We start from the raw sequence: 56,102 nt of genomic DNA on the forward strand, positions 1-56,102 counted from the left end.
CCTGGTCGAGCGGCAGGGGCTCGTCGAGGGCGGCACGCAGCTCGGCCCGGGTGGTGGGGACGGAGGGGACGGTGGGGCTGGTCATGATCGTGGGTCTCCTGGCGGGGGCGACGAGGGCTCGGGCGGCTTCCGGCGGGGCTACAGGTGGTGGGCGTACTCGGTGAACTCCCAGTCGGTGACGTGCCGGCCGAAGCGTTCGACCTCGTCCCGCTTGTAGGTGAGGAAGGATGTGGTGAAGTCCTTGCCGAGGACGTCGGTGAGGGCGGTGTCCGCCTCCAGCGCGTCGAGGGCGGCCGACAGGCTCGTGGGCAGCACGACGGACCGGGCCGTGTCATAGCCGTAGCCCTCCAGCGGGGCCGGGGGCTCCTCGCCGGCCCGGACGCCGAGCAGGGCGGCGGCGATCGTGCCGGCGATCAGCAGGTACGGGTTGGCGCTGGCGTCGCCGAGCCGCAGTTCCAGGCGGGCGCCCGAGCCGCGCTCCGGCGGGATGCGGACCATGGCGCTGCGGTTGTCCAGCCCCCAGTCGATCAGCCACGGCGCGAGGGTGTCCGGGCCGAAGCGCTTGTACGAGTTCACGGTCGGGTTGGCGAGGGCGGCGAGGGCCGGCGCGTGGGCGAGGAGGCCCGCGATCGCGTGGCGGGCGGTGGCCGAGAGGCCGTGGGCGCCCGCCGGGTCGTCGAAGGCGTTGCGGCCGTCCGCGTCGTCGCACGACAGGTGGAGGTGGAAGCCGGAGCCGCCCGCGTCGCCGAAGGGCTTGGCCATGAAGGTGGCGAGCTTGCCCTCCTTCCGGGCCAGTTCCTTCACGGCGGCCTTGAAGCGGAAGGCGCGGTCGGCGGCGTCCAGGGCGTCGGAGTGGGTCAGGTTGATCTCGTACTGGCCACCGTCGAACTCGTGGTTGCCGTTGGTGACGCCGATGCGCAGGTCGCGCAGCAGGCGCAGGGTGCGCAGCAGATGGTTGCCGGGGTCGGCGCGCAGGCCGGCGGTGTAGACGGCGCCCGCGGTCTCCGGTGAGCGTCGCCAGCCGGTGGGCGTGCCGGGGGCGGGCTCCAGGAGGAAGTACTCCATTTCGGGGCCGACGACGGGTCGCAGGCCCTGCTCGGCGCACCGGGTGAGGACGGTGCGCAGCAGGTCGCGCGGCGATTCGGCGGCCGGAGCCCCGGTCACCGGGTCGCTGACCTCGCCGAGGCAGGTGGCGACCCCGGGTTCCCAGGGCAACGGGGTCGCCGTGGACAGGTCGGGCCGTACGCACACGTCCGGCAGTCCGGCGTCCAGACCGCCCGCGACCGGGACCACGTCGCCCTGCGGGGTGGTGTGGTAGACGGCGCGGCAGAAGGCCAGGCCGTGCTCGGCGGCCGACGGCAGGTGGTCCAGCAGGACGTCCCGGGCGCGGTCGGTGCCGATCAGGTCGGGGTAGGTCACCCGGACCACGTCGACGCCCTCGGCGGCGAGCCGCTCCATGTGCCGGCGGATGTCAGGGGTGTCGGATGCGCTCACCGATGTCTCCTCGAGCGAGGGGTGGGACTCCCTGTCCACCCATTTATTTGATGCCAAACGATATGAACGGCCACAGCGGACCGCAAGAGGGTGGCGAAAGAAAATTATCCAGCTGGACAGGTATTGACCAGGGGTGGACGGCTTCCTATGTTGTTTGGAGCCAAATGAGCTCCACCTCCTCCGCCCCGCTGCCCTCACCCTCAGGAGAACCGGCCATGAAGGTCGTCGTCGACATGAACAAGTGCCAGGACCACGGCCAGTGCGTCTTCGCGGCCCCCGATGTCTTCCACCTCGACGAGAGCGGCCGGCTGGCCTACCTCAGCGACCCCGACGACGCACTGCGCGACGAGGTCGAGGAAGCCGCAGACGTGTGTCCGCTGCAGGCCATCCGGATCGAGGCCTGAGCCCCGTGACCGGACGCATCCTCGTGGCCGGCGCCTCCATGGCCGGCCTGCGCGCCGCCGAGCAGCTGCGCTCGGCGGGCTGGACCGGCGCGATCACACTCGTCGGCGACGAGCCCCACATGCCCTACAACCGGCCCCCTCTCTCCAAGGAGGTGCTGGCCGGCAAGGCGCCCTTCGAGTCGCTGGCCTTCCGCCCCCGCGCGAGCGTGGCCGACGTGGAATGGCGCCTCGGCACGAAGGTCGTCGCAGCCCGTCTGTCCGAACGGACCGTCGTGCTCGAGGACGGGTCGCGGATCTCCTACGACGGTCTCGTCGTCGCCACCGGGACGCGCCCCCGGCGCCTGCGCTGCCCCGGCCCGTCGACCGGCCGCCACACGGTCCGCACCCTCGCCGACGCGCAGGGCCTGCGGGACGAACTGACCCGGCCCGGTGTGCGGGTGGTCGTGGTGGGCGCCGGGTTCATCGGCTGCGAGGTCGCCGCCACCGCCGTAGGACTCGGTGTGCGTGACGTGACCGTCGTCGATCCGCTGCCGTTGCCCATGGTCGGCCCGCTCGGCGAACTGCTCGGCCGCGCGCTGCTGAAGCGGCACGAGGAGCGCGGCGTGCGCTTCGCGCTCGGCACCGGGGTCGCCGGGTTCGAGGGCGACGACCGCGTCACCGGTGTGGTGCTGGGCGACGGAACCGTCCTGCCCGCCGACGTCGTGGTGGAATCGGTCGGCTCCCTCGCGAACACCGAATGGCTGGACGGCAACGGCCTCGACCTGACCGACGGGGTGCTCACCGACGAGCACCTGCGGGTCGGCGGACGGCCGGACGTGGTCGCGGTGGGCGACGTGGCCCGCTTCCCCAACGCCCGCTACGACGGCGTGCCCCGCCGCGTGGAGCACTGGTGCATCCCCACCGACACCGCCAAGCACGCCGCGAAGGTGCTGGCCGCCCCTCTCGTCGGCAGCCGGGACGAATGGGCGCCCTTCTCGCCCCTGCCCACCTTCTGGAGCGACCAGCACGACTTCCGGCTCCAGTCCTTCGGCGCACCCTCGCTCGGCAAGGACGACATCCGGGTCCTGGACGGCGACCCCGCCGCTGACGTCCTGGTCGGCTACCACCACGACGACCGACTGGTCGGTGTGGTGGCACTGGGCGGCCCCACCGCCGTGTCCGCCGCCGCCCGTTACCGCGCCGAACTGCTCCGGCAGCCCGCCCGCACCGCGTAAGGAACCTCCGCCATGCCTTCTGTCCGTGGTTACTTCTCTCCCAAGACGGCGACGGGTGCCTCGTCGCTGATCCCCTCCCCGCCGTGGCGCTACTCGGGCGACCTGCTCACCGTCGAGTACCGCACGGACCCCGCGCGGGTGCGTGAACTGCTTCCCGAGCCGCTGGAGCTGGCGGACGAGGATCCGGGCGCGGTCGCGCTGATCTGGGCCGACTGGCAGTCCTGCTCCACCTCCGGTGACGAGCTGCTGGACCCGGTGCTCTCCCAGTACAAAGAGGCCTTCGCGGTCGTCCGCTGCAGGTACCGGGGGCAGACCTACACCCGCTGCGTCTACATCTGGGTCGACAAGGACTTCGCGATCGCGCGCGGCCTGCACCAGGGATATCCGAAGAAGCTCGGCTCGATCCACCAGACCCGCCCGCACCCCTACGGGCCCGCACCGCGCATCGAGGCCGGCGCCCGCTTCGGCGCCACCCTCGCCGCCGCCGACCGACGTCTGGCCCAGGCCGTCGTCACCTTGCGCGAGCCGTCGGAGACGAACGGCTTCGTCAACGGGCATCCGATGGCGCACCACCGCTGGCTGCCGTCCATCGAGAAGGGCAAGGGGCTGGCGCTGGACGAGCTGATCGAGACGGGCGCCGCCTCCGCCGAGGGCGGTCGACCGTGGGTCGGCGACGCGGAGTTGGAACTGTTCGAGGCACCCACGGAGGAGCTGGCCCGGCTGGAGATCCGTGAACCGATCGCCGCCTACTACCGCCAGGTCGGCGTCGTCTGGGACGGCGGCCGGCTGCTGGAGTCCGGCACGTCCGGTGCCGAGTGACCCCCGTACACCTCACAGGACTTGGAGACCGGACATGACCGAGCACACCCTCACGGTGGCCGGGGTCACCGTCGACACCCGGCACTGGATCGGCGGCGAACGCGTCGCCTCCGCCGACACCTTCACCGACCACTCGCCCATCGACGGCGGCGCCCTCGGTGAGATCGCCCGGGGTACGCCGAAGGAGGCCGCCGCCGCCGTCGCCGCGGCGACGGCCGCCTTCCCCGCCTGGGCCGCGACCTCCCGCGCGGAACGCGCCCGCGTCCTGCACGCCATCGCCGACGGTGTCGAAAAGCGGCTCGAAGACCTCGCGATCGTCGAGACCACCGACAACGGCGCGCTGCTGCGCTCGCACCGCCGTGGCGTGATGCCCCGCGTGGCGCACAACTTCCGCTTCTTCGCCGACTGGTTGCTGAAGCTGGACCACGAGGACTTCGACACGCGCGGACACACCAACCACGTCTCGTGGGACCCGGCGGGCCCCTGTGTCCTCATCACACCGTGGAACGCCCCGCTGATGCTGGCCACGTGGAAGGTCGCCCCCGCCCTCGCCGCCGGGAACACCGTCGTTCTCAAGCCCGCCGAGTGGTCCCCGCTGACCGCGTCCCTCCTCGCCGACATCGCCGCCGAGGCCGGGCTGCCGGCCGGTGTCCTCAACGTCGTCCAGGGGTACGGCTCGGAGATCGGTGACGCCCTGACCTCGCACCCGCAGGTGCGCCGGATCAGCTTCACCGGTTCGGTGCCGACCGCCCGGCGGATCGCGGCGTCGGCAGCCGCGAACCTGACTCCCCTCAGCCTCGAACTCGGCGGCAAGTCGCCGCTGTTGGTGTTCGCCGACGCCGACCTGGACCTGGCGGTCGACCTGGCGGTGGAGCAGTACGACAACGCCGGGCAGGTGTGTCTCGCGGCGACCCGGTTCCTGGTGGAGGAACCGGTCGCGGAGGAGTTCACCCGTCGGTTCGTCGAGAAGGCCGGGGGGCTCACACAGGGCGACCCTCGGGACGAGGCCACCGACATCGGGCCCACCATCCACCCCCGCCAGCTGGAGAAGATCGACGGCTTCGTACGGCGGGCGACCGCGGCCGGCGCCCGCGCGGTCGTCGGCGGCCACCGCAAGGACGGTCAGTACTACGCGCCGACCCTGCTCACCGATGTCGCCCAGGACTCGGAAATCGTGCAGGAGGAGGTCTTCGGCCCGGTCCTGACCCTCCAGACCTTCACCACCGAAGAGGAAGCCGTCCGCCTCGCCAACGACACCCGCTTCGGCCTCGCCGCCACCCTCGCCACCGGCGATCCCGAGCGCGCCGCCCGCGTCACCGCGCGCCTGGTGGCCGGCACGGTGTGGGTCAACTGCTTCTTCGTACGGGACCTGCAGGCACCCTTCGGCGGCTCCCGCCACTCCGGTGTCGGCCGCGAGGGCGGCACCTGGAGCTTCGACTTCTACTGCGACGTGAAGAACACCGTCACCGCACCGAACGGCTGGAGGAACCATGGGTGAGATCGTCGGCGCGGGCCTGCTCGCCCACGTCCCCACCATCGTGCTGCCGGAGGCCGACCGGCTCGAACTCAACGAGGGCAAGGAGATCACCCTCGTCACCGGCCTCCACCAACTCCGCGAGGACGTCTTCGCACGCGACGACTACGACACCGTCGTCGTCCTGGACTCCCACTGGGCCACGACCGTCGAGTTCGTCGTCACCGCCCAGCAGCGCCGCGCCGGCCTGTTCACCTCCGAGGAACTGCCGCGCGGCATGTGCCGGATGCCGTACGACTTCCCCGGCGATCCCGAACTCGCCCGCAACGTCGAGAAGTTCGCCGACAGGCACGGGACCTGGATCACCGCGATCGAGGACGACTACCTGCCGATCTACTACGCCACCATCAACCTCTGGAAGTTCCTCGGCGAAGGCCTGCCCGACAAACGGTGGGTGACCATCGGCGTCTGCCAGACCGGCGACATGGAGGACCACCTGCGCCTCGGCCGCGCCCTCGCCGACGGCATCGCCGCCACCCCGGGGCGGCGGGTCCTGCTCATCGCGTCCGGCGCCCTCTCGCACACGTTCTGGCCCCTGCGCGAACTGCGCGACCACGAAGCCAGCGACCCCGCCCACATCTTCACCCCGCAGGCCCGGGAGGCCGACCACGAGCGCATCGCCTGGTTCAAGGAGGGCCGTCACGACAAGGTCCTCGACACCATGGACGAGTTCTGGACGTACAAGCCCGAGGCGAAGTTCTTCCACTACCTGATGATGGCCGGCGCCCTGGGCGAGCAGGCCTGCGTCGCCACGGCCCGCCAGTACGGCGAGTACGAGAACTCCATCGGCACGGGCCAGGTGCATCTGTGGTTCGACCGTCCGGCCGACGGCTGGACCGGCACCGGCCTGCCTGCCTCAGGCACTCCCCACAGCCGTACCTAGTGCCCGGCCGAATCCGCTCGTATCCGCTCGTATCCAGTCGTATCCAGGAGCCCTCATGCCCGAGTACCGCCGCATCCTCCTCGACGGCGCCGCCGTCCAGGTCACCGTCGACGGGGACGAACTCGTCGCCGGCGACGGCCGCCGGGTGAAGACCGAGGAGGCACAGCACCTGCCCCCGGTCGTCCCGTCCAAGGTGATCGCCGTCCACCTCAACCACCGCAGCCGTGTCGACGAGTTCCGGATCGACCTCCCCGACACCCCGACCTACTTCCACAAGCCGACCTCCTCCCTCAACTCCCACAAGGGCGCGATCGTCCGCCCCGAGGGCTGCAAGTGGCTCAACTACGAGGGCGAGGTCGCCATCGTCATCGGGAGGACCGCCCGCAACATCTCCCCGGCCGAGGCGGGCGGGTACATCGCCGGCTACACCGTCGCCAACGACTACGGCCTGCACGACTTCCGCGACACCGACGCCGGCTCCATGCTCCGCGTCAAGGGCTCCGACACCCTCTGCCCCCTCGGCCCGGGCCTGGTCACCGACTGGGACTTCCACGGCAAGACCCTGCGGACCTACGTCAACGGCGAGGTCGTGCAGGACGGTTCGACCGACGAGATGAAGTGGGACATGCACTACCTCGTCGCCGACATCGCCCGCACCATCACCCTCCACCCCGGCGACGTCCTGCTCTCCGGCACCCCCGCCAACTCCCGCCCCGTCCAGCCCGGAGACGTCGTCGAGGTCGAGGTCGAAGGCCTCGGCAAGCTCACCAACCACATCGTCACCGGCCCCGCCCCCATCCGCGCCGACGTCGGCGCCCAGCCCACCGAATCCGAGGAGGTCCTCTCCACCGCCCTTGGCGGCGACTGGGAGTTCCGCGGCATCCGCCCGCCCCGCCGCTGACGCCGCCCACAACACCGCCCGCACCGGGCCCGACACAGGAGGTCGCCCGGTGCGGCACCGTGCGCCGCCCTCCGGCGGTGGCCGGACCCTGTGGGGCGAGCCGGGGCAGGACGCCCCACGGCTACGACTTCTGCCCCGCGGCCCGTTCAAGTGCCCGCTGCAGGTCCGGCAGGTCCTGACCGAGGAGTGTCTTCTCGAGGCTGTGGTCGGCCTTGCGGCCGGCCCGCTCGCCCTGTGCGAAGTCGTCGGTGTCCACGGTCCGCCCGCACCACTCCCCTCGCCCGACCGTCTGCCCGTCGAACGGCACCACGGCCCCCTCGCCGAGCGAGACCCACCGCTCCTGCTCCCAGCGCAGGGCGAGGACGTAGGTGTGCCCCGGTACCACGCGCGGGGCGTCGCCCGTCAGCTGCGGGACGCGGGTGGTGCCGTCGGAGCGGAGCACCTTCCAGCCCGGGGCGATGTAGTCCAGGGCGGACCCGACGGCGGGGTGGGAGCGGGTGCGGGAGCTGAACGGCTTGGCCTGGACCTCCAGTTCGACGGTCCGCTCCAGCTTGTAGCGGAACGCCCCGGCCGACAGCTCCTCACGCCCGCTCTCCCGCTCCCGCACGGCCCGGCCCACCACCACGACATCGGCGTACCGCACCCAGTCCTTCGCCGTCTCGGACGGATAGGGATTGACCGCGAGCCCGCACCCGTTGACGGTGTCGACGCCCGGCCAGCCGATGAGCACGCCCGCGACAACGCCGGCGGCCGCCAGGACGGCGACGACCGGACGCCCCGCCACCCGGGCCGGTAACAAGTTTCTCCGCATCCGATGATCTTGATGCGCGCATGATCAGACGGCCGTGACGCGCGCCACACTTCCAGTCACAGCCCTGTCACAGGCCCGTGCCGATCCCACCACCGGATTCGGCCTGCCCCCCCGGCGCAGCGACCGAACTCCTGCGAACAGCGCGGGGCGCGTCCGCCCGCACGCGCCGGGTAGGAAGGGGAGATGACCTCGCATGATCTTGACCCGATGGAGCGGCTCCTCGCCGAACGCGCCTGTGAGCGCGTGATCCTGGAACTCGTCCGCCGTCTCGACCTCGGCGAACCGAGCACGGTCTGCGACCTCTTCACCCCCGACGGCGTCTGGGAATGGCCGTACGGCCAAAGGCGCGTCGAGGGCCGGGAGGCGCTGCGCGCCTATTTCGGGTGCCGGCCCGCGGACCGTCTCTCCCGGCGTCTGTGTACCAACATCCTGGTCACCGTCGACTCGCCGGACACGGCCACGGCGACGACCTACTTCGCCACGTACCGAGTCGACGGTTACACCGGGGGGACGTTGGTGCCGCCCCGTCTGCCGGCGAACATCGGCCACTACCAGGACACCTTCCGCAGGATCGAGGGCACCTGGCTCATCGCGAACCGAACCCTCGTCCTCCCCTTCGGCGGACCCACGGAACGCCTGGGGGTCAGGTCAGCGGATTGAGGAAGGTCAGCACCGAGGCGTCCTCCTCGATCAGGGGGGTCAGCGCCGTGTTGAACGGGCCGCCGTACGGGGCCTTCAGGTGCGCCTGGAAGGCTTCCTCGTCCCGGTACACCTCGAAGATCCAGTAGGCACGCGGACTGGACGCCTTGGTGTAGACGTCGAAGGCGAGGTTGCCCTCTTCCTCGCGCACCTTCTTCGCGTACTCCAGAATCAGGCGGGCCACCTCGTCCTCCGCTCCCTCGCGGGCGGTGAACTCGGCGAGCAGGGTCTTGTTCACGGTGAGGACTCCTCCATGGCTGCGCACACGCATGTCATCGTTGACTTGTGTCATCGATGACATCGAGTGGGCCCGATCATGCGGGAAGTCGGCCGCCACGTCAACGGCCCGGGCTCCCCGTGCCGCTCGTCCGCCCCTCAGACGCCCTCGGCCTCGGCGGGCTGCTGCTCCAACTGGCTCCGCCACGGCGGGTTGGGACCGGCGACCGAGCAGGTAAGGGCCGCGACCCGGGCGGCGAACCGGCACGCTTCGGCGACGTCGTCGAGACGGACGTCCGTCAGCCGGCCGCCCAGCAGACCGCGGGCCGCGAGGTGGTGGAGCAGGCCGGCGGTGAAGGAGTCACCCGCCCCGACCGTGTCGACCACCCTCGTGGCCACCGCCGGCACCCGGACGCGGGCCCCGTCGAGCGAGGCGAGGGCGCCGTCGGCGCCGCACGTGATCACGACGAGCCGTGCCCCGGCCGCGTGCCAGATGTCGCAGGCCTGCTCGGGCGGGGTGCCCGGCAGGAGGAGTTCCAGGTCGTCCTCGCTCAGCCGGAGCACATCGGCGAGGGAGCACCAGTGCGCCAGCCGGGCGCGGTAGACCTCGGGACGCACCAGGAGCGGCCGGACGTTCGGGTCGACGCTGACGGTCGTGTGGGGGGCGGCCGCCGCCAGGAAGTCCTCCACGACCGCCGCGCCGGGTTCCCGGACGAGCGCCAGGGATCCGGTGTGCAGGCAGGCGGTCCCGGACAGGTCGACCTGGGCGAGTTCCTCCGCCGTCCACTGCCAGTCGGCCGTGTTCTGCGCGTGGAAGGAGAACGCGGCCTGCCCCTGGGCGTCCAGCTCCGCCACGGCCAGCGTGCTGGGCTCCGCGGCCGGGACGGCACTGGACAGGTCAACCCCCGACGCCTCCAGGTGGGTACGGAACAGGCGGCCGAACACATCGTCTGACAGGCGCGCGAGGAAGCGGGCCGGGGTGCCGAGACGCGCCAGGGAGACGGCCGTATTCGCAGGTCCGCCGCCGGGCAGTACGCGCAGGGCGAGTTCGTTCGACGCGCCGCCGGGTTCTACGAACGCATCCGCGACGCATTCCCCCAGGACGGTGATCTGACGCGGGCTCATGGGCAGCTCTTCTCTCGCGAACGTACGGGCGAACCGGACGCGTCGTGGCACAGCTGCCGGACAGCGAGCAGCGGGCGTTGCCGATTTGTGACGGGTACGGGGCATTGACGTTTCCGGAAGACGGAGTCCATCATCCTCGCCATGCAGTGTCAACGATGACATAAGTCAACGATGACAACTCAGGGACGGCATGCTTCGATGCCGACCGCGCCGCCGCAATCCCGCAGGAGTCGTTCATGTCTCGCACCGCTCGTCTGTCCTCCTCCCTCCTCAGAGTCGCCGCGGTCACGGGCGTCGCGGCCCTCACGCTGACGGCCTGCGGGTCGGGATCCGGATCGTCCTCCGCCGGCTCCGGATCGGGCGAGGTCAAGGTCGGTCTGATCACCAAGACCGACACCAACCCGTTCTTCGTGAAGATGAAGGAGGGCGCGGAGAAGGCCGCCAAGGAGAACGGCGCGCAGCTGGTCACGGCTGCGGGCAAGTTCGACGGCGACAACGCCGGTCAGGTCACCGCCATCGAGAACATGGTCGCCTCCGGGGTGAAGGGCATCCTGATCACCCCGAGCGACTCCAAGGCGATCGTGCCCGCGATCGCCAAGGCCAAGGCCAAGGGCGTGCTGGTCATCGCGCTGGACACCCCGACCGAGCCGGAGAGCGCGGTCGACGCCCTCTTCGCCACCGACAACCTCAAGGCCGGCCAGCTGATCGGCGAGTACGCCAAGGCCGCCATGACGGGCAAGACGGCGAAGATAGCCATGCTCGACCTGGCGCCGGGTGTCTCCGTGGGCGTCCAGCGGCACAACGGTTTCCTGAAGGGCTTCGGCGCCACCGACAAGGACGTGGCGTGCGCCCAGGACACCGGCGGCGACCAGGCCAAGGGCCAGACGGCGATGGAGAACTGCCTGCAGAAGAACCCCGGCATCAACGTCGTCTACACCATCAACGAACCGGCCGCCCTGGGCGCGTACACCGCGCTCAAGGCCAAGGGCCGGGAGAAGGACGTCCTGATCGTCTCCGTCGACGGCGGCTGCACCGGCACCCAGGCGGTCAAGGACGGCAAGATCGCCGCGACGTCGCAGCAGTACCCGCTGAAGATGGCCGCCGAGGGCGTCAAGGCCGTGGTGACGTACGCCAAGGACGGCAAGAAGGCCTCCGGTTACACCGACACCGGCGTCACGCTGATCACCGACAAGGCGCAGACCGGGGTCACCTCCAAGGACACCGCCTTCGGCCTGGAGAACTGCTGGGGCTGAGCCGCCCGCCCCAACCGTACGTCCGTCTCAGCGGGGCGGCCGGGCCCGGTTCTCCGCCCCGGGGACGGCCGCCCCCTCGTCTCCAAGGACTCCGTATGACAGCCACGACCACGCCCCCGAGCGCGTCCTCGCCCTATGCCGAGCTCAAAGCGCCGACCACGGCCCGCAGACTGCTCACGGCGCCGACCACCGGCCCGCTGGTCGCGCTCCTCCTGGCCTGCGCCTTCTTCTCCCTCTCGACCGACCAGTTCCTCACCGGCGGGAACTTCTCGCTGATCGTGCAGCAGGTCATGGTCGTCGGCACCCTCGCCATCGGACAGACCCTCATCATCCTCACCGCCGGCATCGACCTGTCGTGCGGTGCCGTGATGGCCTTCGGCAGCATCATGATCGCCAAAATGGCCGCCGAGGGCTCCCTGCCCCCGCTCCTCGCGATCGCCCTGGGCATCGCCGTCTGCGCCGGATTCGGGCTCCTCAACGGCCTGCTGGTGCAGAAGATCCCGCTGCCGCCGTTCATCGTCACCCTCGGCATGCTCAACGTGGCGTTCGCACTGACCCACATCTACTCCGAGGAACAGACGGTCACCAACCTGCCCGGCCCGCTGACCGCCCTCGGCGAGACCTTCCCGCTCGGCCACACCGACATCACCTATGGCTCCCTCGTCACCATCGCCCTGTTCCTCCTCCTCGCCTACGCGCTCAGCAGCACCGGCTGGGGCCGGCACGTCTACGCCCTGGGCAACAGCCAGGAAGCCGCGCGCCTCAACGGCATCCGCACCTCGCGGCTGACCATCGGCATCTACACCGTCGCCGGCCTGCTCTACGGCGTCGCCGCCCTGCTGCTCATCTCCCGCACCGGAGTCGGCGACCCCCAGGCCGGCCAGACCGACAACCTCGACAGCATCACCGCCGTGGTCCTCGGCGGCACCAGCCTCTTCGGCGGCCGCGGCTCGGTCCTGGGCACCTTCATCGGCGTCCTCATCGTCGGTGTCTTCCGCAACGGCCTGCAGCTGATGGGCGTCGCCTCCATCTACCAGACCCTGATCACCGGTGTCCTGGTGATCCTCGCGGTGACCGTCGACCAGATCTCCCGGAAGAAGGCCCGATGACCGCCACCACCTCCCCCACACCCGTGCTGCAGGCCCGCGGTCTGGTCAAGCGGTACGGCCATGTGACCGCCATCGACGGCGCCGACTTCGACCTGCTGCCCGGCGAGGTCCTCGCCGTCATCGGCGACAACGGCGCCGGCAAGACGAGCCTGATCAAGGCCCTCACCGGCGCGGTGGTCCCGGACGCGGGCGAGATCCGGCTCAATGGCGAGCCCATCACCTTCTCCGGCCCGCAGAGCGCCCGCGCCCACGGCATCGAGACGGTGTATCAGGACCTCGCCGTGGCCGCCTCCATGGACATCGCCTCGAACATGTTCCTCGGGCGTGAACTGCGCCGCCCCGGTGTGCTGGGCAGTGTCTTCCGGATGCTGGACAAGAAGCGCATGCGCCAGGAGGCCGCCGAGCACATGGCCGACCTGAAGATCGGACTGCGCTCGCTGACCCAGTCGGTCGAGACCCTCTCCGGCGGACAGCGGCAGGCCGTCGCGGTGGCCCGCTCCGTCGCCTGGGCCCGCTCCGTCGTCGTCATGGACGAACCCACCGCCGCCCTCGGTGTGAAGGAGTCCGGCCAGGTGCTGGACCTCATCCGCCGCGTCCGGGACAAGGGCATGCCGGTCGTCCTGATCAGCCACAACATGCCGCACGTCTTCGAGATCGCCGACCGGATCCACGTCCACCGCCTCGGCAGGCGCGCCGCCGTGATCAAGCCGTCGGACTACTCCATGGCGGAGGTCGTCGCCATCATGACCGGCGCGCTCACCGTCGACGCGGCCGGAGATACTGTCGTCGCGGACTCCGAGGCTGCGAAGGCCGCAGGCGTCCAGGCCAACTGACGTACGACTGAGCACTCACAGGTTCCGGCCGAGGCCGCGGCCGGAACCGACGAGCACAGGAGACCGTTTCCTCCATGGCAGCAAGCCGCCGCCCCACCCTGGCTGACGTCGCCCGCGAAGTGGGCGTCAGCGCCAAAACCGTCTCCCGCGTCCTCAACGAGGACGGACCCGCCTCGGCGCAGACCCGTGAACAGGTCCTCGCCGCAGTGGCCAAGCTCGGCTTCCAGCCGAACCTCATGGCCCGCAACATCCGCGTCGGCGGCCCGGACACCACGATCGGCCTGGTCATCCCCGACCTCGCCAACCCCTTCTTCGGAGCCGTGGCCCGCGCCATCGAGGACACCGTCAGCGACCGCGGACTGACCCTGCTCATGGGCTCCTCCGCCGACGCCCCCGACCGCGAACGTGCCCTCACGGACAAGTTCCTCGCCCGCCGCATCAGCATCCTGATCGTCGTGCCGTCCGTCGGCGCCGACCACTCCCACCTCAAGACCCACCGCGCCGCGGGCCTGCCCATCGTCTTCCTCGACCGGCCGGGAACGGGCCTGGCCACGGACATCGTCGTCAGCTCCAACCGCACGGGCGCGCACGACGGCGTCACCCACCTCATCGCCCAAGGACACCGGCGCATCGGCTTCATCGGCGACCTGCCCGTCAAGCTGTACACCCGCCGCGAGCGGCTGGCCGGCTACCGATCCGCGCTGCAGGAAGCCGACATCCCCCAGGACCGCTCCCTCGTCACCAACGCCCACGACCGGCGGGGGGCCGCGGGGGCGACCTCCCAGCTCCTGCGCCTGGCGGACCCGCCCACGGCCCTGTTCGCCGGCAACAACATTGTCGCGGAGGGGATCGTCTCCGAACTCGCCCGCAGCGGACGCAAGGACGTCGCCGTCGTCGCCTTCGACGACGTGGCACTCGCCGAGGCACTCGAACCGGCCCTGACCGTCGTCGCACAGGACCCGGAGGAACTCGGCAGGGCGGCGGCCACCGCCGCGCTGTCCCGCCTGGACGGCGACCGCAGCCGCGCCCGCACCATCACCGTCCCCACCCGTCTGATCGTCCGGGGCTCGGGAGAGAGGCCGGCAACGTCCTCCCGGCGTACGGCTGTCGGTTCGCAGTAGGCCGCGTCGGGTTCGCCCTGCGCGGCTGCCGGAGGAGGCCCCTGCCCCGCGGTGGCGGCTGCGGATTGCCCCAATCTCCCGGCTGCCAGGTGAGGGTGAGGAGCCGCTCGCCGCCGAGGTGGTCCTCCCGGGTGCGGCCCTCGGCCGGGGCGCTCCGGGCGGGTGCTCCGGTGGACGTGCTGCAGGCGGCCAACCCGCCGGGCAGGCCCGCCGCCGCGCAGGTGTCGCTGATCGCGACGTCAGTCCCGGCCCGAGGCTGACGCTGTCGTCCGCGATCGGCTTCTCCCGGACCTTGACGCCCTTGTCGGCCCTGTGGGTGACAGGTCCATGCTCGCATGGTGATCATTACGGCGGCGCGAGGGGCCCCGGCCCGGGTCGTGTGGGGAGGAGGCGGCCGGGTACTCGGGGTGCGCTCTGTCGTCATGGATCCGGGACCGGGCTCCACGGGTGGGAGGAGAGGCCGTCATGCCGCAGCACGCCGACGACCAGGCTCTCGATCAGCAGGCGGGCGTCGCCGAGCTGCGCCTGGCGACGGGCGATCGTGGGTCCGGGCCGCCGCACGAGGGGGTCGCGGAGGGGCTGCCCGTCGACCGCAACCAGGCGATCCTGGAGGCTGCCAAACAGGTCGGCTCGATTCTGAAGCGGGAGGGGCATGCCTTCGCCCTCGCGGGCAGTGTCGCCGTGTACGCCCACGGCGGGAGCGAGAACCTCCAGCACGACGTGGACTTCTGCTTCCGGCCCGAGGACGCCCAGGCCGTCGCCGACAGCCTGCGCGCGGCCGGGCTGTCGGTGTACACGCCGCCGGAGGACTGGCTGCTGAAGACCGACTGCTTCGGCCAGCAGGTCGACCTGATCTTCCAGCTGGCGCATCAGCCCGTCACGACGGAACTGCTGGAGCGGGCCCGGCCGCTGCCGGTCGACTCGGTCTTCATGCCCGTCCTGTCGCCGACCGATCTCGTGCACAGCCTGGTGGCCGCGTTCTCGGAGCACCACTGCGACTTCGGGGCGGTCCTGCCCATCGCCCGCACGCTGCGGGAGAAGGTCGACTGGGATGCCCTGCGCAGGGCCTGCGGGAGCGATCCGATGCCCGATGCGTTCTTCTACTTCCTGGAGAGGCTGGACGTGATTCCCCCCGGGCCGTCGCACAAGCCGGAGGAGGCGCCGTGATGAGCGAGGGCGTCGGCGCGGAGAACGCCGAGAACGCCGAATACCGGGTCGCCCGGCTGCGCGACCGGCTGGCCGCGGGGGAACTCGGCGAGCTGGGTGTACGGGCCGAGGTGCGGGCCGGGTCGGTCGTGGTGACCGGCACGGTGCCCTCGACCGGCTGCCGGGAGGTCGTGCTGCGGACCGTCCGCGAGGAGCTGGCCGGGCTGGCCGTGCACACCGATGTGGTGGTGGCGGAGACCGCCTCGCCCGATCATGCGGAGGACCTGCCGTGATCCGTGTCGCCGCAGTGGGGGACATCCACATGGGGCCCGACAGCCGGGGTCTGCTGCGGCCCGCCTTCGAGACCCTGCCCGAATGCGCCGACCTCCTGCTCCTGGCGGGCGATCTCACCCGGCACGGCACACCGGAGGAGGCCCGAGTGGTCGCCGACGAGGTGCGGGGGCTGCCGGTGCCGGTCGTGGCGGTGCTGGGCAACCACGACCACCACGACGAGCAGCCGGAGAAGGTCACGGCCATCCTCCGGGAGGCGGACGTCACCGTCCTGGAGGGCGAGGGGACCGTCGTGGAGTGCGGCGGGACGCGCGTCGGCGTCGCCGGCACCAAAGGCTTCGGCGGCGGGTTCGTCGGCCGCAGCGCCGGGGAGTTCGGCGAGCCGCTGATGAAGGAGTTCGTCCGTTACACGCGGCGCTGCGCGGACGGGCTGCGCGCCGCGCTGGAGGCGCTGGGGGGAGAGGGCTGCGACCTGCGGATCGCCCTCACCCACTTCTCCCCCGTCGCCGACACCCTCGCCGGTGAGCCCCCGGAGATCCATCCGTTCCTCGGGAGCTATCTGCTGGCCGAGGCGATCGACACCGCCGGCGCCGACCTGTCCGTGCACGGTCACGCCCACATGGGGACGGAGCACGGGATGACGGCCGGTGGCGTACGGGTGCGGAACGTGGCGCAGCCGGTGATCCGGCGGGCGTTCAGCGTGTACCGGCTGCATCCGGCCGACGAGGCACAGGCGTACAGGGGCTGACTCCCGCCTGCTTCGGTGCGGAGGGCGGGCCGAGTTCGCCGCTCGGCCCGCCCTCCGCCGTCACCTGTGTCAGAGGTACTCGGTCGCCGCGTCCAGCAGCCAGTCCGTCAGATAGCCGGCGAAGGAGGAGCGGACCAGGACCCAGAACCCGGTGTCCGGTGCGTCGCGGGCGATCAGGACGATCTGGGTGCGGCCGAGGGTGGTCTGGGCGCAGCGTCCGGGGCCGAAGGCACGCGGGTGCAGGTCCAGGGGGCAGCCGTGGGCCAGGAGGTCGCGGGCGCGCGGGCCCGCGACGAGGAGGGTGGTGCGCTGGGCCGAGACGTCGGTGACGGACAGGTGCTCGTCTCCGGCGGCCTCCCGGATGCGTCCCTCCAGGTCCCGCTGACTGCCGGGCGGCCCCACCAGCAGCCATTCGTCCGGGCCGAGCCACAGCGCGGTCAGCCCGGCGCCGCGTACGACGGTGTCCGGTTCGAGGGGCAGTTGGAGGCCCAGCGCGACCCCCACGGCGTCCGCTGCCGCTCCCTTGGCGTCGAGGCGGACGTCGATCTGGGTGAGGAAGGGCAGTTCCGCCAGCCGCACCGCGCCACCGGAGGCACGGGTGGCGGCGGCCAGACGGGCGGCGCTCTGTGACAAGGGGCTACGAAGCAGGGCGGTGTCAGCCATCGCGGCGGGCTCCCTCGGGGTCGAAGAGGACGGGGCCGGCGACGGTCACCGGGACCAGCCGGTCGCCGACCGGGGCGTACAGCCGTTCGCCGATGCGGTCCCGGCCGCCCTTGATCAGGGCGAGGGCGAAGGTCCGGCCGAGGGCGGCGCTGCGGTAGCTGGAGGTGACGTGGCCGAGCATCGGAACGGGCGGGGCGGGCAGCACGCCGTCGGCCACCAGGTGGGTCCCCTCGGGGAGGAAGGTGCCGGGGTCCTCGGGCAGCAGGCCGACCAGGTGCTTGCGGTCGGGGCGGACCGTGTCGGCGCGGGCGAAGGAGCGCTTGCCGATGAAGTCGGGCTTCTTCTTCGACACCGCCCAGCCCATACCGAGGTCCTGGGGGGTGACCGTGCCGTCGGTGTCCTGCCCGATGATCGGGTAGCCCTTCTCGGCGCGCAGGACGTGCATCGTCTCGGTGCCGTAGGGGGTGATGCCGTAGGCGGCGCCGGCTTCGTGGAGGGCCTCCCAGAGGGCGAGGGCCTCCCACGGCGACACGTTGATCTCGTAGGCCAGTTCACCGGAGAAGCTGATCCGGCAGACCCGGGCCTCGATGCCCGCGACGGTCGTCTCGCGCCAGGCCATGAACGGGAAGTCCTCGTTGGCGACGGCCAGGTGCGGGGCGAGCGCGCCCAGGACCTCGCGGGAGCGCGGGCCCACCAGGGCGACCGTGGCCCACTGCTCGGTGACGGAGGTGCAGTGCACGCGCAGGTCGGGCCATTCCGTCTGGAGCCACTCCTCCATCCAGTCCAGTACGGCGGCCGCGTTGCCGGTGGTCGTGGTGACCAGGAAGCGGTCCTGGGCGAGGCGGATGACGGTGCCGTCGTCGAAGATCATGCCGTCCGGCCGGCACATGACGCCGTAGCGGATCATGCCGACCTTCAGGGTGCTCATCATGTTGGTGTAGAGCAGGTCGAGGAAGGCGGCGGCGTCCGGGCCCTGGACGTCGATCTTGCCGAGGGTGGAGGCGTCCATGAAGGCGACGCTCTCGCGGGCGGCGGTGCACTCGCGCAGCACGGCCGCCTCCATGTCCTCGCCGTCCTGCGGGTAGTACCAGGGGCGCTTCCACTGGCCGACGTTCTCGAAGAGGGCGCCGTGCGCGACGTGCCACTCGTGCAGGGCGGTCGTGCGAATCGGGTCGTGCAGGGCGCCCCGGTCGCGGCCCGCGAGGGTGGCGAAGGAGACGGGGGTGTAGGGCGGCCGGAAGGTGGTCGTACCGAGGGCGGAGATGTCCACGCCGAGGAGCTCGGCGACCACGCCGCCGGCCAGTACTCCGGAGGTCTTGCCCTGGTCGTTGGCGGTGCCGGCCGTGGTGTAGCGCTTGGTGTGTTCCACCGAGCGCATACCGGCGCCGGTCGCGCGGGCCAGGTCGTCGACGGTGACGTCGCGCTGGAGGTCGACGAAGCGGGGGGCGCCCTCCCGGCCGGGGACCGTGAACACCTGCATGGGCGGGGTCTGCGGGAGTGGGGCCGGGTCCGGGAGGCGGGGTGTCTCGACGGTGTAGCCCTCGGCTGTGAGCGCGCGGGCGGCCGCCGCCGCGCCCTGGGCGAGGGCGGTGGACAGGTCGAACACGCCGTTCGCGGCGCCCGCGACCTCGACGGCCTGGCGGCAGGTGTCGGGGACGAAGCTGCCGAGCGTGTCGTCGTAGCGGAGCTTGCCGCCCGCCTGGCTGAAGAGGTGCGCCACCGGGTTCCAGCCGCCGGAGACCAGCAGGAGGTCGGCGGCGAACTCCCGTTGTCCGGTGCTCTCTCCGTACGGCGCCACGGTCACGGTGGTGAGACGCGGGTCGCCTTCCGTGCCGGTGACGGCGTGGCCGGTCAGCACCTCGACACCGGCGTCGCGGGCCCGCTGCGCCCACTCCCCCGCGTCGGCGCGGGTGTCGACGATCGCCGTCACCTGCGCACCGGCCGTGTGCAGGTCCAGCGCTGCCGCGTAGGCGCTGTCGTTGGTGGTGAACACGACCGCCCGACGGCCGGGCAGGACGCCGTGGCGGTTGACGTAGGCGCGGGCGGAGGTGGCCAGCATGATGCCGGGCCGGTCGTTGTCGGCGAAGGCGAGCGAGCGCTCGTGGGCGCCGGTGGCGAGGACGACGCGGCGGGCGCGGATGCGCCAGACGCGCTCGCGGGAGACGTTCTCGGGGGCCTCGGCGCCGAGGTGGTTGGTGCGGCGTTCGACGGCGAGGAGGTGGTTGTCGTCGTAGTGGCCGAAGACGGTGGTGCGGCGCAGCACGCGGACCTCGGGGGCGTTCTCGAGCTGCCGGGTGACCTCCTCCACCCAGTCGAGGTGCTCACCCGTGCCGAGCAGGCTGCCGCCGGGTTCCGGCTGGTCGTCGGCGAGGACGACACGGGCGCCGGTGCGGGCGGCCGCCGCCGCTGCCGCGAGGCCGGCCGGGCCCGCGCCGACGATCAGCAGGTCGCAGTGGGCGTGTACGGCGTCGTAGCGGGCGGGGTCCGGTTCGGTGGCGAGGCGGCCCTGGCCGGGGAGGCTGGTGGCGACCAGGCCGTCGTACAGCTCGACGGTTGTCGCGGGCAGCATCGGCTCGGGGAAGGGTTCCTCGATCTGGATGACCGCGTTGGGTTCTTCGACGCCGGCGGAGAAGATGCCGCGGGGGCGGCCCAGCTTGATGCTGGTGCCGGCCTGGATGACGCCGTTGGCCAGGAGGGCGGAGGCGAGGGTGTCACCTCGGTAGCCCTGGTATGCGGTGCCGTCGAAGGTGAAGGTGAGGGGGGTGTCGCGGTGGATTCGGCCGCGGGTGGGGTGCCGGAGCGGACTGCCCGCGGCGGAGCCGCTGACGGCTGCGGCGCCCCCGCCGCCCCTGCCCGTCCCGTCCTCCAGGGGCGCCGCCCCTTCGCCCCCGCTCCCCGGGGGCTCCGCCCCTTGGCCCCCCGTCGGCCCCGAAAGGGCCTCGTCCCCGAATGCCGGACGGGCTGCTGGGACCGGCCTCGGCTCGATGGTGGCCGGACGAGGCTCGCCCGCCCGGTACACCGTCAGAATCTCGTTGGTCGCCGTGTCCCGAACCGCGTTGAACCAGCGGCGGCAGCCCGCCGCGTGGCTCCAGCGTTCGGCGAAGGGGCCCTTGGTGTTGTCGCGGAAGAAGAGGTAGCGGGCCCACTCCTCGTCGGTGAGGGAGGCCGGGTTCTCCGGATACGGGACGTGGGCCTGGCCGCCGTAGTGGAACTCGGCCTCGTCGCGGGGCCCGCACCACGGGCAGGGGATGAGCAGCATGGTTCGGCTCCCTAGTGGGCCACCGCGGCCGCGCCGTGCTCGTCGACGAGCGCGCCGGTGGTGAAACGGTCGAGCGAGAAGGGGGCGTTGAGGGGGTGGGGGGTGTCGTGGGCGATGGTGTGGGCGTAGACCCAGCCGACGCCCGGGGTGGCCTTGAAACCGCCCGTTCCCCAGCCGCAGTTGAGGTAGAGGTTGTCCACCGGGGTGAGGCCGATGATCGGCGAGGCGTCGGGGCTGACGTCGACGATGCCGCCCCAGGTGCGCAGGACATGCGCCCGCGCGAAGACCGGGAAGAGCTCCAGGGCCGCCGACATCTGTTCCTCGATGATGTGGAAGGCGCCGCGCTGGGTGTACGAGTTGTACGCGTCGATGCCCGCGCCCATCACCAGCTCGCCCTTGTGTGCCTGGCTGACGTACACATGGACCGCGTTGGACATGACGACCGTGGGATGGACCGGCTCCAGGAGCTCCGAGACCAGGGCCTGCAACGGGTGGCTCTGGAGCGGGAGTTCGATGCCCGCCATGGCGGCGAGGACCGAGGTGTGGCCGGCCGAGCACAGCGCCACCTTGCCCGCCGCGATGGGGCCGAGCGTGGTCTGGACCCCCACGACCCGGCCGCCCACCACGTCCAGGCCCGTGACCTCGCAGTTCTGGATGATGTCGATGCCTGCCGCGTCCGCCGAGCGGGCCAGGCCCCAGGCCACGTGATCGTGCTTGGCTATGCCGGCACGGGGCTGGTAGGTGCCGCCCAGGACCGGATAGCGCACGTCCGGGGAGATGTTGACGATCGGGCAGACCTCCCGCACACCCTCCGCGTCGAGCCACTCCGCGTCCACGCCGTTCAGGCGGTTCGCCTCGACCCGGCGGACGCTGTCGCGGACGTCCTGGAGGCTGTGGGCCAGGTTCAGGACGCCGCGCTGGGAGAAGAGGATCGGGTAGTCGAGTTCCTCCGCCAGGCCCTCCCAGAGCTTGAGCGCGTGCTCGTAGATGCCGGCGCTCTCGTCCCACAGGTAGTTGGAGCGGATGATCGTGGTGTTGCGGGCCATGTTGCCGCCCGCCAGCCAGCCCTTCTCCAGCACGGCGACGTCGGTGATGCCGTGGTTCTTCGCCAGGTAGTGGGCGGTGGCCAGGCCGTGGCCGCCGCCGCCCACCACGATCACGTCGTACGAGCGCTTCGGCTCGGGGGTGCGCCACAGCCAGTCGGGGTGTTCGGGGAGCTCGGCGCCGGGGGTGCGGGGGCTCATCGGGCGTCTCCCTGATCAGAGGATTCGGACAAGTGCGGGTACAGCGGGTGCTTGGCCGCCAGCGCCTCCGTGCGGGCGCGCAGCGCGGCGATGTCCGGCTCGGGCTGGAGGGCCAGCGCGATCACGTCGGCCACCTCGGTGAAGTCCTCTTCCGCGAAGCCGCGGGTGGCCAGGGCCGGGGTGCCGATGCGCAGGCCCGAGGTGACCATGGGCGGGCGGGGGTCGAAGGGGACGGCGTTGCGGTTGACGGTGATGCCGATGGTGTGGAGCAGGTCCTCCGCCTGCCTGCCGTCCAGCTCCGAGTCACGCAGGTCGACCAGGACGAGGTGGACGTCCGTGCCGCCGGTCAGCACCTTCACCCCGGCGGCGGCCGCGTCCGGCCGCGTGAGGCGCTCGGCCAGGAGGCGGGCGCCGGCCAGCGTGCGGGCCTGCCGCTCGGCGAACTCCGGGGACGCGGCGACCTTGAAGGAGACCGCCTTCGCCGCGATGACATGCTCCAACGGCCCGCCCTGCATGCCCGGGAACACCGCCGAGTTGATCTTCTTGGCGAGGTCGGGCTCGTTGGTGAGGACGACTCCGCCGCGCGGGCCGCCGAGGGTCTTGTGGGTGGTCGTGGTGGTGACGTGGGCGTGCGGGACGGGGCTCGGGTGCAGTCCGGCGGCCACCAGGCCCGCGAAGTGCGCCATGTCGACCATCAGCAGGGCGCCCACCTCGTCGGCGATCCGGCGGAAGGCCGCGAAGTCCAGCTGCCTCGAATACGCCGACCAGCCCGCGATGATCATCTTGGGGCGGTGTTCCTTGGCGAGCCGCTCGACCTCGTCCATGTCCACGAGGTGGTCCGCCTCGCCGACGTGGTAGGGAACGACGTTGAGCATCTTGCCGCTGTAGTTGATGCGCATGCCGTGGGTGAGGTGCCCGCCGTGTGCGAGGTCGAGACCGAGGATGGTGTCGCCGGGCTGCAACAGGGCGAAGAAGACGGCCGTGTTGGCCTGGGCGCCCGAGTGCGGCTGGACGTTGGCGTAACCGGCCCCGAAGAGGGACTTGACGCGCTCGATGGCCAACCGCTCGGTGACGTCGACGTGTTCGCAGCCGCCGTAGTAGCGGCGGCCGGGGTAGCCCTCGGCGTACTTGTTGGTCGCGACCGAGCCCTGGGCCTCCATCACGGCGGTGGGCGCGAAGTTCTCGGAGGCGATCATCTCGAGGGTGGACTGCTGGCGGTGCAGCTCGGCGGCGAGGGCGGCGTGGACCTCGGGGTCCAGTTCCGCCAGGGGGGTGTTCAGCGCGTTCATACGGCGTTCGCGTTCCTCTCGGCGGCCTCGACGACGTTGGCGAGCAGCATGGCTCGGGTCATGGGGCCCACGCCCCCGGGCATCGGCGCGAGCCATCCGGCGACCGTGGCGGCCTCCGGGTGGACGTCGCCGACCAGGCCCTGCTCGGTGCGGGTGATGCCGACGTCCAGGACGGCGACGCCGGAGCGCAGCATGTCCTTGGTGATCAGTCCGGGCGAGCCGGCCGCCGCGACGACGATGTCGGCCTCGCGGACGTGCCGGGCCAGGCCCTTGGTTGCGGTGTGGCAGAGGGTGACGGTGGCGTTCTCGGAGCGGCGGGTGAGCAGCAGCCCGATGGGCCTTCCGACCGTGATGCCCCGGCCGATCACGCACACCCGCGCTCCGGCGAGCGGGACGTCGTGGCGGCGGAGGAGTTCGACGATGCCGTGCGGGGTGCACGGCAGCGGGGCGTCGATGCCCAGCACCAGTCGGCCGAGGTTGACGGGGTGCAGGCCGTCGGCGTCCTTGGCGGGGTCCATACGTTCCAGTACGGCGTTCGCGTCCAGGTGGGCCGGCAGCGGGAGCTGGACGATGTACCCGGTGCAGGCCGGGTCGGCGTTGAGCTCGTCGATGACGTCCTCGACCTGTTGCTGGGTGGCGTCGGCGGGCAGTTCGCGGCGGAGGGAGGCGATGCCGGCCTGTGCGCAGTCCCGGTGCTTGCCGGCGACGTAGGCACGGCTGCCGGGGTCGTCGCCGACCAGGACCGTGCCGAGCCCGGGCGGGTGGCCGCCGGTGGCCGTCAACTTGGCGACGCGCTCGGCGAGTTCGCGACGGATGTCGCCGGCGGTCGCCTTACCGTCAAGTATCTGTGCAGTCACCGACGGCACTCCTTCCAAGAGCCTTGCGACAACCCGAACGCTCAGCCACGAAGACGGGACATCGTCGGGTCGAACAACGGCTCCTCGGCCACCACCGCCTCGACGCGCCGGTCGAAGTAGCCGATCCGCACGGTGGTCCCGGGGACGGCGAGGTCCACCGGCAGCCACGCGTAGGCGATGCCCTTGCCGATCGTGTAGCCGTAGGCCGCGCTGGTGACGTACCCGACGGCGCGGTCACCGTCGTACACCGGCTCCTTGCCCATGACGACCGACCGGGGGTCGTCGATCGTGAGGCAGGTCAGCTTCCGCCGCACGTCGCCCTTGCGGCGCTCCAGCGCCTCCTTGCCGATGAAGTCGTCCTTGTCGAGCTTGACGGCGAAGCCGACGCCGGCCTCGTAGGGGTCGTGCTCGTAGGTCATGTCGGTGCCGAAGGAGCGGTAGCCCTTCTCCAGGCGGAGGCTGTTGAAGGCGCCCCGGCCGGCGACGATGCCGCCGAGCGGCTCGGCCGCCGCCCACAGGGTGTCCCAGAGCTTCTGTCCCAGGTCGGCCGTGGTGTACAGCTCCCAGCCGAGTTCACCGACGTACGACAGACGCATCGCCGTGACCGGGACGCTGCCGATGTGGGCGTGCTTGGCGCGGAAGTACTTCAGGCCGTCGTTCGAGAAGTCGGCGTCCGTCAGGGGCTGGAGCACCTTGCGGGCCAGTGGGCCCCACAGGCCGACGCAGCAGGTGCCGGGGGTGATGTCGCGGACCTGGACCGTGCCGTCGGCGGGAAGGTGGCGGGTGAACCAGTCGAGGTCGAGATTGCCGTTGGCGCCCACCTGGAAGAGGTCGCGGCCGAGGCGGGCGACGGTGACGTCGCTGCGGATGCCGCCGTCGTGGTCGAGGAGCAGGGTGTACGTCACCGAGCCGACGGACTTGGCGACCTTGCTGGTGGTCAGCCGCTCCAGGAAGGCGGCCGCACCGGGGCCGGTCACCTCCAGGCGCTTGAGGGCCGTCATGTCGTACATCGCGACGGTCTCGCGGGTGGCCTGGGCCTCGGCGCCGACGATCGGGGACCAGTACTGCGCGGCCCAGTCGTTGGGGGTGGGGATGGTGCGGCCCTCGACGAGCGAGGCGTTGGCCTCGTACCACTGCGGGCGCTCCCAGCCGTTCGCCTCCAGGAAGAAGGCGCCCTGCTCCTGCTGTCGGGCGTGGAAGGGGGTGGTGCGGATCGGGCGCGGCTTCCCGGAGGGCTGGAGGGGGTGGAGGATGTCGTAGACCTCGACGAAGTTCTGGCAGTCGCGGGCCAGGACGTACTCCGGGGAGAGCTGGTGCGGCTCGAAGCGGTTGACGTCGCACTCGTGCAGGTCGAAGGACGAACAGTGGCCGTCGACCAGCCATTCGGCCATCGCCCGGCCGACGCCCGCGGAGTGCGTGACCCACACCGCCTCGGCGACCCAGAAGCCCTTGACCTCCGGGGACTCGCCGAGCAGCGGGAAGTTGTCGGTGGTGAAGGAGAACAGGCCGTTGATGCCCTCCTCGACCTTGGCCTCCATCGTCGCGGGGAGGAGGGACCGGGTCTCGGTCCAGGCGTCCTCGAAGTCCTCCTCGGTGAACTTCAGGACGGAGGGCATGGCCTCGGCCTCGGTCACGGAGAGGATGTCGTCGGCGGAGATGGGCATCGGGCGGTGGCCGTAGTAGCCGATGCCGAGGCCGTCGAAGCGGTCGCGGTAGTAGAGGTCGGCGTCCTGGTGGCGCAGGATCGGGCGGACCGCCTCCTCGGTCTGGCCGGCGAGGGCCGGCACCGGGCCGGTCCAGGCGAGCTGGTGGGCCAGCGGGGTGAGCGGGAGGTTCATGCCCACCATGCGGGCGATCTTCGGCCCCCAGATGCCGGCGCAGCACACGACGATGTCGGCGGGGATCTCGCCCTGGTCGGTCAGGACGCCGCTCACCTCGCCGTCGGACTGGAGGACGTCGAGGACCTCGTGGCGGGCCAGGAAGGTCACACCGCGTTCGGTGGCCCGGCGGATCTGGGCCTCGACGGCGAGGACGGCCTTGGCGAGGCCGTCGGTGGGGACGAGGAGGCCGCCGAGGACCCGGTCGCGGTTGACGAGCGGGTGCTGTTCGACGCACTCGTCGGGGGTGAGAAGGCGGGACTCGATGCCCCAGGCGGTGATCCAGCCGTGGCGGCGGTGGAGCTCGGTCAGGCGCTCGGGGGTGGTGGCCACTTCGAGGCCGCCGACCTGGAGGAAACAGGGCTTGCCGTCGACGTCGAGGGAACAGAACTTCTCGACCGTGTAGCGGGCCAGCTCGGTCATGGTCTTGGAGGAGTTCGTCTGGAAGACCAGGCCCGGGGCGTGCGAAGTGGATCCCCCGGTGGCGGGGAGCGGGCCCTGGTCGACCACGGTCACTTCGGTCCAGCCTCGCGCGGAGATCTCGTCGGCCAGGGCCGCTCCCACGACACCCGCTCCGATGATCACCACTCGGGGTCCCGCCATCGCCGCACCTCCGAATCAAACCGGTCCAGCCGGTTGAGTTGCTGTCTGCGCAACATGGTTCAGGTTGCGCAACTCAATGTGCCTGCCCCGGGGAGGGGGTGTCAAGGGGTCCGTGACGTCGGAAAACAGGCGGAAACACGGCTCCGGCGGGGCCGGGACATGGCGATGCCCGGCGGGCGGTGCGCGTGGGTGCGCACCGCCCGCCGGGCATGTTCGACCGCCCCGGAGCAGGGGCTACTTGAGCCAGGCCTTGACCTTGTCGGGGTTGGCCTCGACCCACTTCTTCGCCGCCGCGTCGGCCGTCATCTTGTCGACCGCGATGTACTTGGCCACGGTGTTCTGGTCGTCGTTCGTCCAGGAGAAGTTCTTCACCAGGTCATAGGCGGGGCTGCCGGACTTGGCGAACTTCGCGCTGACGATCTTGTCCAGGTCGTAGACGGGGTAGTCGCAGGCGACCTTCGCCGCGTCCGCGTCACAGCCCGTCGTGTACTTGGGCAGGTCGATCTTGACCAGCGGCACCTCGGACAGGAACCACTGCGGCTCGTAGAAGTAGCCGATCACCCATTCCTTGTTCTTCTCCGCCTTGCGATAGGCCTGGATGAGCGCCGTCTCGCTGCCCGCGTACACCACCTTGAAGTCCAGCTTCAGGTTCTTGACGAGCGCCTCGTCGTTGGTGACGTACGACGGGTCGCCGTCGAGGAGCTGGCCCTTGCCGCCCGATTCGGAGGTCTTGAACTTGGACGCGTACTTGTTGAGGTTCTCCCAGTTTGTGATGTCCGGGTGCGCCTTCGCCAGCCACGGGGGCACGTACCAGCCGATGATGCCTTTGTTGCCGGTCGAGCCGGCCGCCACGGCGGTCTTCTGCTGGGTGATGTACTTCTTCTTCAGATCGTCGTGGCCCCAGTTCTCCAGGACGGCGTCGACCTCGCCGGTCCCGAAGCCCTGCCAGGCGATCTCCTCCTTGAGGTCCTTCTTGGTGACCGTGCAACCGAGGTCGTGCTGCGCGACGTACGCGACGACCGCCGCGTCCGCCTCGTAGCCCACCCACGGGTTGACCGCGAGGTTGAAGGTGCCGCACTTGCCGGAGCTGCCCGAGCTGTCGGAGCCCGAGGAGCTGTCACCGACCTTCGCCCCGCTGCAGGCGGTGAGGGTGAGACCGAGGACGGCCAGGCCGGCCGCGCCGGCTCTCCAGTGTCTTGCCATGGTGTCGTGCTCCTTTAAGCGCTCGCGCGTCGCGCCGCTGCCTGAGTGATCCGGTCGAACATGACTCCGAGCAGTACGATGGCGAGCCCCGCCGCCAGCCCCTTGCCGTACAGCTCGCCCTGCGAGAATCCGGCCACGACGTCGTAGCCGAGGGCGCCCGCCCCTACCAGGCCGCCCACTACAACCATCGACAGCACGTAGATCAGGCCCTGGTTGGTCGCGAGCGTCAGGGCACTGCGTGACATCGGCAGTTGAACCTTGGTGATGATCTGCCAGGTGTTGCACCCGGCTGATGTGGCCGCCTCGACGGTGGTCTCGGGCACGGCCCGCACTCCGTCGGAGATGATCTTGATGGCGACCGGTGCCGCGTAGACGACGGCGGCGACGATCGCGGTGAAGCGGGTCGCGCCGAACAGCGCCAGGAACGGCACGAGGTAGACGAACGGCGGCATGACCTGCGCCGCGTCGAGGGTGGGCCGCAGGAACCGGTCCACCATCATGCTGCGCCCCATCCACACCCCGACCGCGATGCCGAGCACCATCACCAGGACCGTGGCGACGAGGGTCGACGCCAGCGTCGTCATGGCGTCCGACCACATGCCCGTGCCGACCAGCAGACCCACGCAGACGACCGTGGTGACGCCGGCGCGCCAGCCGCCGAGCACCACGCCGAGCCCGACGAGGACAGCGGCCACGAGCCACCACGGGGAGTCGGTCAGCAGCGACTGGAACGGGTTGAGCAGGCCGTTGGTGAGGGCGTCGCGGAAGGCGTTGGTCAGGCCCGACAGGTTGTCCTGCGCCCAGGTCGTCGCCGAGTCGGCCGCGCTCGCGATGGAGCTTCCGGTGCTGCCCTCGCCGGGGAACTCGGCCGCCCACAGGTAGGTGTGCGACATGTAGACGAGGACCGCCGTGACCGCCGCGCCCGCGCCGAGCAGCGGCTTGCGCCACTTGAGGAAGCGGTTCTTCGAACGCCGGGCCGCCTCCTCTCGGGTGCTGGCCGCGGTCGTGACCCGGTCGAGGACGATCGCCATGACGACGATGGCGAGGCCCGCGTTGAAGGCCGTGCCGACGTCGAGCGACTGCAGGGCCTGGACGACCGTCTTGCCGAGGCCGGGCGCGTCGATCAGGGCCGCGATGGTGACCATGGCGAGGGCGGCCATGATGGACTGGTTGACGCCCATCACCACGGTCCGCTTGGACATCGGCAGCAGCACCTTCAGCAGGGACTGCCAGCGCGTGGCGCCCAGCGAGTCGCCCGCCTCGACGGTGGTCTGCGGCACGGCACGGATGGCGTGCGCGGTGATGCGGATCGCCGGCGGGGCCGCGTAGATCGCGGTCGCGATGACCGCGGAGGCGCCGCCGATGAGGAAGAACAGGGTCAGCGGGGCGAGGTAGACGAAGGTCGGCATCGTCTGCATGAAGTCCAGGAAGGGCGTGACGATCCGGTTGAACCGGTCGGACAGGCCCGCCCACACACCGAGCGGGATCGCGAACAGCAGCGCGACGAGGACCGCGGAGAGGGTGAGGGCCAGGGTGTCCATGCTCTCCTGCCACAGCCCCTGCAGCCCGAAGAAGGTGAACCCGGCGACGGCCAGCAGCGCCACCCGCCAGTTGCCCACGGCCCAGGAGACGTAGCCGGCGATGCCGACGACGCCGAGCCAGCCGATCTGCGGGACGGGCCGGGTGCCGGACGGCTGGGAGATCAGGTCCTGGATGAAGGTCACCAGGTTGTCGATGACCAGCCGGATCTCGTTGAAGAAGTAGAGGAAGAGCGGATTGGAGTTGCGGTTGGCGCCGATGGAGTCGTTGACGTCGTTGAACCAGCGGTGCAGGTCGGTGAGGTCCGCCGCGGCGAGGGACAGCGTCTGCTTTCCGCGCAGGACGGCGAAGAGCAGCAGCCAGACGACGAGGATCGCGGCGACGACCACGGACCGGCTGACCTTGCGGGCGGCCTTGACGGGTGCCGCCGGTTCGACCTTCTTCGTGGTCTGCGGTTTCTCCATGGCGACGGTCATCAGACGCCGCCTTCCTGTCCGGCGACCACCGCGAGGATCTCCTCGTCGCCGACGATGCCGAGCAGCTTGCCGCCCTCGACGACCTTGACCGGCTTCTCGGCGGCCAGGACGGCCCGGGTGGCCTCCCGTACGACGACGTCCGGGCCGAGTTCGGGGCCGTCCAGGGCGTCGCCGTCCTCCGGCGCCCGCATGATCCAGCGCAGGGTGAGGACATCGCCTCGCGGTACGTCCTTGACGAACTCGCGGACGTAGTCGTCGGCCGGGGCGCCGACGAGTTCGTCGCCGGTGCCGCACTGGACCATCTTGCCGTCCCGCATGATCAGGATGCGGTCGCCCAGCTTGAGGGCCTCGGAGAGGTCGTGGGTGATGAAGACCATGGTCTTGCCGACCTCGCGGTGCAGGCGGATGACCTCGTTCTGCATGTCGCGGCGGATCAGCGGGTCGAGCGCGGAGAACGGCTCGTCGAAGAAGAGGACGTCCGGGTCACCGGCCAGGGCCCGGGCGAGGCCGACGCGCTGCTGCATACCGCCGGAGAGCTGGTCGGGGTAGGAGTTCTCGTAGCCGGCGAGGCCGACCAGTTCGACGACCTCCATGGCCCGCTTGGTGCGCTCGGCCCTGCTCATGCCGCGGATCTCCAGCCCGAAGGACACGTTGTCCACGACCCGGCGGTGGGGCAGCAGCCCGAAGTGCTGGAAGACCATGGAGAACTTGCGGCGGCGCAGCTCGCGCAGGTGCTTGCCGTCCGCCTCGCGGATGTCCTGGCCCTCGAAGACGACCTCGCCCGAGGTGGGTTCGATCAGCCGGGTCAGACAGCGCACGAGCGTGGACTTGCCGGAGCCGGACAGTCCCATGACGACGAACACCTCGCCCTTGCGGACGTCGAAGTTCACGTCGCGTACGGCGGCCGTGCATCCGGTGCGGTCCATCAGCTCGCGGCGGGTGAGGCCGCACAGCTCCTCGGATCCCGGTACCCGCTCGGCCTTCGGCCCGAACACCTTCCACAGATTGCGCACGGAGATGACCGGAGTGCCCTCCGAGTCCTGGGGCGTGCCGCGCCGCTGCGGCACCTCGGTCTGTGTGGGGGTCACGATCGACCTCTTTTCGGCGTTCAGCCGCGGAACCAGTGCTGCGGCCGGGGTTGGATGTTCTGCCAGATGTGCTTGGGCTCTCGGTACTCGTTCAGGCCGGTCGGTCCCAGCTCCCGGCCCACGCCCGAATGCCCGAAGCCACCCCATTCCGCTTGCGGCACATAGGGGTGGTAGTCGTTGATCCACACGGTGCCGTGGCGCAGCCGCCGGGCGACCCGCTGGGCCTTGCCGGCGTCCTGCGTCCAGACGGCCCCGGCGAGTCCGTACTCGGTGTCGTTGGCGATGCGTACGGCGTCGTCCTCGTCGGTGAACCGCTCCACGGTCAGCACGGGTCCGAACGACTCCTCGTGCACCACGCGCATGTCCTGCCGGCACTCGTCGAGGACGGTCGGCGGGTAGTAGTGGCCGGTCGCGAGGGCGGGGTCGGCGGGGCGCTCGCCGCCGCAGCGCAGTACGGCGCCTTCGGCGATTCCCGCGGCGACGTACGCCTCGACCTTGGCCAGGTGCTGGGCGGAGATCAGCGCCCCGGTCTCGGCCTCGGGGTCGAAGGGGCCGCCGAGGCGGATCCGCCGGGCCCGGCGGACGACCTCGTCCACGAGGCGGTCGTGCAGGGAGTCCTCGACGATCAGGCGGGCGCCGGCCGAGCAGACCTGCCCCGAGTGCAGGAAGACGGCCGTGAGGGCGAAGTCCACGGCCGTCTCGAAGTCGGCGTCGGCGAAGATCACGTTGGGGTTCTTGCCGCCGAGTTCCAGCGCCACCTTCTTCACGGTCGCGGCGGCGGTGGCCATGATCCGCTTGCCGGTCTCCAGGCCGCCGGTGAAGGAGACCATGTCGACGGCCGGGTCCTCGGAGAGCGGGGCGCCGACCTCGGGACCGGCGCCCAGGACGAGATTGCCGGCGCCGGCCGGGAGTCCGGCCTCCTCCAGTGCCTTCAGCAGCAGGATCGAGGTGGAGGGGGTGAGCTCGCTGGGCTTGAGGACGAAGGTGTTGCCCGCGAGGAGGGCGGGGGCGACCTTCCAGGAGGCCTGGAGGAGGGGGTAGTTCCAGGGGGTGATGAGCCCGCACACGCCGACCGGCTCGTGGACGACACGGCTCACGGCGTCGTCGCGGCCGGTGTCGATCACACGGCCGGCGTCGGTTCCTCCGAGGCCCCCGTAGTATCGGAAACAGGAGACGACGTCTGCGATGTCGTACTCGCTCTCCACCAGCCGCTTGCCGGTGTCGAGGGACTCGGCGCGGGCGAACACCTTGGCGTCTCGCTCGATGAGTTCGGCAGTGCGCAGCAGCAGGGCGCCGCGCTCGCGTTCGGAGGTGTGCGGCCAGGGGCCCTCGTCGAAGGCGCGGCGGGCCGCGGCGATCGCCGCCTCGGTGTCGGGACGTGTCCCTTCCGAGACGGTCGCGCCGATCGTGCCGTCCGCGGGACATCGGATCTCGCGGCGGCCTCCGGCCACCGGCTCCCGCCATTCGCCATCCACATACAGGTCTGCCACGCGCCAAGGCCCCTCAGCTGAAATGCGTTGCGCATCGTGCATCAAATTGCTTGTGGTGGAACACCCTGGCCAATGTGCGGACATACGTCAAGGGGGTGGCGGATGACGATTTCGCAAGGGGTCACTCGACCCTTCTCTCTTGACCGAAGACCCCATCCGGGCGAAGTATGTTGCGTATCGCTCACTGAGTTGTGCAATACGCATCGACGGAGGTCGTCATGTCCCCTCGTCCGCAACCTGGCCGCGAGTACGTCCTCACCCTCTCGTGTCCCGACAGCGCGGGGCTGGTCCACGCGGTGAGCGGCTTTCTCGTCCGGAACTCCGGAAACATCCTGCAGAGCCAGCAGTTCGACGACCGCCTTCAGGGCCGTTTCTTCATGAGGGTCCACTTCGATGTGTCCGATCCAAACGCCGATCTGAAAAATCTGCGTTACCGATTCGGCCCGGTAGCCGAGGCCTATCGCATCTCCTGGACCCTGCGGGACGCCTCGACTCCGACCCGGACACTCATCATGGTGTCCAAGTTCGGGCACTGCCTGAACGATCTGCTGTTCCGCCGGCGGACCGGCGCCCTCAACATCGAGATTCCCGCGATCGTCTCCAACCACCGCGATTTCGAGGGCCTCGCGGAGACGTACGGCATTCCCTTCCACCACGTCCCCGTCACCAAGGACACCAAGGCCGAGGCCGAGGCGCGGCTCCTGGAGCTCGTGCGGGAACTGGACGTCGACCTCGTCGTCCTGGCCCGCTACATGCAGATCCTCTCCGACGACCTGTGCAAACAGCTCGAAGGTCGCGCCATCAACATCCACCACTCCTTCCTCCCCAGTTTCAAGGGCGCGAAGCCCTACGACCAGGCCTACGACCGCGGGGTGAAACTGGTCGGCGCGACGGCCCACTACGTGACGCCGGACCTGGACGAGGGGCAGATCATCGAGCAGGACGTGGTCCGGGTGGACCACTCGCTCGACCCGGGGGAGCTGGTGACGGTCGGCCGGGACGTGGAGGCGCAGGTGCTGGCACACGCGGTGAAGTGGCACAGCGAGAGCCGGGTGATGGTGGACGGCAACCGTACGGTGGTCTTCCGCTGAGCGGGACGTGAGAGCGGGGCGGGTCCGGATTCGGACCCGCCCCGCGGTCGTATACGGACGCCGGCGGCACATCCGGCCAAGGCCCGCCGGACGGACCTCAGCCTCCGAGCCGGTCCAGCAGTCCCCGGCGCCACTTCTCCGTCTCGGCGATCTGGTTGAACGTGAACAGGTGCAGGCCCGCCACGCGCGCCGAGGGTGCCGTGAGGGCCCCCTCGGTGCGGGCGAGCAGCTTCTCGGGTGAGTAGCCCCCGGGAGTGGCGAACCGCAGGAACCACGACGCGTGCCTGGTCAGGAACCGCGTCGACTCCCCCACGCCGATCTTCGTCGCCATCGCCAGCAGCTTGGCCCGCTGCACGGGCCCGGCGACGCCCACGTGCACGGGCAGGACGACGTCCCGGCGCCGGATCCGGACGATCCACTCACCCAGCACGCGCGGGTCGAAGCAGAGGTTGCTCACGATGTACGTGGCGTGCTCCCGCTTGTCCCACATCGCCTGGACGGTGAGGTCGTCGTGGATGAGGGGATGGCTCTCGGGGTATCCGGTGATGCCCACGCGGGCGAAGGGGCCGCCCAGCTCGCTCAGCCGGCGCAGGACCGGCAGGGCTCCGGCGTAGGGCCCGGCCGGCGGGTCGGCGTCGCCCGCGGGGACGAAGACGTCGTCCACCCCGGTCTCGCGGAGCCGCTCGACGACCTCCTTCAGATGGGCGTCGTCCCGCAGCAGCCGCGCGGGCACGTGCGGGACGACGCGATAACCGTGGGCCGAGAGCCGGGTGGTGAGGTCGAGGGTCGGTTCCAGGCCCTTGACGGGCGACGCCGTCACGGTGACGACGACGTCGCGCGGGACATGGGCGAGAACCTTCTCCTCGGTGGCCTTCGCGGGCAGCACCTCGTAGCGGACGCTCTCCAGCAGCGTCCGCAGACCGGTGGCGGCCAAGGTCTACCCGGCCTGCTTCTGGGCGTCGCGGTGGCGGTAGTACGCGGCCTTGGAGGGGGCCAGGGGCTCCTTGCCGAGGATCAGGTCGGCGGCCTTCTCCGCGATCATCATCACCGGGGCGTAGATGTTGCCGTTGGTGACGTAGGGCATGACGGAGGCGTCGACCACGCGGACACCCTCGAGGCCGTGCACCTTCATGCTGGCCGGGTCGACGACGGACATCTCGTCGGTGCCCATCTTGCAGGTGCAGGACGGGTGCAGGGCGGTCTCGCCGTCCTTGGCGACCCAGGCGAGGATCTCCTCGTCGGTCTCGACGGACGGTCCGGGCGAGATCTCCCCGTCGTTGTAGGGGGCGAGGGCCGGCTGGTTGAGCAGCTTGCGGGCCACGCGGATCGCCTCGACCCACTCACGGCGGTCCTGCTCGGTGGAGAGGTAGTTGAAGCGCAGGGCCGGATGCTCGCGCGGGTCCTTGCTCCTGATCTTCACGGAGCCGATGGCGTCGGAGTACATGGGGCCCACGTGGACCTGGTAGCCGTGTCCGCCCGCGGGCACGGAGCCGTCGTAGCGGACCGCGATGGGCAGGAAGTGGAACATCAGGTTGGGGTAGTCCACCTCCTCGTTGCTGCGCGCGAAACCGCCGGCCTCGAAGTGGTTGGTGGCCGCCGGGCCCTTGCGGAACAGCCACTGCAGGCCGATGAAGGGGGCGCGCCACTTCGCCAGGTACGGCTGCATGGAGACGGGCTGCTTGCAGGCGTACTGGATGTAGACCTCGAGGTGGTCCTGCATGTTCTCGCCGACGCCCGGGAGGTCGTGGACGACGTCGATGCCGAGGGCGCCCAGTTCCTCGGCGTTGCCGACGCCGGAGAGCTGGAGCAGCTGCGGGGAGTTGATCGCGCCGCCGCAGAGGATGACCTCCTTGGCGCGGACCTGGGTCGGGGCGCCCTTGCCGCGCCGGTACTCGACGCCGACGGCCCGCTTGCCCTCGAAGAGGACCCGGGTGACGAGGGCGCGGGTCCTGACCGTGAGGTTGGGGCGTTTCCTGGCGGGCTTGAGGTACGCCTTCGAGGCCGAGAGCCGGCGTCCGCGGTGGACGTTCCGGTCGAACTTGGCGAAACCTTCCTGCCGGTAGCCGTTGACGTCGTCCGTGGGCGCGTAGCCCGCCTCCTGGGTGGCCTTGAGGAAGGCGCCGAAGAGCGGGTTGGAAGCCGGACCGCGTTCGAGGACGAGGGGGCCGTCGTGGCCGCGGAACTCGTCGTCCGGGTCGGCCGCGAGACAGTTCTCCATCCGCCGGAAGTACGGCAGACAGTGCGCGTAGTCCCAGCTCTCCATGCCCGGGTCGGCCGCCCAGCGTTCGTAGTCCATGGGGTTGCCGCGCTGGAAGATCATGCCGTTGATGCTGCTGGAGCCGCCGAGGACCTTGCCGCGCGCGTGGTAGATGCGCCGGCCGCCCATGTGGGGCTCGGGCTCGGACTCGTACTTCCAGTCGTAGAACCGGCTGCCGATCGGATACGTCAGCGCGGCGGGCATGTGGATGAACACGTCCCAGGGATAGTCGGACCGGCCGGCCTCCAGCACCAGGACCCGGTTCGCGGGGTCCGCGGAGAGCCTGTTCGCCAGTGCGCTGCCGGCCGATCCGCCGCCGACGATGACGAAGTCGTATTGCAGGGGAGCCATGGTGCCTCGTCTCGCTCGCGCCATAGATACGCGAGGCATGCTAGTCGAGTAGCGCTATACGCACTAGGTTGCGAGCCACGCAACTTACGTGCTCTTCGTTTCGACCTGGTTACTTGCAAGAGCGTTGTTTACTGCGCGTATAGTTTCGCTGTGAGCAACTACAGCACAGACACCGAAACCACCAACGGGACGTCCGGCGGAGTGCAGTCGGTCGACCGCGCCATCAGCGTGCTGGAGATTCTGGCCCAGCGCGGCGAGGCGGGGGTCAGCGAAGTGGCCGCCGAGATCGATGTTCACAAGTCCACCGCGTTCCGGCTGCTCGGCGCCCTGGAGGCGCGCGGTCTGGTGGAGCAGGCGGGCGAGCGCGGCAAGTACCGGCTCGGCTTCGGCATCGTACGCCTCGCCGGGGCGGTGACGGCGCGACTCGACATCACCCAGCAGGGCCGCCCGGTCTGTGAGCGCCTCGCGGAGGAGATCGGCGAGACGGTCAACATCGCGGTCATGCAGGAGCACTACGCGATCAACCTGTACCAGGTGCGCGGCCCGGCGGCCGTCGCCGCGCACAACTGGGTCGGGGAGCTGACCCCGCTCCACGCGACGTCGAGCGGCAAGATCCTGCTCGCGCACCTGCCCACCAAGGACCGGACCACGCTGCTGGCCAAGGCCGGCCTGGAGAAGGTCACCCCGCACACGATCACCGCGAAGGCGAAGCTCGAGAAGAACCTCGCCGAGGCGCGGGAGCGGGGCTACGCCTGGACCCTGGAGGAGTTGGAGGTGGGGCTGCACGCGATGGCCGCCCCGATCCGCAACCGGGACGGCGAGGTCATCGCCGCGCTCAGTGCCTCCGGGCCCTCGTACCGGTTCACCGAGGAGCGGCTGCACGAGCTGTCCCCGATCCTGCTCAAGGGAGCGGAGGAGATCAGCCACCGCATGGGATGGCTGGGCTGAGCCGCCCCCTTGTGCCACGGGCGGCTGCCCGGGCTTCTCACTGGGTCCTGGTGCCCAGGCGCTCGTTCACCCAGTCGTGGAAGGCGCCGATGTGGTGCTCGCTCGGCACCAGCACGCCGCCCTTGGCGTACATCCGGGAGCTCATGCCGGGCTGGGTGCGCTCACAGGCGTCGAAGTCCTGGCGGTTGACGCGGTCGAACAGTTCCACGGAACGGCTGACGTCCTTGCCGCTCTCGACGACGTGCGGGAGGTAGAGCCAGTCGCACTCGACGATCGTGCGGTCGGCGGCCACCGGGTACATCCGGTGGAAGATCACATGGTCGGGGACGAGGTTGATGAAGACCTGCGGCTTGACGGTGATCGCGTAGTAGCGGCGGTCCTGGTCCTCCGAGACGCCGGGTATGCGGTCGAGCCCCTCCGAGCCGTCGACGGTGAAGCCCTCGATCTCCTCGCCGAACTCCGCGCCGTGGCCGACGTAGTACTGGGCGGCGTAGCCGTCGGCGAACTCGGGGAGCACCTCGGTGAGTTCGGGGTGGATCGTGGCGCAGTGGTAGCACTCCATGAAGTTCTCGATGATGAGCTTCCAGTTCGCCTTGACGTCGTAGACGATCCGCTTGCCGACGGAGAGGTTCTCGATGCCGTAGTGCTCGATGGACGCCACGTCTCCGAGGCGCTCCACGATCGCGCCGATGACGTCCTCCTCGAAGGAGGGCGGGTTCTCCGCGAGGCAGACCCAGACGTAGCCGAGCCATTCGCGGACGGCGACGCTCACCAGGCCGTACTCGGTGCGGCCGACGTCGGGCATCTTGGTGAGGTTGGGCGCGGCGACCAACTTGCCGTTCAGGTCGTAGGTCCAGGCGTGGTACGGGCACTGGAAGGCGCGCTTGACCTCGCCGGTCTCCTCGGTGCAGATCCTGGCGCCACGGTGCCGGCACACATTGAAGTAGGCGCGGATCGTGTTGTCCCTCGCCCTCGTCACGAGGATGCTCTCGCGGCCCACGTCGACGGTGCGGAAGGCGCCGGGCCTGGCCAGTTCGGAGGCGCGCGCGACGCAGAACCACATCGTCTCGAAGATGCGCTCCTGCTCCTGGGCGAAGGTGTCCGGATCCGTGTAGGAGGAGCCGGGGAGGGTGGCGATCAGACTGTCCGGCAGGCTGGTCGAGGTCACGGTGCACTCCTCGGGGAACGTCGTGGAGGGGTCGGTCACGCGGCGAGTTGCTTGCGCCAGCGGGTGAACAGGCGCGGCTGGTTCATCCCGAGTACGGCGACCGGGTTCCCGGCGCGCCGGTAGACGGCCAGGACGTTGCGGTCGTCGGCGGCGCCTTCCTCGATGGTCACGCTGTCGGCGCCGGCCGCGTGACCGGCGAACTGGATCTTCACGCCGTACTGGTCGGACCAGAAGTAGGGCGGCCTGGGCACGCCCGGTTCCACGGCACCGCCCGCCAGCAGGGTGGCGATCGCGGCATCGGGGCGCTCGCGCGCGCCGGTCCAGTGCTCGACCCGGCGGTGGGCGCCGGCGCGGGGGTCGTACCAGTTGGCACAGTCGCCGACCGCGACCACGGAGGCGAGGCTGGTGCGGCCGTCGGCACCGCACTTGACGCCGTTGTCGAGCTCGATGCCCGACCCTTCGAGCCAGTCGACGCACGGGCGGGCGCCCACACCGACGACGACGGTGTCGGCGGGGAGCGTGCGGCCGTCCTCCAACAGGACGGCGTCGACCCGGCTTTCCCCGCCGAGTCCCTTGACGCCGACGCCGCAGAGCAGCCGTACGCCGTGGTCCGCGTGGAGGGCGGAGACGAGGGTGCCCATCTCGGCACCGAGGGGTCCCGCGAGCGGGGTCGGAGCCGCTTCGACGACACTCACGTCGAGTCCGAGCGCGTACGCCGTGGAGGCGACCTCGGCACCGATGAACCCGCCGCCGATCACCACCAGCCGTCCGCCTCGGGCGAGTTCGTCGCGCAGGGCGCGGGCGTCGTCGAGGGTGCGCAGGGTGTGCACGCCGGCCAGGCCTTCGCTGCCGGGCAGGGTGCGGGCGGCGGCGCCGGTGGCGAGGACGATGCCGTCGGCCCGGACCTCCCGTCCGTCGGCGAGCCGTACGGCGCGGTCGGTGCGGTCGAGTCCGGTGGCGCGGGCGCCGAGCAGCCACTCGGCGCCGAGGTCCTCGTCGTCCGTCTCCAGCGCGAGGTCCGCCTCGCCGAGGGTGCCGGCGAGGAATTCCTTGGACAGCGGCGGCCGGTCGTACGGGCGGTGGAGTTCGTCGCCGATGACGACGAGCTCTCCGTCGTAGCCCTGCTTCCGCAGGGAGCGCGCGGCCGACAGACCGGCCAGCGAGGCGCCCACCACGGCGACCGTCCTCACGCGGGACCCCCGGCGAGCCGGGCGGCCACACAGGGCGGGAGGTTCGGGGCCTCGGTCGACACCTTCACGTAGATCATGCCGTCCTCGACGACGACCTCGTGGGTACGGACCGGGAGCTTGGCCGGCGGGGCGTCGACGGCGCCGGTGCGCAGGTCGAACTTGGAGGCATGCAGGGGGCATTCCACCTCGCAGCCCTCCAGCCAGCCGTCGGCGAGCGAGGCGTCCTGGTGGGTGCAGGTGTCGTCGATGGCGAAGACCTCGCCGTCGTCGGTGTGGAACACCGAGACCGGCGGATCGATGTCGAGCCGGAAGGCCTCACCTCGCGGGAGATCCACGAGACGGCACGCGGGAATCATCATGACACCTCGGTGCGTATAGCGAAACGGATTGCGGTAAGCGCAACATCAGTCTGAGGTCGCCCTGAACCCTTGTCAAGGCATCCAAGGGCCCGCTTCGGACGGGTCCGCGGCCCCCTCCCGGCACAGCTCGAAACGCCCGTACCACCTGCGGTAACAGGCGGTACGGGCGCCGTGCGAAGGGCCCTGGCGAGGCGGTCAGAAGCCGCGGTCGATCCATTCCTGGAGGTGCGGGGCCTCCGTGGCGATCGTGGTCGTCCCGCCGTGTCCGGTGTGGACGACGGTGTCGCCGGGCAGGCTCAGCAGCCGGTCCCGAATCGAGTCGACGATGGTCGGGAAGTGGCTGTACGAGCGTCCCGTCGCCCCCGGTCCGCCCGCGAAGAGCGTGTCGCCGCTGAAGAGCGCGGCCAGGGTGGGCGCGTACAGGCAGACGGCACCGGGGGCGTGCCCGGGCGTGTGCAGCACGGTCAGTTCGACGCCGGCCGCCGTGAGGACCTGGCCGTCGGCCAGTTCGCCGTCGGGGTCGCGGTCGGGGTGGGTCTGTTTCCACAGCGGCAGGTCGTCGGGGTGGAGCAGGACCGGGGCGCCGGTGCGCGCGGCGAGAGCGGGCGCGGCGTCGATGTGGTCGTCGTGGGCATGGGTGCACACGATGGCGGTCAGCCGGCGGTCACCGATCGCCGCGGCGATGGCGTCGGCGTCGTGGGCCGCGTCGATGACGATCACCTCGGTGTCGTCGCCGACGATCCACACGTTGTTGTCGACCTCCCAGGTACCGCCGTCCAGGGAGAAGGTCCCCGTGGTGACGAGGTGGCCGATGCGGGCGCCGGCCATCAGAGAATCACCACCGAGCGCAGGACGTCGCCCCCGTGCATCCGCTCGAAGGCCTTCTCGACCTCGTCGAGGGCGATGGTCTCGGTGACGAAGGCGTCCAGGTCGAGGCGGCCCTGGAGATAGAGGTCGATGAGCATGGGGAAGTCGCGGGAGGGCAGGCAGTCGCCGTACCAGGAGGACTTCAGCGCTCCGCCGCGCCCGAAGACGTCCAGGAGGGGGAGTTCGAGCTTCATCTCGGGGGTGGGCACCCCGACGAGGACGACCGTGCCGGCGAGGTCGCGGGCGTAGAAGGCCTGCTGGTACGTCTCCGGGCGGCCGACCGCCTCGATGACGACGTCGGCGCCGAAGCCGCCGGTCAGCTCGCGGATCGCCTCGACCGGGTCGTTCTCGCGCGAGTTGACGGTGTGGGTCGCGCCCAGCTTCTTCGCGGTCTCCAGCTTGCGGTCGTCGATGTCCACGGCGATGATCTTCGCCGCGCCCGCGAGGCTCGAGCCGACCACCGCCGCGTCCCCGACTCCACCGCAGCCGATGACGGCGACGGTGTCCCCGCGTCCGACGTTGCCGGTGTTGATGGCCGCGCCGATGCCGGCCATCACCCCGCAGCCCAGCAGACCGGCGGCGGCCGGGGACGCGGCCCGGTCGACCTTGGTGCACTGACCGGCCGCGACCAGCGTCTTCTCCGCGAAGGCGCCGATACCGAGGGCCGGGGAGAGTTCGGTGCCGTCGAGCAGGGTCATCCTCTGCTTGGCGTTGTGCGTGTCGAAGCAGTACCAGGGGCGGCCGCGCAGACAGGCCCGGCACTGTCCGCACACCGCCCGCCAGTTGAGGATGACGAAGTCACCGGGCGCGACGTCGGTGACGCCCTCCCCCACCGACTCGACCACGCCCGCGGCCTCGTGGCCCAGCAGGAAGGGGAAGTCGTCGTTGATGCCGCCCTCGCGGTAGTGCAGATCGGTGTGACAGACCCCGCAGGCCTCGATCTTCACCAGCGCCTCCCCCGGGCCGGGGTCGGGGACGACGATCGTCTCCAGGCTGACGGGGGCACCCTTCCCCCGCGCGACGACAGCACGGACCTGGTGAGCCATGGCCACTCCTCGGCTGATACGAGACCTGAGTCATATGTTGCTCAATGCGGCACACATCTCATGTGCCGCAACACAGCATCGTGGAGGGCGGTGCGGGGGTCAAGAAGGACGGGGAACGGACGAGGCGGGTTCCTCCTGGCGGGGACCTGCTCCGGTGGGCGGCGCGGTGGGCCGCGGGCGGCGCAGACGAGCCACCGCCCGCCGAACCCGGACAACCGACGTCCGCACCCGGTTCCCCGAGAATCTTCGCCCCCCTGCACCGGCGCGTGGAGATCTCGGAGACATCGTCCGGCACACGCCTCAGGGTGTCGGGATTCCCGCCGGGCGGGACGGGCGGCCCAGGCGGACCGGTACACCTGGGGAGTAGAGGACGCTGACCGGTTCCTCGTCGGGTGCGGGCAGGCCGGCCGCGGTGATCAGGTTCTCCTCACAGGTGAGGAGCTCGGCGCGGTGCAGGGGCCAGCGCGGGTGGTGGTTGGGGAGGTAGGCGGATCCGCCGAAGAAGGCGTTGTGCATGCCCCAGCGGGCGGTGAGGAAGTGCTCCAGCGCGGTCGGCTCCTCGATGCGTTCCCCCGGGCGTACGGCGATACGGCTGTACGCGCCGCGCGGGCCGGGCCAGCGGCGGGAGCTGGTGTACATGACCGTGTCGCCCGCCCTGCGCACACTCATCCGCGACCACAGGTACGGCAGCCGGAAGCCCGCCCGGCCCATCGCCACCGGGATCAGCCGGGCCGCGTCCATCGACCGGAAGACGACCCCGCGCCGTCCGTGCCCGTCCACCGAGTACAGGCGGACGTTGGTCTCCGGGAACGACCCGAGGTACGGCACACCGGGCAGCCGGAGCCAGCCGACCCGGTGCATGCGAAAGGCGACGAGTCCGACGTAGGTGACCCCGTCGTGCGTGTCGGGGACGGTCCCGGGCGGCAGGAGTCCCGCCACGGCGTCCGGGGGGACGGCCCAGTGGACGAAGCACAGGTCGAGCCACTGCTGGGTGAGCAGCGGGAACGCTATGGCGCCGGGGGCGTCGGGGGTGATTGGGGCGGGCTTGTGCACGGCGCCAGCATGCCAGGCGGCGGACTCGACGAGCCGGACGATTGCCTGAGGGGTGATCGACCGGATCCCTCGGCGCCCGGCACAGTGATCGCGAAGCCGCGCCGACGCCGCGGCCTCGCACCGGAACCGGGGAGGACTCCACGGCCACGTACGCCACCGCCGCCGAGCCCCGCCTCAGGCCTCCTGGTCCTTCGTCCCCCGGCCGTGCGGGGCGTCACCCGCCGTGAGGTGTTCCAGCACCTCGACCAGTTCCTGACAGGCCCGCTCCACCGAGCGTCGGGTATTGCGCTGCTCCATGATCACTGCCGAGAGCAGCAGGGCGGTCAGGGCCATCGTGCCGTTGAAGGCCTGGAGCTCGATCATCACCTCGATCCGGGAGAGGTGGGCGAAGGGGCCCACCCCGTCCGTCGCGGCGATCGTGGCCATGACGGAGGTGAACAGGGCGCACAGCATGCTGCCGGCCAGTTGGAAGCGCAGGGCCGCCCAGATCAGCAGCGGGTAGACGAGGAAGAGCAGATTCAGGTGGCTCCGCGCGGCCAGGGGCACCATGGCCAGGGCGATGAGGGCCAGACCCGCGCCTTCCTTCCAGCGGGACAGGCGCACCGGGGGGCGCACTCCGCGCTGGAGGAGGAGCAGCACGGGGGTGACGATCAGGACGCCCATCGCGTCCCCCACCCACCAGCCCAGCCAGACGGACCAGAAGCTGTGCGTCTCGAGTCGGCCGGTGAGCAGGAGCAGGCCCACGCCGATGCTCGCGCTCAGCAGCATCGCGGTGAGCGCCGCCAGGAAGACCAGCGCGAGGCCGTCGCGCAACCGGGCGAGGTCGGTGCGGAAACCCACCTTGCGCAGCAGCAGGTAGGCGCAGACGGGGGCGGCGGTGTTGCCCACCACGTTGACCAGGACGAGGGGGCGCAGCGAGGTGATCGACACGATGACGAGGAGGACACCGAGGGCGATGCCGGCCCAGGCACGGAGGCCGAGGATCAGCAGACAGGCCACCGCCACGCCCGTCGGCGGCCAGATGGGGGTGAACACCGCGCCCTCGACGACGAGCTGCCGTACGAGACCGAGCCGTCCGGCCGCGTAGTAGCAGACGGCGACCGCGAGCGTCTGGACGGCGAAGAGGACCGTTCTGCGCGGATCCAGGTCAGGGATACCCACCACAGCAGCCATCAGACACCGTCATGGCGTGGTCGGCCAGGTGAGAGACGCGCTGCCGGGCTCCATGGCTGCATACGGGGTACGTCCGTCACGAGCCCGTCGTGTCCGACCACCAGGACGGCCGCGTCGTCCTCGTGTCCCACACGTTCGGCGCCCTTGATCACGGCGGCGGCGAGGGAATCCGCCTCCAGCCCGGCGACGGCGGCGACGCCCGCGAGGCGTACGACCTGGTCGAGGCCCTCCTCGACGCTCAGCGACGGGCCCTCGACGACGCCGTCCGTGAGGAGCACGAAGACCCCGCCCTTGGTGAGGCGGTAGCGGGTGACCGGGTAGTGCATCCCCGCGACCACGCCGAGGGGCGGTCCGCCCTCGTCCTCGGCGATGCCGGACTTGCCGTCCGCCGTGGCCCACACGCAGGGGATGTGTCCGGCCCGGGCGCTCTCCAAGACCCCGGTAGCCGGGTCGAGGCGCATGAAGGTGCAGGTGGCGAAGAGGTCGCTGCCGAGGGAGAGGAGCAGGTCGTTGGTGCGGGCGAGGAGGTCGCCGGGCTCGCCGGTGACGGAGGCGAGGGCGCGCAGGCCGACCCGGACCTGCCCCATGAACGCGGTCGCCTCTATGTTGTGGCCCTGGACGTCGCCGATGGACAGGCCTATGCGGCCGTCGGGCAGGGAGAAGGCGTCGTACCAGTCGCCGCCCACGTTGAGCCCGTGGCAGGCGGGGGCGTACTGGACGGCCAGGCGGAAGCCGGGGGCGACGGGCAGGTCGCTGGGCAGCATGCCGCGCTGGAGGGCGAGGGCCAGTTCGACGCGGGAGCGTTGCCGCGCCGCGCGATCACGCGCCTGGGCGGTCAGCGAACCGAGCCTGGCCAGCAGCTCGTCGCCTTCGTCCGGGGGGCGCTTGGGGGACATCGATCACTCCGGGGATCACTCCGGCGGGACGGCAGCCCCATGGGGCACACCTCCATCACTGCGAACAAACGTCACATTTTACCTTTATGAGATCATATCCAGAAGGCGGCGGGGCCGTGCGCGGGCGGACCAGCCCCGTGCGCTCGCGGACAAGCAACCGGAGCGGACCGGATGTAACGTCGGCGGGCGACCCAGTGGTGCCGGGGCCCGCACCGCCGGACACTGACTACTGACCCCGCACGCTCCGGAGGCGGACGTGCTCAGGAGATGACCACTGTGAACTCCTTCTCCCCCGGCTTCCAGGGGCGCGGCCGGCGTCCGGCCGACAAGCTGCCGCCCGGCCAGTACCCCACCGAGTCCTTCCCCGTGCTGTCGGCGGGCCCCACGCCGAAGGTTCCCACCGAAACCTGGCGGTTCACCGTCACCACGGAGACCGGCGAGACGCACGCCTGGACCTGGGACGAGATGCTGGAGCTGCCGCAGGAGGAGACGGTCCGGGACATCCACTGCGTGACGCGCTGGTCGAAGTTCGGCACACGCTGGCGGGGCGTGCCCCTGGACGCCTTCTTCGAGGACGTCGAGACGGCCGCGGACTACGTCGTGGTCGGCAGCCACGGCGGCTACACCACGAACCTGCCGCTGGAGGACCTCCTCGACGGTCAGGCCTGGCTCGTCCACACGTACGACGACCATCCGCTCTCCCCCGAGCACGGCGGCCCGGCCCGGCTGCTCGTGCCCCACCTGTACTTCTGGAAGTCGGCCAAGTGGGTGCGCGATCTGCGGCTCACACACGAGGACGAGCCCGGTTTCTGGGAGACCGTCGGCTACCACAACTACGGCGACCCGTGGCGCGAGCAGCGCAACTGGGGCGACTGAGGATGGGCCTCACCTGGCGCGGGGCGCGGCTCGTCGAGCGCCGCCCGCAGAACGCCACCGCCCGCACCCTGGTCCTCGGCGTCCCCGGCTGGCCAGGACACCTGCCCGGTCAGCATGTCGACGTACGTCTGACCGCCGACGACGGCTACCAGGCCGTACGCAGTTACTCGCTGGCCGCGCCGGCCGAGGGCGAACGGATCGAACTGGGCGTGCAGTGCGTGCCGGACGGCGAGGTGTCGCCGTATCTGGCGGACGGGCTGCCGGTCGGGGCGCAGGTGGAGGTGCGCGGGCCGCTCGGGAACTGGTTCGTGTGGCGGCCCGGGCGGACGGAGCCGGTGCTGCTGGTGGCGGGCGGCTCCGGGGTCGTCCCGCTGGCCGCGATGGTCCGGGCCCGCCGCCGGTCCCTGAACGGCGGCGACTTCCGTCTGCTGTACTCCGTCCGCGGCCCCGACGACATCTGGTACCGCGAGCATCTCGCCGACGGGGACGGCCTCGACGTGCGCTTCGTGTACACCCGCGAGGCCCCGCCGGGCGACCCCCGCGGCCCCGGCCGGGTCACCGCGGGCGACCTGGCGGACGCGACGGACGGGCTGCCGCCCACCAGTGCCGTCTACGTCTGCGGCCCCACCGGATTCGTCGAGACGGTCGGCGATCTGCTGACCGGGCTCGGACGCGACCCGGCCACCATTCGCACCGAACGATTCGGCTGACCCCTTGGAGAACCCCATGGCGCAGACCGCCCCGCATCTCGACGGCAACTGCCTGGCCGGACCGCTCTCGGAGATCCTCTCCGTGGAGGCCACCGCCGCCTGGTGGCGCTGCCCGGAGTGCGCCCGCTCGGGTCCCCTGGCCGAACTGCACGTCTACGGCCCCGAGCCCGGCCTCACCGCCCGCTGCCCGGGCTGCGCCCATGTGGCACTGCGGCTGGTACGGGAGGAGCGGCACGTCTGGCTGACCCTGGGCGGGGGCACGGGCGCCTTCCGCTTCACGCTCGGCTGAGCCGGCGGACCGGGGCACACCGCCCGACCCACCTGGGCCGACGCCCCGCCGCCCGGCGCACCGGGGCCCAGACTTCGCGGACTGCCGTCCCCCGCCTGGCCCCCGGTCCTGCGCTCCGCCTCAGTCGCCCAGCGCCGCCATGACCACGCCCTTGGCCTCCTCCTGGACCCGGGTCAGATGGTCGGGGCCGAGGAACGACTCGGCGTAGATCTTGTAGACGTCCTCCGTGCCCGAGGGGCGGGCCGCGAACCAGGCGTTGGCGGTGGTCACCTTGATGCCGCCGAGCGCCGCGCCGTTGCCCGGGGCCTCGGTGAGCACGCCGGTGACCGCCTCCCCGGCCAAGGTGTCCGCGGTGACCTGCGCGGGCGACAGCTTGGCGAGCAGCGCCTTCTCCTCGCGGGTCGCGGGCGCGTCGATACGGGCGTAGGCGGGCTCGCCGAAACGGTCCGTCAGGGCGGCGTAGTGCTCCGACGGCGTCTTCCCGGTGACCGCGGTGATCTCGGAGGCGAGCAGCGCGAGGATGATGCCGTCCTTGTCGGTGGTCCACACGGAGCCGTCCCGGCGCAGGAAGGACGCCCCGGCCGACTCCTCGCCGCCGAAGCCGAGCGAGCCGTCTACCAGTCCGTCCACGAACCACTTGAAACCGACGGGCACTTCGACGAGCCGGCGGCCCAGGTCACCGGCGACCCGGTCGATCATCGAGGACGACACCAGCGTCTTGCCGACACCCGCCTCGGCGGGCCACTGCTCGCGGTGGGCGTAGAGGTAGGCGATGGCGGCGGCCAGGTAGTGGTTGGGGTTCATCAGGCCCGCGTCCGGGGTGACGATGCCGTGCCGGTCGGCGTCGGCGTCGTTGCCGGTGGCGATCCGGAACCGGTCGCGCTGGTCGATGAGGGAGGCCATCGCGTACGGCGACGAGCAGTCCATGCGGATCTTGCCGTCCCAGTCCAGCGTCATGAAACGCCAGGTGGGATCCGCGAGCGGGTTGACCACGGTCAGGTCGAGGCGGTGCTGCTCGGCGATCCGGCCCCAGTAGGCGACCGAGGCCCCGCCGAGCGGATCGGCGCCGATACGGATGCCGGCGGCGCGGATCGCGTCCAGGTCGAGGACGCTCGGGAGGTCGGCGACGTACGCGCCGAGGAAGTCGTGACGGCCGGTGGTGGGGGCGGCGAGGGCCTGGGCGTACGGAATACGGCGTACGTCCTTCAGGCCGGCCGCGATGATGTCGTTCGCCCGGTCCTGGATCCAGGAGGTGGCGTCGGAGCCGGCCGGGCCGCCGCTCGGCGGGTTGTACTTGAAGCCGCCGTCGGCGGGCGGGTTGTGCGAGGGGGTGACGACCACACCGTCGGCGAGAGCGGTGGTGCGCCCGCGGTTGTGGCTGAGGATGGCGTGCGAGACGGCCGGGGTGGGCGTGTAGCCGTCGGCGCTGTCCACGAGCACGGTCACGTCGTTGGCCGCGAACACCTCCAGGGCGGTGACGCGGGCGGGCTCGGACAGGGCGTGGGTGTCGGCACCGAGGAAGAGCGGGCCGTCGGTGCCCCGGGCGGCACGGTACTCGCAGATGGCCTGGCTGGTGGCGGCGATGTGGTCCTCGTTGAACGCGGTGTTCAGGGACGAGCCGCGATGGCCCGAGGTGCCGAAGGCGACGCGCTGCGCGGGGTCGGCCGGGTCGGGGTGCAGCGCGTAGTACGCGGTGACCAGCCGGGCGACGTCGACGAGGTCCTCGGGGCCGGCCGGACGGCCCGCTCGCTCGTGCTGCATGTGCCCGCTCCTCCATGTGGGTTGACCATTGGCTTGCGGTTCCATCTTCCCCCGTCGTGGTGATCACCCGCGAGGTCTGAGTATCCGTACTCAGGCGGGCCGGGGTAACCGCCCGTCACACTGCTCGTGGATCATCGCTCCCAGGGAGGGCCCGTGTTCAGCCGTACCGTCATCGCCCTGACCCCGTTCTTCGGGCGGCTCACCGTCACGAGTGAGATCAGGATGCGTCTGCCCGCGCCGAGCATCTTCGTGGCCAACCACGACTCCCTGGCCGATCCGGCGGTCGTCATGACCGCGCTGCGCCGCCTGGACCTGCAGCCCGTGGTCCTGGCGACGGCGGGGCTGTGGCGGATCCCGGTGCTCGGCCGGGCGCTGACCCGGGAGGGGCACATCCCCGTCCACCGGGGTACGACCCGTGCGGCGCTGGCCCTCGACGCGGCCGCCGAGGCCCTGGCCGGCGGCCGGCACGTCCTCCTGTACGGCGAGGGCGGCCTCCCCCGCCGCCGCGACGCGGCGCCCACCCCGCCCGAGCCGTTCCGCACCGGCCTGGCCCGGCTCGCCCAGGCGTCCGGCGCGCTGGTGGTGCCGGTGGGTCACGCGGGCTCCCGCCGCATCGCCTCGGGCTCGCCGACGAAACAACTGGCGGGCACCCTGACGGCCCCGGTCCGCCGCCCCCGCTGCCACGTCCACCTCGGCGCCCCGATGCGTCTGCCCGCGGAGACGGACCGCGGCACGACAGCCGCCCGCCTCGCCGTCACGGCGGCCTGGCGGACGGCGGTGCGGGCGGCCGGGGAGCGCGCCCTGGACCACCACGCGCGATAGTCCGGTGCCGGCACCGGAACAGGCGGTGGCGGGCGCCGGCTCCGGGTCCACCACCTCGTCGGTCGAGCCGATGGGCCGACTCGGCGGACCCGGTCGTGGACTAGCGCCAACGTGCCGTGCTCGCCCGCGCACTGGCTGACGAGCGTCCACTGCCCTGCGGGCAGGCGGTCGTCGACGAGGCGCGGCCCGCCGCCGAGGAGGACCGGAAAGACCGTGAGCGCCGGCCGGTCGCCCATGGGGCGATGGGTGCGGTGCGAAGCGGCCCGAACCGGCAGCGGTGATCAGGCAGGACGTCGTCGGGTCGGCCTCCGGCCGGCAGGGGCCGGAGGCCGAGCGCGGCGGTGCCCCTCCCCGGGGCGGGCGGGAGGGGCAGGGGCGGCCCGCGGTCGGGGCGGGTTACTTCCCCCAGAGCTTCCGGTACGCCTCGCGGTATCCGCTGGGGTCCCAGGAGGACTTGCCGCCGCTGTTGTCGGCCGTGGTGATGTGGACCGGGGCGACGTAGCCGCTGGCGGCCTTGCCGGCGAAGGCGCGGTTGAACTCGTCGATCATCTGCCAGCCCTGCTCGGACAGCGGCTCGGGAACCGTCGCCGCCTGGAACTGCTTGCTGTTGATGCGCTGGAAGGCGGAGGGGTCGCCGTCACCCGCGCCGATGCTGAAGGGGGCCGCGTTGCCCTGCTTGCCCGCCGCGCGCAGCGCCGGGGCGGCGTCGGCGAAGTAGAGGTCGTTGATGGCCACCGAGCTGGTCCATTCGGTGCCGAAGCGGGACAGCAGGGCGGACACTTCCTGGGGGGTGCGGCTGCTGGCGTCGGCTATGGGGATGTTGGACGTCGTCAGGATCTTGACGTCGGAGCAGGTGGCGAGTTCCTTCTCGATCAGGTCCGACTTGCCCTTGGCGAAGGGAATGGAGGCGTCGGTGAAGACCACCACGCCGGCCCGGCCGTTGGACTGACTGATGATCCAGTCGGCGCTGATCCTGGCGACGTCCTGCACCTTGGTGGTGACGTTGCTGAACAGCTTGGGGTCCGTGCTGGGCCCCGGGGCGTCCACCGCGTGCCAGCCGATGAGCGGGATGCCGGCGGCGTCGGCCTGCGCGACCTGCTGTGCGGTCGACTTGGGGTCGAAGCCGGAGAGCACGATCCCGTCGGGCTTGACGGCGACGGCCTGGCTGAGCGCGGCCTGGATACCGGCCGGCGTGCCCTGACCGTCGATGATCCGCACGGTCCAGCCGATGGCCTTGGCGGCCTCCTCGACCCCCTCGGCGGCTCCGGCGACTCCCGGGTTGGTCATGCTCTGGGCGACGTAGACGATGGTCTTGCCGGCGGCCGCCTTCGGGCCGGTGGTCGGGCCGTCCCAGGGGGCGTCGACGTCCTCGGCCGCCTTGACCGCCGCCCTGGCCTTGGCGAGGACCGCGGGGCAGCCGGCCTTCGTGTCGGCGACGGCGCTGGCGGTGCCGGCCTCCGAACCTCGGGTGCAACCTGCGGCGAAGGCGGTGGCCACGGCGAGTGCGGCCACTGCTCTCAGGGGCGCCTTGCGGGTGTGGTGGTACGACACGGACGGGCTCCTTGGTGAGGTGCGGGGAGGGAGGGAAGGCGACGGCAGGTGCTCATCGAGGGCACGGCGTCCCGGCTGACGGGCCGCCACGGTGCGCCGCGGCGTCGTTCGGATCTACTCCGTCGGCGTGGACGGCGGCGGGGGCGCGGATTGCGTGGTGGAGACGGAGGTCTGCACGGAGGCTGCCGGTGCGGCGGACGCCGACGGTTCGGACAGTGAGGTGCGGGTGGCGTTGGCGCCGGCGCGCAGCCGGCGGCGGGCGGAGTAGCCGGCCAGGCCGACGGCGAGAAGGAGGGTGCCGCCGTTGAACAGGGAGGTGGCCCAGAACTCGGCTCCGAGCTGCTGGATCCCGGCGAGACCGATGGCGAGGATCGCGACGGCGACGACGGTGCCGGCGGCGTTCGCGCGGCCGGGCCTGATGGCGGTGGAGCCGAGCAGGGCGCCGACGAAGGCGGGCAGCAGGTAGTCCATGCCGACGCTGGGGTTGCCGATCTGCTGCTGGGCGGCGAGCAGGACGCCCGCGCAGCCGACCACGAGCCCGGAACCGGCGAAGGCGTAGATGCCGTAGCGGCGGGTGGGGATGCCGACCAGGTCGGCGGCGCGGGCGTTGGAGCCGATGACGTACAGATAGCGGCCGAGCGGCAGCCGTTCCAGCAGCAGCCACAGGATGACGGCGAGGCCGAGGACGTAGAAGGCGGGGACGGGCAGGCCGAGGAACTTCGAGTCGTAGAGGTCGGTGAAGGCCGGGGGGAGTCCGGTCGGGCCGGGGACGATACGGGCGCCGTCGGTGATCCAGCCGGTGCAGGCGTACAGCACACTGCCCGTGCCGAGGGTGGCGATGAACGAGTCGATCTTGGCGAACTCGACGAGCAGTCCGTTGAAGACGCCGATGATGCCGCCGCCGACGATGACGACGAGACAGGCCATGGGCCAGGGCCAGCCGTTGTTGACGATGAGCTGCATCGTCAACACGTGGGCGAGGCCCAGGCCGTAGCCGACGGACAGGTCGAACTTGCCGGTGACGATGGGGATCATCGCGCCGAGGGCGAGCATGGCCGGGATCGACTGGTTGGAGAGGATCGACGAGATGTTGTCGAGGGTCGGGAAGGTGTCCGGCAGGGACAGGGAGAAGACGAGGAAGAGCAGGACGGTGAGGGTGAGCAGGCCGTAGGTGCCGATCAGGTGGCCGCGCACACGGCTGCCGCGGGTCGGTCCGGCGGTGGGGGTGCGCCTCGTACGCGCGCTCCCGGCCGCATCGCCGTCGCCGGTCGCGGGCCCCTGATCGTGGCGGGAGGATTGGGTCTCGGTGGCCATCAGTGGTTGCCCGTTCCGGTCAGCGCCGGCATGGCCGACGCGGCATGGGTGAGTTCGGTGACGGTGAGGGCCTCGCCGGACAGTTCCGCCGTGACGCGGCCCCGGACGAAGACCAGGGCGCGGTGGCAGACGTCGGCGACCTCCTCGAAGTCGGTGGAGATGAGCAGGACGGCGAGCCCTTCGGCGAGGGCGTCGTCCAGGAGCCGGTAGATCTCGGCCTTGGCGCCGACGTCGACTCCGGCGGTGGGTTCCTCGAGGATCACCACCCGGCGGCTCAGGCGCAGCCAGCGGCCGATCATGATCTTCTGCTGGTTGCCGCCCGAGAGGGTGGCGATCGGCGCCTCGGAGTCGGCGGGGCGCACGCCGAACCGCTCGACGAGTGAGCCCGCCTCGGCGCGTTCCCGGCCGGGGCTGATCCAGCGCCAGGGGGAGCGGGCGTCCGCGCGGGGGTTGGCCAGGAAGTTCTCGCGGACGGTGAGTTCGAGGGCGCAGCCCTCCTCCTGGCGGTTGCTGGTGACGAAGCCGATGCCCGCGTCGACGGCGGCGGACACCGAGCCGGGGCGGTACGGCCTCCCGTCGAGCAGCCCTTCGCCGCCGGTGAGGGGCCGGGATCCGGCGAGAGCGCGGCCGAGGTCCATGTGGCCGGCTCCGGTGAGGCCGACCATGCCGAGGACTTCCCCGGCGCGCAGTTCGAGGTCGACGGGACCGGCGCCCTCAGCGGTGACGCCGGTCAGGCGCAGCACCGTGGCGGCGGAGGCGCCGGCGCTGCGCGGGGCGGCCGGCCGGTGGCTCTCCGGCTCGTGGCCGACGATGTCGCGCACGATCCGGTCGGGGCCGTGGTCGGCGAGGAGTCCCTCGCTGATGAGGTGTCCGTCGCGAAGCACGGCGAAGCGGTCGGCGACCTGGTAGACCTCGTCGAGGCGGTGGCTGACGTAGACGATGGCGTGGCCTCGGTCGCGCAGGGTGTGCAGGACGTCGAAGAGCCGGGCGCAGTCGGCGGCGGGGAGGCTGGCGGTCGGCTCGTCGAGGACGATGAGGCGGGCGCGGGTGGCCAGCGCGCGGGCGATGGCCACCAGGGAGCGTTCGGCGCGCGTGAGGTCGGCGACGGCGGCGTCCGGGTCGAGGTGACCGGCGACTATCTCCAGCGCCTCGGTGCAGCGCCGGCGCACCTGCCGCCAGGACACGAGCCCGGCGCGGCGGGGGTATCCGGTGCCCAGGGCGACGTTCTCGGCCACCGTCATCCACTCCACCAGGCCCAGGTCCTGGTGGATGAAGGACATCTCGGCGCTCGCGGCGCCGGAACCGAGCGGGTGCCCGGCGACGGTGACCTGGCCCTCGTCGGCGCGATAGACACCGGCAAGGATCTTGATAAGTGTGGATTTTCCGGCACCATTGTGTCCCAACAGGGCGAGGACGCTGCCTGCCCGGATGTCGAGGTCCACGTCGGCGAGAGCGAGGGTGCCACCGAACCGCTTGCGCAGGCCGCGGATCGTCACCAAGGGGCGGGAGGCCGCGTGCCCGTCGGGCGACGGAGAACTGGGGGCTGTGTCGTCGGGAGCGTCGTTCACGGACTTCTCCGGGGATGTGCAGGCCGAGGACCACTCCATCGGCTCGACCAGAATCCTGAACTCGTCACAGCATGCTGGTCAAGACTCCCGTCGACATATATTGCTCCAAAGTTACGGCGGCCGTACGGAGAGATTCCGTACGGCCGCCGTCGTCACGATCACCCTGCGGGCCCCCGTCCGGGCGGGCCGGCCACCTCACCTCATCGGCCTCCCGCGGACAGCCCCCGCGGGAGCATGGGGTTCTCCAGGCCTGCCGCTATGGCACGCAGATCCTTCAGCAGCGCTTCACGGAACTCGTCGTCGAGTCGGGCCTTGAGCACGGTGACGCTGATCGCGAAGGGTGCCGAGTCGGTGCGGAACCCGGTGACCGGCACGGCCAGGCAGAGGACACCCGCGGTGGCCTCCTCGTCGTCGATCGCGTAACCCCGCTCCCGGGCCACCGCCAGGTCTTCCAGCAGCGCGGGCACCGAGGTGATGGACCGCTCGCTGAGCGCGGGCAGCGTGCGGCCCCGCAGCCGGTCCTCCGCCACCGCCGGGTCCAGAGTGGAGAGGATGGCCTTGCCCGTCGCCGTGCAGTTCGCGGGGAAGCGGTCGCCGATGTTGGCGGTGAGCCTCAGCGGCTGCGTGCCGTCGTACCTGGCCAGGTAGAGCACGTCCAGGCCGTCCAGGACGGCGACCCGGGCGGTCTCCCGCGAGATGTGCGCGCTGCGCCGGCACAACTCGTAGAAGTCGCGCAGCTGGTCGACCGTGGACAGGTAGCGGCCACCGAGTTCCACCAGCTTGCGCCCCAGGCCGAAGCCCGTGCCGTTGCGCGTGATCATGCCCGCCGCCTCCAGGGAGGCACAGAGGTTCCCCGTCGAGGACTTCGGCAGGTCCAGGGCGCGTGCGATCTCACTGACCGACAGCGGGCGGCCCTCCGCCTCGCCGAGCACGTCGAGGATCGCCACCGCTCGGGTCACCGCCGGGACGAGGCTGCCCGGGTCGCTTGCGCTCACCGTCGATTCCACCCATCATTCTGTTCGTCGTTCAGCATGTTGTTATTGTCTCTCGTCTGTCGCCGAACGACAATGCCGTCGCCGCGCGCTTTGTCATCGGGATTCGCCGAGTCTCCCGACCGTAGCGCGCCTTCCGGGCCGGCCGACGACACCCTCCGAGCCTTGGAGCGCTGAGCACCTCATGACCAGCAGCCCACCCCATTCCCCGCCTCCCCCTCCCGACAACGGCCCCCACCTGTCGCGCGAGGAGTTCGATTCCCTCTTCGACGCCGTGCGGACGTGGGGCCGCTGGACGCCCGCCGACCGCGGCGCGTGGAACCGGGTCACCCCGGCCCATGTCCAGCGCGCCACCGCCCTGGTCCGCAGCGGTACCACCGTCCCCATGGCCCTGCCCTGGAACACGGTGGCCGGCCCCGACAACGGCAAACCCGCCCTGCACTACATGTCCGACCTGGGTGACGTCGAGTCTCCGGAGCCGTCCTGCCACAAGGACTTCATCGCCGTCGACTACCACGGCAAGGGCGTCAGCCACCTCGACGCGCTCTCCCACATCGCCTATCGCGGCCGGCTCTACGACGGCCGCACCGCCCGCGAGGTCGTCGACGCCGGCGGCGCCCACTTCGGCGCGGTCTCCGCCCTGGGCCCCCTCGTGACGAAGGGCGTTCTGATCGACCTGCCCGCCGTGCACGGCACCGACTGGCTCGAGCCCGGTACCGCCGTGCACGCCGAGGACGTCGTCGCCGCGGAGAAGGCGCTGGGGGTGACCATCGGCGACGGGGACGCGGTACTGCTGCGTTCCGGCCACTTCCGGCGCCGCGCCGAGCTCGGCGCCTGGAACCCGGACAACGCGAGCGCCGGCCTCCACGTGGACGCCGTACCCCTGCTGGCCGAGCGCGGGATCTCCCTGCTCGGCGGCGACGGCGACAGCGACGTCCGGCCCTCCCCCGTCGAGGGCCTGCACTCCCCCGTGCACGCCCTCGCCATCACCGCGATGGGTGTACCGCTGCTGGACAATCTGGACCTGGAGGCGCTGTCCGCCGCCTGCGCGGCGGAGGGGCGCTACGAGTTCCTGCTCGTCGTGGCCCCGCTGAACGTCCCCGGTGGCACGGGCTCGCCCGTCAACCCGGTCGCGGTGCTGTGATGGCGGGCGCCCGCCCGGCCGGCGGCCGGTTCACCGTCGGTGTCAGCCGCGACTTCCTCGACGCGGACGGACGCAGCGTATGGGGCGACATCCGGCTCGGCGAGCTGGACGCCGCCGGGGTCGACTGGCACTACCTGCCGCACGACACCGAGGAACTCCGCGCCCCGGACGTCGACGGCCTGGACGCCGTCCTGTTCGCCGGCCCCGCCGTCACCGCCCGCACGTTCGACGGCATCATCCGGCCCCCGCTTCTCTTCTCCCGCTTCGGCGTCGGCTACGACGCCGTCGACCTCGACGCCTGCACACGGCACGGCGCCCTGGTCACCATCACCCCGGACGGCGCCCGGCGCCCCGTCTCCACCGCTGCCCTGACCCTGCTGCTCGCGGTCCTGCACAACGTCACCGCCAAGGACCGGCTGGTACGTCAGGGCCGCTGGTCCGAGAGGGAACAGTGGATGGGGCTCGGGCTCACCGGCCGCCGCATCGG

Annotated in this window: 52 protein-coding genes (2 of these 52 running past the window's edge); 22 read left to right on the plus strand and 30 right to left on the minus strand. The window is 71.2% G+C overall.

All coding sequences use genetic code 11. The features are described from left to right. Both ACIBVL_RS06160 and ACIBVL_RS06165 read right to left on the minus strand, forming a co-directional pair. On the minus strand, positions 1 to 85 hold the 5' end (the start) of the coding sequence (locus ACIBVL_RS06160) for a cytochrome P450 (protein ID WP_399092608.1). Its footprint begins 1,232 nt before the window's first position; only the first 85 of its 1,317 coding nucleotides appear in the window; it begins with the start codon at positions 83 to 85; the stop codon falls past the left edge of the window. Between the two features lie 53 nt (positions 86 to 138). After that, entirely contained in the window at positions 139 to 1,494 is a 1,356-nt protein-coding gene (locus ACIBVL_RS06165) for a glutamine synthetase family protein (protein WP_399092611.1), read from the minus strand. Between the two features lie 215 nt (positions 1,495 to 1,709). Between ACIBVL_RS06165 and ACIBVL_RS06170 the strand changes: the two genes are divergently transcribed. From ACIBVL_RS06170 to ACIBVL_RS06195, 6 genes are read left to right on the plus strand one after another with little or no spacing between them, the layout of a single operon-like run. Beyond that, positions 1,710 to 1,898, plus strand: coding sequence for a ferredoxin (locus tag ACIBVL_RS06170; protein WP_399094772.1), 189 nt, complete (start codon positions 1,710 to 1,712; stop codon positions 1,896 to 1,898). A 5-nt stretch (positions 1,899 to 1,903) separates the two neighbouring features. Next, positions 1,904 to 3,112 (plus strand): NAD(P)/FAD-dependent oxidoreductase, encoded by a 1,209-nt coding sequence (locus ACIBVL_RS06175; protein ID WP_399092615.1) that lies wholly within the window; start codon positions 1,904 to 1,906, stop codon positions 3,110 to 3,112. Between the two features lie 12 nt (positions 3,113 to 3,124). Then, positions 3,125 to 3,931 (plus strand): acetoacetate decarboxylase family protein, encoded by an 807-nt coding sequence (locus tag ACIBVL_RS06180; protein ID WP_399092618.1) that lies wholly within the window; start codon positions 3,125 to 3,127, stop codon positions 3,929 to 3,931. A 34-nt stretch (positions 3,932 to 3,965) separates the two neighbouring features. After that, the gene (locus ACIBVL_RS06185; RefSeq protein WP_399092621.1) at positions 3,966 to 5,429 is read left to right on the plus strand and encodes an aldehyde dehydrogenase; all 1,464 of its coding nucleotides are present in this window, start codon (positions 3,966 to 3,968) and stop codon (positions 5,427 to 5,429) included. Continuing rightward, the gene (locus ACIBVL_RS06190) at positions 5,422 to 6,348 is read left to right on the plus strand and encodes a 3,4-dihydroxyphenylacetate 2,3-dioxygenase (RefSeq protein ID WP_399092624.1); all 927 of its coding nucleotides are present in this window, start codon (positions 5,422 to 5,424) and stop codon (positions 6,346 to 6,348) included. The genes ACIBVL_RS06185 and ACIBVL_RS06190 overlap by 8 nt, the downstream gene beginning before the upstream one ends. Positions 6,349 to 6,403: 55 nt before the next feature. Then, a complete protein-coding gene (locus tag ACIBVL_RS06195; protein WP_399092627.1) occupies positions 6,404 to 7,249 on the plus strand; it encodes a fumarylacetoacetate hydrolase family protein in 846 nt (281 codons plus the stop codon). Between the two features lie 121 nt (positions 7,250 to 7,370). Here the strand turns inward: ACIBVL_RS06195 and ACIBVL_RS06200 are convergent, their stop codons facing one another. Continuing rightward, positions 7,371 to 8,060, minus strand: a complete 690-nt coding sequence (locus ACIBVL_RS06200; RefSeq protein ID WP_399092630.1) for a hypothetical protein — start codon at positions 8,058 to 8,060, stop codon at positions 7,371 to 7,373. 183 nt (positions 8,061 to 8,243) lie between these two features. Between ACIBVL_RS06200 and ACIBVL_RS06205 the strand changes: the two genes are divergently transcribed. Beyond that, the gene (locus ACIBVL_RS06205) at positions 8,244 to 8,720 is read left to right on the plus strand and encodes a nuclear transport factor 2 family protein (protein ID WP_399092633.1); all 477 of its coding nucleotides are present in this window, start codon (positions 8,244 to 8,246) and stop codon (positions 8,718 to 8,720) included. Here ACIBVL_RS06205 and ACIBVL_RS06210 read toward each other — a convergent pair. Together ACIBVL_RS06210 and ACIBVL_RS06215 are read right to left on the minus strand one after the other, a co-directional pair. Next, entirely contained in the window at positions 8,704 to 8,997 is a 294-nt protein-coding gene (locus ACIBVL_RS06210; RefSeq protein ID WP_399092635.1) for a putative quinol monooxygenase, read from the minus strand. The genes ACIBVL_RS06205 and ACIBVL_RS06210 overlap by 17 nt on opposite strands. A 137-nt stretch (positions 8,998 to 9,134) precedes the next feature. Next, positions 9,135 to 10,100 carry a carbohydrate kinase gene (locus tag ACIBVL_RS06215; protein ID WP_399092638.1) on the minus strand — a complete coding sequence of 322 codons (966 nt, stop codon included), beginning with the start codon at positions 10,098 to 10,100 and terminating at the stop codon, positions 9,135 to 9,137. A gap of 236 nt (positions 10,101 to 10,336) precedes the next feature. Between ACIBVL_RS06215 and ACIBVL_RS06220 the strand changes: the two genes are divergently transcribed. The 7 genes from ACIBVL_RS06220 to ACIBVL_RS06250 all read left to right on the plus strand — a co-directional run bounded on the left by ACIBVL_RS06220 (position 10,337) and on the right by ACIBVL_RS06250 (position 16,601). After that, the gene (locus ACIBVL_RS06220) at positions 10,337 to 11,353 is read left to right on the plus strand and encodes a sugar ABC transporter substrate-binding protein (protein ID WP_399092641.1); all 1,017 of its coding nucleotides are present in this window, start codon (positions 10,337 to 10,339) and stop codon (positions 11,351 to 11,353) included. 95 nt (positions 11,354 to 11,448) lie between these two features. Beyond that, positions 11,449 to 12,462, plus strand: coding sequence for an ABC transporter permease (locus ACIBVL_RS06225; RefSeq protein ID WP_399092644.1), 1,014 nt, complete (start codon positions 11,449 to 11,451; stop codon positions 12,460 to 12,462). Continuing rightward, on the plus strand, positions 12,459 to 13,295 hold the full coding sequence (locus tag ACIBVL_RS06230) for an ATP-binding cassette domain-containing protein (protein WP_399092647.1): 837 nt from the start codon (positions 12,459 to 12,461) through the stop codon (positions 13,293 to 13,295). Before ACIBVL_RS06225 ends, ACIBVL_RS06230 begins: the two co-directional genes overlap by 4 nt. 74 nt (positions 13,296 to 13,369) lie before the next feature. Continuing rightward, on the plus strand, positions 13,370 to 14,416 hold the full coding sequence (locus tag ACIBVL_RS06235; protein ID WP_399092649.1) for a LacI family DNA-binding transcriptional regulator: 1,047 nt from the start codon (positions 13,370 to 13,372) through the stop codon (positions 14,414 to 14,416). Positions 14,417 to 14,881: 465 nt separating this feature from the next. Beyond that, positions 14,882 to 15,583: a nucleotidyltransferase family protein gene (locus ACIBVL_RS06240; protein ID WP_399092652.1), complete on the plus strand. Its 702-nt coding sequence runs from the start codon at positions 14,882 to 14,884 to the stop codon at positions 15,581 to 15,583. Continuing rightward, positions 15,583 to 15,855 (plus strand): hypothetical protein, encoded by a 273-nt coding sequence (locus tag ACIBVL_RS06245; RefSeq protein ID WP_399092655.1) that lies wholly within the window; start codon positions 15,583 to 15,585, stop codon positions 15,853 to 15,855. The genes ACIBVL_RS06240 and ACIBVL_RS06245 overlap by 1 nt, the downstream gene beginning before the upstream one ends. Continuing rightward, on the plus strand, positions 15,852 to 16,601 hold the full coding sequence (locus ACIBVL_RS06250; RefSeq protein WP_399092658.1) for a metallophosphoesterase: 750 nt from the start codon (positions 15,852 to 15,854) through the stop codon (positions 16,599 to 16,601). Before ACIBVL_RS06245 ends, ACIBVL_RS06250 begins: the two co-directional genes overlap by 4 nt. Before the next feature lie 69 nt (positions 16,602 to 16,670). Here the strand turns inward: ACIBVL_RS06250 and ACIBVL_RS06255 are convergent, their stop codons facing one another. The 10 genes from ACIBVL_RS06255 to ACIBVL_RS06300 form a co-directional block, all read right to left on the minus strand. Then, positions 16,671 to 17,264, minus strand: a complete 594-nt coding sequence (locus ACIBVL_RS06255) for a sarcosine oxidase subunit gamma (protein WP_399092660.1) — start codon at positions 17,262 to 17,264, stop codon at positions 16,671 to 16,673. Further along, a complete protein-coding gene (locus ACIBVL_RS06260) occupies positions 17,257 to 20,523 on the minus strand; it encodes a sarcosine oxidase subunit alpha family protein (RefSeq protein ID WP_399092663.1) in 3,267 nt (1,088 codons plus the stop codon). The genes ACIBVL_RS06255 and ACIBVL_RS06260 overlap by 8 nt, the downstream gene beginning before the upstream one ends. Before the next feature lie 11 nt (positions 20,524 to 20,534). Beyond that, positions 20,535 to 21,767: a sarcosine oxidase subunit beta family protein gene (locus ACIBVL_RS06265; RefSeq protein ID WP_399092666.1), complete on the minus strand. Its 1,233-nt coding sequence runs from the start codon at positions 21,765 to 21,767 to the stop codon at positions 20,535 to 20,537. Further along, positions 21,764 to 23,056, minus strand: coding sequence for a serine hydroxymethyltransferase (gene glyA / locus ACIBVL_RS06270; protein ID WP_399092669.1), 1,293 nt, complete (start codon positions 23,054 to 23,056; stop codon positions 21,764 to 21,766). Before glyA ends, ACIBVL_RS06265 begins: the two co-directional genes overlap by 4 nt. Beyond that, positions 23,053 to 23,913, minus strand: a complete 861-nt coding sequence (locus ACIBVL_RS06275; RefSeq protein ID WP_399092672.1) for a bifunctional methylenetetrahydrofolate dehydrogenase/methenyltetrahydrofolate cyclohydrolase — start codon at positions 23,911 to 23,913, stop codon at positions 23,053 to 23,055. Before ACIBVL_RS06275 ends, glyA begins: the two co-directional genes overlap by 4 nt. Positions 23,914 to 23,954: 41 nt before the next feature. Continuing rightward, entirely contained in the window at positions 23,955 to 26,393 is a 2,439-nt protein-coding gene (locus ACIBVL_RS06280; protein ID WP_399092675.1) for an FAD-dependent oxidoreductase, read from the minus strand. A 234-nt stretch (positions 26,394 to 26,627) separates the two neighbouring features. Then, a complete protein-coding gene (locus ACIBVL_RS06285; protein WP_399092678.1) occupies positions 26,628 to 27,596 on the minus strand; it encodes an ABC transporter substrate-binding protein in 969 nt (322 codons plus the stop codon). A gap of 14 nt (positions 27,597 to 27,610) precedes the next feature. After that, positions 27,611 to 29,611 carry an ABC transporter permease gene (locus tag ACIBVL_RS06290; RefSeq protein WP_399092681.1) on the minus strand — a complete coding sequence of 667 codons (2,001 nt, stop codon included), beginning with the start codon at positions 29,609 to 29,611 and terminating at the stop codon, positions 27,611 to 27,613. Further along, a complete protein-coding gene (locus ACIBVL_RS06295; protein WP_399092684.1) occupies positions 29,611 to 30,699 on the minus strand; it encodes a glycine betaine/L-proline ABC transporter ATP-binding protein in 1,089 nt (362 codons plus the stop codon). The genes ACIBVL_RS06290 and ACIBVL_RS06295 overlap by 1 nt, the downstream gene beginning before the upstream one ends. Positions 30,700 to 30,719: 20 nt before the next feature. Continuing rightward, entirely contained in the window at positions 30,720 to 32,189 is a 1,470-nt protein-coding gene (locus ACIBVL_RS06300) for an aldehyde dehydrogenase family protein (RefSeq protein ID WP_399092687.1), read from the minus strand. Between the two features lie 218 nt (positions 32,190 to 32,407). Here ACIBVL_RS06300 and purU point away from each other — a divergent pair, with 218 nt between their 5' ends. Further along, the gene (purU, locus tag ACIBVL_RS06305; RefSeq protein WP_399092690.1) at positions 32,408 to 33,280 is read left to right on the plus strand and encodes a formyltetrahydrofolate deformylase; all 873 of its coding nucleotides are present in this window, start codon (positions 32,408 to 32,410) and stop codon (positions 33,278 to 33,280) included. Between the two features lie 97 nt (positions 33,281 to 33,377). Here the strand turns inward: purU and ACIBVL_RS06310 are convergent, their stop codons facing one another. Next, positions 33,378 to 34,214 carry a 5,10-methylenetetrahydrofolate reductase gene (locus ACIBVL_RS06310; RefSeq protein ID WP_399092693.1) on the minus strand — a complete coding sequence of 279 codons (837 nt, stop codon included), beginning with the start codon at positions 34,212 to 34,214 and terminating at the stop codon, positions 33,378 to 33,380. A 3-nt stretch (positions 34,215 to 34,217) separates the two neighbouring features. After that, positions 34,218 to 35,888, minus strand: a complete 1,671-nt coding sequence (gene betA / locus ACIBVL_RS06315; RefSeq protein ID WP_399092696.1) for a choline dehydrogenase — start codon at positions 35,886 to 35,888, stop codon at positions 34,218 to 34,220. A gap of 201 nt (positions 35,889 to 36,089) precedes the next feature. On the opposite strand from betA, the gene ACIBVL_RS06320 reads away from it, so the two are divergent. Then, complete coding sequence (locus ACIBVL_RS06320; protein WP_399094776.1) at positions 36,090 to 36,836, plus strand: IclR family transcriptional regulator; 747 nt, start codon at positions 36,090 to 36,092, stop codon at positions 36,834 to 36,836. A gap of 37 nt (positions 36,837 to 36,873) precedes the next feature. Here the strand turns inward: ACIBVL_RS06320 and ACIBVL_RS06325 are convergent, their stop codons facing one another. From ACIBVL_RS06325 to ACIBVL_RS06360, 8 genes are all read right to left on the minus strand, one after another. Next, positions 36,874 to 38,004, minus strand: coding sequence for an aromatic ring-hydroxylating dioxygenase subunit alpha (locus ACIBVL_RS06325; protein WP_399092699.1), 1,131 nt, complete (start codon positions 38,002 to 38,004; stop codon positions 36,874 to 36,876). A 35-nt stretch (positions 38,005 to 38,039) separates the two neighbouring features. Continuing rightward, a complete protein-coding gene (locus ACIBVL_RS06330; RefSeq protein ID WP_399092702.1) occupies positions 38,040 to 39,194 on the minus strand; it encodes an NAD(P)/FAD-dependent oxidoreductase in 1,155 nt (384 codons plus the stop codon). Beyond that, on the minus strand, positions 39,191 to 39,553 hold the full coding sequence (locus ACIBVL_RS06335; protein WP_399092705.1) for a bifunctional 3-phenylpropionate/cinnamic acid dioxygenase ferredoxin subunit: 363 nt from the start codon (positions 39,551 to 39,553) through the stop codon (positions 39,191 to 39,193). The genes ACIBVL_RS06330 and ACIBVL_RS06335 overlap by 4 nt, the downstream gene beginning before the upstream one ends. 195 nt (positions 39,554 to 39,748) lie before the next feature. Beyond that, on the minus strand, positions 39,749 to 40,381 hold the full coding sequence (locus tag ACIBVL_RS06340; protein WP_399092708.1) for an MBL fold metallo-hydrolase: 633 nt from the start codon (positions 40,379 to 40,381) through the stop codon (positions 39,749 to 39,751). Next, positions 40,381 to 41,466 (minus strand): S-(hydroxymethyl)mycothiol dehydrogenase, encoded by a 1,086-nt coding sequence (locus tag ACIBVL_RS06345; protein ID WP_399092712.1) that lies wholly within the window; start codon positions 41,464 to 41,466, stop codon positions 40,381 to 40,383. Before ACIBVL_RS06345 ends, ACIBVL_RS06340 begins: the two co-directional genes overlap by 1 nt. 300 nt (positions 41,467 to 41,766) lie before the next feature. Further along, the gene (locus ACIBVL_RS06350; protein WP_399092715.1) at positions 41,767 to 42,519 is read right to left on the minus strand and encodes a YqjF family protein; all 753 of its coding nucleotides are present in this window, start codon (positions 42,517 to 42,519) and stop codon (positions 41,767 to 41,769) included. A 174-nt stretch (positions 42,520 to 42,693) separates the two neighbouring features. Then, positions 42,694 to 43,692, minus strand: coding sequence for an MASE1 domain-containing protein (locus ACIBVL_RS06355; protein ID WP_399092719.1), 999 nt, complete (start codon positions 43,690 to 43,692; stop codon positions 42,694 to 42,696). Further along, positions 43,692 to 44,588: a PP2C family protein-serine/threonine phosphatase gene (locus tag ACIBVL_RS06360; protein ID WP_399092722.1), complete on the minus strand. Its 897-nt coding sequence runs from the start codon at positions 44,586 to 44,588 to the stop codon at positions 43,692 to 43,694. The genes ACIBVL_RS06355 and ACIBVL_RS06360 overlap by 1 nt, the downstream gene beginning before the upstream one ends. A gap of 276 nt (positions 44,589 to 44,864) precedes the next feature. Here ACIBVL_RS06360 and ACIBVL_RS06365 point away from each other — a divergent pair, with 276 nt between their 5' ends. The 3 genes from ACIBVL_RS06365 to ACIBVL_RS06375 are packed head-to-tail and all read left to right on the plus strand — an operon-like array spanning position 44,865 to position 46,463. Further along, positions 44,865 to 45,464 carry a molybdopterin-dependent oxidoreductase gene (locus tag ACIBVL_RS06365; protein WP_399094779.1) on the plus strand — a complete coding sequence of 200 codons (600 nt, stop codon included), beginning with the start codon at positions 44,865 to 44,867 and terminating at the stop codon, positions 45,462 to 45,464. Between the two features lie 2 nt (positions 45,465 to 45,466). After that, a complete protein-coding gene (locus tag ACIBVL_RS06370; RefSeq protein WP_399092725.1) occupies positions 45,467 to 46,174 on the plus strand; it encodes an FAD-binding oxidoreductase in 708 nt (235 codons plus the stop codon). 16 nt (positions 46,175 to 46,190) lie between these two features. Next, positions 46,191 to 46,463 (plus strand): DUF6510 family protein, encoded by a 273-nt coding sequence (locus ACIBVL_RS06375; protein WP_399092728.1) that lies wholly within the window; start codon positions 46,191 to 46,193, stop codon positions 46,461 to 46,463. A 120-nt stretch (positions 46,464 to 46,583) separates the two neighbouring features. Here ACIBVL_RS06375 and pgm read toward each other — a convergent pair whose 3' ends face one another. Next, the gene (gene pgm, locus ACIBVL_RS06380; RefSeq protein WP_399092731.1) at positions 46,584 to 48,224 is read right to left on the minus strand and encodes a phosphoglucomutase (alpha-D-glucose-1,6-bisphosphate-dependent); all 1,641 of its coding nucleotides are present in this window, start codon (positions 48,222 to 48,224) and stop codon (positions 46,584 to 46,586) included. Between the two features lie 153 nt (positions 48,225 to 48,377). Between pgm and ACIBVL_RS06385 the strand changes: the two genes are divergently transcribed. Next, a complete protein-coding gene (locus ACIBVL_RS06385; RefSeq protein ID WP_399092734.1) occupies positions 48,378 to 49,046 on the plus strand; it encodes a lysophospholipid acyltransferase family protein in 669 nt (222 codons plus the stop codon). Between the two features lie 396 nt (positions 49,047 to 49,442). On the opposite strand, the gene ACIBVL_RS06390 is transcribed toward ACIBVL_RS06385, so the two are convergent. The 4 genes from ACIBVL_RS06390 to ACIBVL_RS06405 form a co-directional block, all read right to left on the minus strand. After that, positions 49,443 to 50,597, minus strand: coding sequence for a substrate-binding domain-containing protein (locus ACIBVL_RS06390; RefSeq protein ID WP_399092737.1), 1,155 nt, complete (start codon positions 50,595 to 50,597; stop codon positions 49,443 to 49,445). A gap of 114 nt (positions 50,598 to 50,711) precedes the next feature. After that, the gene (locus ACIBVL_RS06395; protein WP_399092740.1) at positions 50,712 to 51,911 is read right to left on the minus strand and encodes an ABC transporter permease; all 1,200 of its coding nucleotides are present in this window, start codon (positions 51,909 to 51,911) and stop codon (positions 50,712 to 50,714) included. After that, positions 51,911 to 53,479 carry a sugar ABC transporter ATP-binding protein gene (locus tag ACIBVL_RS06400; RefSeq protein WP_399092743.1) on the minus strand — a complete coding sequence of 523 codons (1,569 nt, stop codon included), beginning with the start codon at positions 53,477 to 53,479 and terminating at the stop codon, positions 51,911 to 51,913. Before ACIBVL_RS06400 ends, ACIBVL_RS06395 begins: the two co-directional genes overlap by 1 nt. Before the next feature lie 200 nt (positions 53,480 to 53,679). After that, positions 53,680 to 54,474: an IclR family transcriptional regulator gene (locus tag ACIBVL_RS06405; RefSeq protein WP_399092746.1), complete on the minus strand. Its 795-nt coding sequence runs from the start codon at positions 54,472 to 54,474 to the stop codon at positions 53,680 to 53,682. 181 nt (positions 54,475 to 54,655) lie between these two features. On the opposite strand from ACIBVL_RS06405, the gene ACIBVL_RS06410 reads away from it, so the two are divergent. Both ACIBVL_RS06410 and ACIBVL_RS06415 read left to right on the plus strand, forming a co-directional pair. Next, positions 54,656 to 55,615, plus strand: a complete 960-nt coding sequence (locus ACIBVL_RS06410; RefSeq protein ID WP_399092749.1) for a cyclase family protein — start codon at positions 54,656 to 54,658, stop codon at positions 55,613 to 55,615. After that, positions 55,615 to 56,102: the 5' end (the start) of an NAD(P)-dependent oxidoreductase gene (locus ACIBVL_RS06415; RefSeq protein ID WP_399092752.1), read on the plus strand. The gene runs 601 nt beyond the window's last position; the window shows 488 of its 1,089 coding nt (coding positions 1-488); its start codon is at positions 55,615 to 55,617; its stop codon lies off the right edge, out of view. Before ACIBVL_RS06410 ends, ACIBVL_RS06415 begins: the two co-directional genes overlap by 1 nt.

It is taken from the genome of Streptomyces sp. NPDC049687 (assembly GCF_044465285.1).
Classification (GTDB): Bacteria; Actinomycetota; Actinomycetes; order Streptomycetales; family Streptomycetaceae; genus Streptomyces.

What these genes read in the sequence shown, in the direction of transcription:
- ACIBVL_RS06410 (WP_399092749.1), top strand. Translation starts at nt 54,656, where the DNA reads ATGACCAGCAGCCCACCCCATTCCCCGCCTCCCCCTCCCGACAACGGC.
- ACIBVL_RS06180 (WP_399092618.1), top strand. Translation starts at nt 3,125, where the DNA reads ATGCCTTCTGTCCGTGGTTACTTCTCTCCCAAGACGGCGACGGGTGCC.
- ACIBVL_RS06205 (WP_399092633.1), top strand. Translation starts at nt 8,244, where the DNA reads ATGACCTCGCATGATCTTGACCCGATGGAGCGGCTCCTCGCCGAACGC.
- betA (WP_399092696.1), bottom strand. Translation starts at nt 35,888, where the DNA reads ATGGCTCCCCTGCAATACGACTTCGTCATCGTCGGCGGCGGATCGGCC.
- ACIBVL_RS06290 (WP_399092681.1), bottom strand. Translation starts at nt 29,611, where the DNA reads ATGACCGTCGCCATGGAGAAACCGCAGACCACGAAGAAGGTCGAACCG.
- ACIBVL_RS06195 (WP_399092627.1), top strand. Translation starts at nt 6,404, where the DNA reads ATGCCCGAGTACCGCCGCATCCTCCTCGACGGCGCCGCCGTCCAGGTC.
- ACIBVL_RS06345 (WP_399092712.1), bottom strand. Translation starts at nt 41,466, where the DNA reads ATGGCTCACCAGGTCCGTGCTGTCGTCGCGCGGGGGAAGGGTGCCCCC.
- purU (WP_399092690.1), top strand. Translation starts at nt 32,408, where the DNA reads ATGTCCCCTCGTCCGCAACCTGGCCGCGAGTACGTCCTCACCCTCTCG.
- ACIBVL_RS06355 (WP_399092719.1), bottom strand. Translation starts at nt 43,692, where the DNA reads ATGGCTGCTGTGGTGGGTATCCCTGACCTGGATCCGCGCAGAACGGTC.
- ACIBVL_RS06375 (WP_399092728.1), top strand. Translation starts at nt 46,191, where the DNA reads ATGGCGCAGACCGCCCCGCATCTCGACGGCAACTGCCTGGCCGGACCG.
- ACIBVL_RS06335 (WP_399092705.1), bottom strand. Translation starts at nt 39,553, where the DNA reads ATGATGATTCCCGCGTGCCGTCTCGTGGATCTCCCGCGAGGTGAGGCC.
- ACIBVL_RS06280 (WP_399092675.1), bottom strand. Translation starts at nt 26,393, where the DNA reads ATGGCGGGACCCCGAGTGGTGATCATCGGAGCGGGTGTCGTGGGAGCG.
- ACIBVL_RS06240 (WP_399092652.1), top strand. Translation starts at nt 14,882, where the DNA reads ATGCCGCAGCACGCCGACGACCAGGCTCTCGATCAGCAGGCGGGCGTC.
- ACIBVL_RS06255 (WP_399092660.1), bottom strand. Translation starts at nt 17,264, where the DNA reads ATGGCTGACACCGCCCTGCTTCGTAGCCCCTTGTCACAGAGCGCCGCC.
- ACIBVL_RS06190 (WP_399092624.1), top strand. Translation starts at nt 5,422, where the DNA reads ATGGGTGAGATCGTCGGCGCGGGCCTGCTCGCCCACGTCCCCACCATC.
- ACIBVL_RS06220 (WP_399092641.1), top strand. Translation starts at nt 10,337, where the DNA reads ATGTCTCGCACCGCTCGTCTGTCCTCCTCCCTCCTCAGAGTCGCCGCG.
- ACIBVL_RS06170 (WP_399094772.1), top strand. Translation starts at nt 1,710, where the DNA reads ATGAAGGTCGTCGTCGACATGAACAAGTGCCAGGACCACGGCCAGTGC.
- ACIBVL_RS06265 (WP_399092666.1), bottom strand. Translation starts at nt 21,767, where the DNA reads ATGAGCCCCCGCACCCCCGGCGCCGAGCTCCCCGAACACCCCGACTGG.
- ACIBVL_RS06370 (WP_399092725.1), top strand. Translation starts at nt 45,467, where the DNA reads ATGGGCCTCACCTGGCGCGGGGCGCGGCTCGTCGAGCGCCGCCCGCAG.
- pgm (WP_399092731.1), bottom strand. Translation starts at nt 48,224, where the DNA reads ATGCAGCACGAGCGAGCGGGCCGTCCGGCCGGCCCCGAGGACCTCGTC.
- ACIBVL_RS06360 (WP_399092722.1), bottom strand. Translation starts at nt 44,588, where the DNA reads ATGTCCCCCAAGCGCCCCCCGGACGAAGGCGACGAGCTGCTGGCCAGG.
- ACIBVL_RS06185 (WP_399092621.1), top strand. Translation starts at nt 3,966, where the DNA reads ATGACCGAGCACACCCTCACGGTGGCCGGGGTCACCGTCGACACCCGG.
- ACIBVL_RS06340 (WP_399092708.1), bottom strand. Translation starts at nt 40,381, where the DNA reads ATGGCCGGCGCCCGCATCGGCCACCTCGTCACCACGGGGACCTTCTCC.
- ACIBVL_RS06200 (WP_399092630.1), bottom strand. Translation starts at nt 8,060, where the DNA reads ATGCGGAGAAACTTGTTACCGGCCCGGGTGGCGGGGCGTCCGGTCGTC.
- ACIBVL_RS06225 (WP_399092644.1), top strand. Translation starts at nt 11,449, where the DNA reads ATGACAGCCACGACCACGCCCCCGAGCGCGTCCTCGCCCTATGCCGAG.
- ACIBVL_RS06260 (WP_399092663.1), bottom strand. Translation starts at nt 20,523, where the DNA reads ATGCTGCTCATCCCCTGCCCGTGGTGCGGGCCCCGCGACGAGGCCGAG.
- ACIBVL_RS06395 (WP_399092740.1), bottom strand. Translation starts at nt 51,911, where the DNA reads ATGGCCACCGAGACCCAATCCTCCCGCCACGATCAGGGGCCCGCGACC.
- ACIBVL_RS06230 (WP_399092647.1), top strand. Translation starts at nt 12,459, where the DNA reads ATGACCGCCACCACCTCCCCCACACCCGTGCTGCAGGCCCGCGGTCTG.
- ACIBVL_RS06235 (WP_399092649.1), top strand. Translation starts at nt 13,370, where the DNA reads ATGGCAGCAAGCCGCCGCCCCACCCTGGCTGACGTCGCCCGCGAAGTG.
- ACIBVL_RS06285 (WP_399092678.1), bottom strand. Translation starts at nt 27,596, where the DNA reads ATGGCAAGACACTGGAGAGCCGGCGCGGCCGGCCTGGCCGTCCTCGGT.
- glyA (WP_399092669.1), bottom strand. Translation starts at nt 23,056, where the DNA reads ATGAACGCGCTGAACACCCCCCTGGCGGAACTGGACCCCGAGGTCCAC.
- ACIBVL_RS06215 (WP_399092638.1), bottom strand. Translation starts at nt 10,100, where the DNA reads ATGAGCCCGCGTCAGATCACCGTCCTGGGGGAATGCGTCGCGGATGCG.
- ACIBVL_RS06245 (WP_399092655.1), top strand. Translation starts at nt 15,583, where the DNA reads ATGAGCGAGGGCGTCGGCGCGGAGAACGCCGAGAACGCCGAATACCGG.